Below are 55454 nucleotides of genomic sequence, written 5' to 3' on the forward strand. Positions count from 1 at the left end.
CAGATGAACAGCCTCCGCCAGATCCTGCGGCTCGAGGCACGGGCCGAGCGGAGCGATGACGCCGAAGCGCGCGCCGAAGCGCAAGCGTTACGCAAACAACTGGCCAAGGACGGCCTCGATGTCGACGGGTTGTTCGCCGCGCGCCTCGCGATCATGAAACAACGCGAAGCTGCGGCCACCAGAGTGAACGAGGACCTCGTCGGCACGAGTGTGCGCCTGCCTGGATATGTGCTGCCCCTGCAATTCAAGGACCGCAAAGCCGTCGAGTTCCTTCTCGTGCCGACGGTCGGGGCCTGCATCCACACCCCGCCGCCACCCGCCAACCAGGTCGTCCATGTGGTCTATCCTGAGGGAATCGAGGTAAACGGACTCTTCACCCCCGTTTGGATCACCGGAACCATGGTCGCACAGAGTTCGGTTCAGGACGTTGGGTATGTCGACGGACAGGCCCCGGTCTCCGTGAGCTATTCTATGCAACCGGTGCTGGTCGAGAGGTACGGCGGATGAACGCCGATGCATTGGGCCGATCGGTGTCTTGGCATGGCGGACGACACGTGGCGGCGAAAGCGTCGCATCCACGAGACATCGGATTGAGATGGGTCGGATAATGCCCCCCAAGAAGGCAACCTGCGGTGCCAGACGAGTACGTCCGCAACACCCGCTGCTTGAGAAGCAGTCTTATAAATATATTAAAATCAATGGCTTAAGTGATAGAGAGGGTTCGACGCCAGGCCCATCCCCTCCGCCACTTGCCCCCGCGAAAGCGTTCTCCCGATCCGGCCGCGGCCGGATTTTTCCGTTGTATTCGAGGGTTATGCGGGAGGGGCTGAGCACTGGCCCCGGCACCAAGAGGCCCGGAAGCGGTCTCTTAGAGCCGATATTCTCCGGACCTCATGACTGCGCGGATTCGGTGATTTTCTTTTAAGTTACTGTACTTGAACAATAAGTTTCCGTGACCAACGTTGCTTTCGATGTCAGGCCCGTCCGCCTCAAATGGAACCGGGATCGAACAACGACGGAGCAAAAAAGGCTGCGCGTGGAGGCTAATCTTCCTGCTCGATTAACGCTGATAGCCGAGCAACGAAGTAGGCGTTCACGAACTCGATCGCCTCACGAACAGGAAACTGAAAATGCTCGTCGAGGTCGTCACCAGAGATCGCGAGTGGCGGTGGCAACGATAGAAGGCCGTAATAGAAGATGATGTGGGCATGGCTGGTCTCCGACACGAACCCGCTCCCGCGGCCATAGTCGGAAAGAAGCATCTGGGTGCGTACGAGTTCCTCGTGGATGATCCGACGCTTGCCGCCGTCGTATGAGCCGTTGCCGCGCTTCACATTGTACGCGTTAATCGAGTGGCGTGCCTCGTCGAAGACCAGGATGTCGACGCGCACATGGAACGCTATACGAGGCGTGGTCGATAGATGCCTCAATTCCCCTAGCGGCAGCGGGTGTCGACCATGATGCGCTCTCGAAAGAGATCGCCGAGCGCCTGCAGCATGACGATGGCTGCAAAGTGGAGGCTGTCGACCTACCCGCCGAAAACGGTGAGAGTCAGGACGTCTTGCTGGCTGTCACCTTCTTCGGCGCCTATGCGAGCCAGAAAACCGTCCAGCCGGACAAGTCGACGAAGCTGCTCTATTTCCGCCCACCTGATGAGATGCTGCTGGTCTATTCGCATGCCCGGCGACGGATCGAGGTGTGTTCGCGCGACAGGGTGGAACGCAAGATCGTCGCCAATCTGTTCGCCGCAGATAGGCGACCTTTCGAAGCCGCAGCGCAAGGAGAAGCTTCCGCAGCTGTTGACGCTCTACGACCTCGCTTCCGAGAAGGCGTCCGGCCAGAACCTCGATGAACTTGGTGTTGCCGCCGACGAGTTGAGCGAGCCGGCGCGATTCAGGACCGAGGCGACGAGGTCATGGTCACGGGCAATCCGGTAGGACGTCCCTTGTGCCGAACGCCGCACTTGCCAGGCCTCGGCTACAGCGTTCGAGCGCGTGCCTGAAACTGGGGTGATGTGACCCCGGTGGGCGAAAACCCGTCTCGCTGTGTCACGAGTTTCCGATGCCAGACGGTGAAGCTGAGATCGCAGTCTTACCGGCGGACTGGCCGTCGACTTCAGAACATTGATCTTCCACTCGGCGTCCGCGCTGTTCGGTATGTCGAGCCGGATGCGGGCAAGCCTGTGGGCTTCATCGCGAGGCCATGGCTTGCCGCCATCGCCGAGGCCCAGCCAGCCCCCGGCGAGAAGGAGACGCTTGTTGCGGTAGACGTAGAAACCCTCCTGCTGCGTCCATCCTCCGGGCCCCGCCGCGGCTTCCTGTTCGGTGGGCTTGAGCATGTCGCGATGTGGAAGGACATGGCATTGCACTGTCACACCTGGACGCCTGGTTCACCGAGACCCCGAATTGTTCCATCAGGTCGCTGCGGTTCACATGTCCCTCCCAGAACAGGCGGAACTCTATGAACTCGAGACGCTGCTCGACACCCCAACGAAGTTCGGACCTCTCGTTGTCCACCGCGGCCTCCCAGCCCCCTGATGCGCATGGTAACTATGCGCGCCCATTTTCTGGGTTGTCGTGAGGCTAGCCAGGGGATGATGATCTGGCAATGAAAATGCTTCTCACAGCAGCAACAATCCCAAACGAAGCGAGCAGCGGCTGCAAATGCTAAGGCCGAAGCGAAGTAGTCAGTAGCCCCAGCCAGAGCTGACCGGGGGATCGCCAAGCGGATCTCTGAGGCCCAAATTCTCTTAACCTGATGACTGCACCGATTTGGTGAATTACTTGTAAGACACTGGCACAATTTGATTTTTCGAGGGTTCAAGCTGAACGCTTCGAACTCAGTGGCGCTCGGCGAGATGGAACACAAATCGAACGTTCGCCAGTACTCGGAGCGGCGTCTGTGATCGCTGCATCCAAGCAAGACGGAATAGGTCCTTCAAGTGAAACTGCCGTTCGTTTCGCGATGTCCGAACTCACACCGGAAAGGCAATTCGGGCCTCTATTTTTGCTTACCCATACTTTCACGAATAGACGCACCCGAACCACTGCGATGTAGTTTGTCATTCATGCATGCCTCTGAATATTTGACGGGAAAGAACTATGACGGCAAGCTGTGGTGAAGTTTCCTTGGGGGGAGGCGGGAATGCGCTACGTCACACTTGTCGTAATCTTCATTCATAGTTTTCTTTTGGCCACTGCGGCGGCGGCCTTTGAAACGGCGCCCGTGCGTGACATTTTTTACGAGGGCACGATCATTCCCGACCAAGAGGGCACATTGGACGTGGACGGAGCCCTGGCCCGCGCGACGGAATTAAAAGATGAGCCCCGAAAGCGCGTCGCCGCAGGTGGCAATTCCTACTGGGTGGTCGACACAGTTTCGAACCTGGGCGACGTCTCTTCGTGGTGGGTCGAAGTCTATGCGGCGCGGTCGGATTTCATAGATCTCTACGTGATCAGAGAAGGTGCAGTCGAACAGCATGTCCAATCGGGGCTGATGCGGCAGGTGACCGAACCGCGCATGTTGAAGAGTATGGGCAGCCATGTCCTACCCTTCACGCTGCCCGCTGGCGAGGCGCGCACTCTGGCCCTTCGGGTTCAATCGCGAAGTCTGATCAATTACTCGATTAAGGTCGGGCCCGACTATGCGCTGAACACCCCCCGCGTCTCTCGGCATTTCGTCGTCTACTCGCTGATGGGGGGGATGCTGTTTTTGATCCTCTACAACCTGTTCCTGGGCGCGGCCTTGCGCGAAGCAGACTATATCCTCTACGCGGCGCATGGGGCGAGCTACTTCCTCTTTTTCTTCAACAGCTACGGCTTCGCGGCGGTGCTGTTGGGCTGGACCGCGCACCCCTGGATCACAGTCTTTGCGGGCTTCGGCATCGAGATCTTTGGCATCGCCTTTGTCCGGCGTTTCCTGCGGGTCCGTGAATGGAGTCCGATCCTGTACTGGATGATGACTGTTTGCCTGGTGGTACTGATCGCGATGGTCCTCGCCACGCCCTTTGTCGGTTACCTGAAAATGGCAGAACTCTGGATGATCACCTATGCCTTGGTGCCTTTCCTGGTCCTGTCGACAGCGGTGATCGGGATCTTTCGTGGTGTGCGCCAATCGCTCTACATTCTCGTAGGATGGACGCCCATGGTCGCGATGACGCTGACGGCGATAGCCGCCATGATGGGCTTCGTCGATAATCCTCCGTCCGGTGCCGCGATAAATGCTTCGGTGCTGCTGGAAATGCTGGTTCTGTCCCTCGCGCTGGCCGATCGGGTTCGCCAATTGCGCGGCGAACGAGAGCAGGCGATCCGGGAGGGACGCGAGAAATCCACATTTCTGGCCTTGCTCAGCCACGAAGTGCGTACCCCTCTGAACGGGATCATGGGTACGGTCGAGCTGCTGGGCCGTACCCCGCTGGACAGGACACAACAGGGATACGTCAACAACCTGAGCCACGCGGGCAAAGCACTATTGTCGCTCATCAACGACATCCTCCAGCTGGCAAAGTCGGAGGCTGGAAAGGCGGAACTCCATCTTTCTCGCGTGGACCTGGTCGCATTGACGCGGAGCATGTGCAACCTGATGAGCGCACGCGCCGCCGAGAAGGGGCTGGAGCTTGCGTTTCGGACTGAGGGCAGTCTACCCGGCAATGTGGCCGCGGACGAGGCCAGGCTGCGGCAAGTGTTGCTGAACCTGATCGGCAACGCGGTGAAGTTTACTGACAAGGGCCGGGTCGAGGTCGTACTGCGCGGGGAACCGTCCGAAGGTGGTCAGGTACGTGTGACATTCGAGGTTCGCGACACCGGGATCGGCATTGCCGAGAAGGACATGGAACGCCTTTTTCGCCCCTTCGTGCAGCTGGACGAAGGTGGAGGCCGGGACACCGAGGGCACCGGGCTTGGCCTTTCGATTGCGCACGATCTTGTCGGACTCATGGGTGGATCGTTGGCAGTCGAAAGCCGTCCGGGACGTGGCAGCCGTTTTTTCTTCACCTTGAACCTCGAAAGCCTGCCCGAAGAAAGCGGGAAGGCGGCCGAGCAGGTATTGATCCCTGTACCGTCCGGCGTGCGAGTCCTTGTTGTCGATGACGTGAAGTTAAACCGCGACGTGCTGCACGACCTGCTGCTGCACTTCGGTCACAAGGTGACGACCGCCGCGACCGGCGCTGAAGCGCTTGAACTGGTGGCGACCCAAGGCTTCGAAGTGGTTATTACGGACATCTTCATGCCGGACATGGACGGCCTGGAACTGGGTCGGCGATTGCGCAGGCAGAAGTATGCGGCGCGCCTGGTGGGGCTGACAGCCGCCTACGACGAACAGCTTCGGATGGATTGCGCGGCTGCCGGTTTCGATCTTGTCCTGTCCAAACCGGCCAGCGGCGATACTCTGCAACTCGCAATCAGCGGGGTGCTGGAGATGCCGGGAGCTGCCGAAACCGGGGATGCGACCAAGATCCGGCGGTTCGAGCCTCGATACGTGGATAGCTACGTTGGTACGCTGGGCGCCGAGCATGTCCGACATCTCGTCCATGATTTCCGTCAGACCATCGAAATCGAAACTGCAATGGCCGCCGACGCGCTGGAGAGCGGAGACAGCGCGGCATCTTCTAAGGCCCTGCACAAGATGGCAGGTGCTCTGTCGACAGTTGGCTTGTTGCGCCTCGGAACTCGTCTGGAGACCACGGCGAGCGCGCTGCGGTCTGGATCAAATCCCACTGTGGATCTCGAAGCGATCCGGGCAGAGTTGGCAGACGAGATAGCCGAACTCGAGACCTACCTGAACAGCAAGATGGCTCTCGAGGATGGATACGCTGCCTGAGTGGTCACGCTTTGGGCGGGCGCAGTGTATAACCGATGCCAGTGACTGTGACGATCATACCTTCACCGTCCGTTCCCAGCTTGCGCCGGATCCGGCTGACAAGGACATCGACGGTACGTTCGGTCGATGTCTCCTTGCCCGTTGAAATGGCGTCGAGCAGTTGACCCCGAGTTTGTATGCGGCCCTGCGACCGGAAAAGGGCATTCAAGAGGTTGAATTCGGCACGGCGCAAGTCGACCGGAACGCCGGCCGGATCCCTCAGAACCCGCCCGTCAGGATCAAGGCTCCACCCGCCCACATCGATCCGGGTTTCGTCAGTTTTGGACAGGGGGCGGATCAGGCGCCGTAGTCGCAAGACCAGTTCACGCGGTTCCACGGGCTTGACGACAAAATCATCGGCGCCGAGTTCAAGCGCTGTCAGGCGTTCGTCGAGACCATCGCAGGCCGTGACAACGACCACCGGTGCGCTTGTTCTTTGACGTATGCTTCGAAGTAGAGCGATGCCATCCTCGTCCGGCAGCCCAAGGTCGAGCAGGATGGCAGCGATGGACCAGTGGTCGAGTTCAGCCAGTGCCTCCTGGGCGCTCCCTGCCCGAACCGTTGAAAATCCCTCGTTCTCCATCAATGCACTCAGGAGCCCCTGAACGAAGAGGTCGTCCTCGACGACCATAACACGCGGCCTGACTTGCTTTGTCGGCACTTTCGCCTCCCGCCGTGACACACCGTTTAACAATCATGCAACAGCGATGCGAAACTCAAGCAAAATTCTTGCCGTAAGGTCAACTTGCGGCCAGCGCCAAATCCGGACCGGAGCCGTGCCCCACCCTTCACCGATGGAGGATTGCAATATGAATGTCATTTCCAGAAATTTTGGCGTTTGTGCCGCCCTCGCCATAGGCCTGCTGATGCCGGCCGAGACTCTGGCAGAAAGTTCTATCCACTTTGCATCGACCGTCCAGCCGGACAGCCTGCCAAAGGGCAAGCGTAGCTCCTTGGACTTATATATGACGGCCGAGGAAGCCTCGGCATTCCTCGCGCAAAACCCCGACGCACTGCTGATCGACATACGCACCCGGGCCGAGGTTTTTTTCGTCGGAATCGCCGAGGAGGCTGACAAGAACATTCCCTACATGGTCATGGATGAATTCTGGGAATTCGACGATGTAAAAGGTGCCTACAAGATGGAGGTCAACTCGAATTTCGACAAGGATGTTGCCGACCTGGTTCGGGAAAAGGGGTTGTCGAAGGACAGCCCGATCATCCTGATGTGTCGTTCCGGCAGTCGCAGCGCTCGGGCTGCGGATCTCTTGGCGCAGGTTGGTTATTCCAAGGTCTTTTCGGTCGTCGACGGCTTTGAAGGGGACAAGGGTACGGATGGCGCGCGCGGCGTCAACGGCTGGAAGAACGCACATTTGAGTTGGTCTTACAAGATTCGCCCCGATCAAGCCTACTGATCGGTTCAATTGTCGATCCGGAGCGGGTTGCTACCGCTCCGGTACAGACGGACACATCAAGCAATGCGGGACCTATCAGATTACGGCGAATGGGTTGATGTCGGGCACCGCCTCAGGGCAATGCGATTGCAGCGGGGCGTAACGCAGACCGTCTTGGCCAGAGCGCTTGGATTTGCGCATCCATCTTCAATCTCGAACATCGAAAAAGGCCGCCGTGCCGTTTGCGAGGAGGTCCTGAAGCGCTTTGCCATAGTGCTGCAATGCGATATCGAAGAGTTGGGCGGCAAAGGGAAGTGACATACAGATGCCCAAAAAGGCTGAACGCGTCGATGTCTGTTTCAGGGGAAAACATTTTACATACCGCGCAGGTGAAACCGACGTGAGGGCGTTCTGGTTTGGTAGACCGTTCGATTAGAGTATCCGACCTTTTAGGTATGACTGATCCGGTTCATGCTTCACCGAAAGGAAGCATGAATGACCATCTCGAAAGAAATTCTGGACGAACTGCTGCAGGGCGTTGAGCGCCCTGAAGACTTGCTCGGCGATGACGGGCTGATGAAAGAACTGAAGATCAGGCTCATGGAACGGATGCTCTTGCGCCGTACGGTCCGCTTTTCCCAAAAGCGGGTAGCTATCTCATCGCTGCGTAGCCGTTTGATGTGTCAAGAGCGGACGAAACGGGTATTCGACCTGCGCGCTTTTAAGGCAGCAACCGACCCACGCGAGCCTTTCGTCGGGCTTCCAGCGAACGGCTGCGGCGAACTCCACGTCGAGAGTTTACTTCGTCACCTGTCCGGAGGCGAACAACTGTGGCGCAATAGCGATCATCACGACGTTGTCCGATGGCGTCAGGCCGAGCTTGCCGCAAAGGCGCTCCGACGCCATGTTCCCTTCGCGAATGCCCGTGAAGAAGCACCCGTAGCCGAAACGGGTCCGCATTTCCAACATTGACCTCGCCCCCAGTAATAGGGCGATCCCCTGCCCACGCCTTGCTTGGTCGGTTGCCAGCATCCCCCACCAGGCCAGACCCGCCTTCGGGTGATCGGGATGGAACTGCGCGACTGCAGCGGTGGACCCGACGATTCGGCCCGTCCCGTCCCGGGCGAACAGGCAGACCGCCGGGCGGCAATGGCCCCGCATGAAGGCCCCCATCGGGAGAAGCACGTCGCAGGACCCCGTCAGAGCATCAAGTTGCGCCATGTCCTCCGCCGAGGTTTCGTCATCCACCGCGACGATCTCAAGGTCCGACGGCAGAGGTTTCGACCCTATTATTCGCTCCGCGGTGGCGAGTGTCCCTTCGCTACCTTGCCAGGAGACGTACTGGTCCGTTCTCAGTCCGGCACGTTCGAGCGCATCGCGGCGTAAAACGGCTTCGGCCTTGTGCAGCCCCTCGACCGAAGACGCTCCCTGAAGCCGTGCCAGCGCAATCTGAGTGTCGACGTTTGTAGCCGTGGTGTCGGCCAAGCCTACTGCGCGCCCATGGCAGCAGAACCGAAGATCGTCCTTCAAAAGCGTCCAGATGTCGGCTGCGCGCCGCTGGAGGGCTTGCTGGTTGGGCCCGCCAAAGAACTCATCGACAAATGCGCCCATGAAAACTCCGATCCACGTCAGGCAATTGAAAGTCCGGTTCACGGTGCCCGTCAGATCAGCCAATGACAACCCTCATTCAACCCGGGCATTTCCCGCATATCTCCAGCTTGTTCGACGTGTCTCCCCCTTGACCCTTCACTGATCGCCACGCAAAGGTCCGATTGCCGCTCTTCGTGGCGAATGCGGCGCCTAACACCAAGGTCTAAATCGGGCTCGACTGAGACATCTGCGCGTTTTGGTCAGGTGGGCGGCAGAAAAGATGCCGATCAACTTCACTGACGGCTCAGCGGGCTTTCCTGACGTTCGAGTATCTTCGTTTTCGAGCAACTTTCGGCTATTATGTTCGCCAATTCTCGAATTTTGCACGGTGAGCCACATGAAAATCCGGCTGTTGAACGAGAATCTTGTATCCGACCTTTGCTGGCTGGCGGAATATGGATTCTCGGCTTGGATCGAATACGGTGATACTAAAATCCTCTTCGATACGGGCTGGTCCGATGTATGGCGTCGAAACGCCGAGACCGCAGATATTGATCTGGACAAGGTGGACGTAATAGCTCTGTCCCATTTCCACAGCGACCATTCTCGTGGCTTGCTGTTTCACTCCTTCAAACAGAAGAAAAAGCTTGTCCTGCACCCGCGTGTCATGACTGCACTCCTCGATCCATTCATCGAGCCGGTTGATCGCCATCTCCCTCACAAATACGCAGAGATTGAACAGAAGATCCGCGCTGATTTCCAAGTTGTTGAAGCACAAGAGCCGTTGGAATTCGTACCTGGAGCTTTCTTCCTTGGCCAAATTCCCAGGGTCACATCTTTTGAGCGCGGATATTACTACGAAGACCCGATGGACGACGACACAGCTTTGGCTTTTCGGACTGAACGCGGAGCGGTAGTGGTCACAGGATGCTCGCACAGTGGTATTTGCAATATTTGTACCCATGCCAAGGAAGTCACAGGGCAGGACTTGTTCGCCGTCATCGGCGGATTTCATCTGGTCAATCCAGAAAAGCCTGCGGTGAATGAAACAATTGACTGGTTCAAAACAGAGAAAATCCCACATCTCCTTCCCGTTCACTGCGTTTCGTTCGACATCCAAGCCCGCCTTCAAACCGAATTTGGCTACGAACGTCCTGGTGCCGGTTCATTGATCGAACTCTAGCAAGTGATGTGGCAACTCTGGGCTCGATTACCCAGTTCGCTGCGCTCGGCACAAACGGCCGCTTCAGGCGTTACGTCCGACGTGCTCCGGCTGCGCCATCCACGCCAACGGAAAAGGCTCCAGCGCCCTCGCAAGCGTCACCTCCGGTCCCTGCTTCCCGTCCAGGATCGCTTCAACGATGTCGGGTGCGAGCAGTGTCAGGCGCAGCACGCGTGTCATGTATGAGGGCGCAATCCCCTCGCGCTCGGCCAGTTCGGCGATGGTGACGAACTCACCCGACTCCAGAAACCTCTTCCAACGAAAGGCGCGCGCCAGCGCCTTGACCAGGACGCTGTCTGTCCGGTGCGGCTGAGTGGCGCCGTCTGGTAGCTGCATCTCTTTCCGCCCGCCGCGCTTCACGATGCGGAACGGGACATGGAGCGTCACAGTCTCCGGGATCGGCGTGCTGCGGTTCATGCGGCCGCCTCGATGCCGCCGGCCGTCACCTCGCGCTCGAACTGGGCGAAGGACAGCAGGATGTTCAGCGTCAGCCACCCCATGGAGGTGGTCGTGTTGAACGACTGCGTGACCGAGACGAACGTGACGCTGTTACGGTCGAACACTTCGACCAGCTTGGCGAAATCGGCCAGCGAGCGGCTGAGGCGGTCGATCTTGTAGACCACGACCACGTCGACCAACCCGTCCTCGATGTCAGCCATCAGTCCCTTCAGGCCGGGCCGTTCCAGCGTGCCGCCGGAGATGCCGCCGTCATCGTACTGATCGCGGACCAGCACCCAGCCCTCGGAGCGCTGGCTGGCGATGTACGCCTCGCAGGCCTCGCGCTGGGCGTGAAGCCATGAAAGCCACTGTCCATGAAGCGGGCGCAGCACGCTCCGAACATATTGCGCAGATGCAAGTTGTCCTGGTCGATATCGACCATGGTGACATTGCAGCAAAGCGCAGCCACCTGATCCAGCACCTGGGGCCGCCAACACTCGAAGTCGCATCGGGTGGCGTAACGGCCGAGGGTCAGGACAAGCTGCACCTCTATTGGCGGCTCACGGAGCCTGCCGAGGGGGAGGATATTGTCCGCGTCTGCCGGGCCCGCCAGATGATTGCGGCCAAGGTGGGCGGCGATCCTTCGTTCAAACCTGCGCATTCCCGAGGCCGAGTTCCAGGCCATGCTGGCCCGCGCCGCGGAAGAAGGCGCCCGGCGCGCGCTGGCCGATGTCGGGCTCGAGGGCGAGACCGCCGCGCTCGACATCCGCGACCTGCGCTCTTTGCTCGACTGCATCCGCTTCGTGCGCCGCACCGCCGTGCAGACCAACCGCGCCGTTGGTGGCGCGATGCGTTCCAAGCACATGGACGGTGCGGCCTTCGATATCGCCATGTCGAACCATGACCCGGTCGTGTTCGAGGCGGCGGCACGCGCAGTCGGGTTCCTTGGGTTCGGCTTCTATCCGCGCTCGGGTTTCATCCATGTCGATCTTGGGCCCGCGCGTCAGTGGGGCAAGCGGTTTCCGATCCGAGCGACCTCATTCGCCGAGGACGCGCCACCCGCGCGCGAGGTGTTGGCCGACAGTCGCACAATGAAGGGTGGCGGGGCCGCAGGTGTCGCGACACTAGGCGCGGCCGGGGTCGAGGTCGCGCAAAGCGTCCTCGCGGAAACTCAGTCCGCAGTTCTGCCGCTGGTGCCATATCTCGACACACTCCGCTGGGTGTTCATCGCCGTGGCGCTCGGTGGGATCGGGGTTACGATCTACGCCCGCCTTGATGACTGGAAACGGGGGAAGAGGTGATCGCCAGCATTCTCGGCGGGATCGCCGCCAGCCCATCGATGCGGGCCGCCTTGCGCTATGGGACCATCGCCCTCGCCATCATCCTGTTCCTGCTGTCGTTCCGCCGCGCTGGGGAGCGCGTTGGTCGCCTGGCAGAACGTCTCGAAACCACGGAGAAGGCCAATGAAACTCAACGCCGGATGCTGGAGGCAGCGGCTCGCCGTCCTCGGAATCGCGACGAGCTGGTTGACCGGCTGCGCGACGGCGGATTTTGAAGCAGGCGGTTTAGTGAGATGTCCGCCGGTCGTTGAGTACAGAAGGGAGGTTCAGGCGCGGGCGGCAGGGGAGCTTGCCTTGCTGCCGGAAGACGCAGTGATTGCGGAGATGCTTGTCGACTACGCCGTGTTGCGGGAGCAGGCGCGCCTGTGTTCTCGTCCTTGATCAGAAGCGGACTCGCAGCTTAAGGTCATGCGGCAGCGTAGCTGGTGAACACCTCGGTCGATCCGTCGCGCCGGATCAGGAACACATCGTAGGCTTCGCGTTCACTTTCCGGACCCATGCCGGGCGATCCGAAGGGCATGTCGGGCACTGCTAGGCCCACTGCGTCCGGACGCTCATCCAGCAGACGGCGAATGTCGGCAACAGGGACGTGGCCCTCGATTATGTAGCCATCAATCCGCCCAGTATGGCAGGAGACCATGTTTTGCGGGATGCCGTTGTCTATCTTGTAACGCCTCAGACGCGTACCGCTGCTCTCCTCGGTCGTGACATCAAAGCCGCCGTTCTCGAGTATCTCGATCCAGGCCGAGCAGCAGCCACAGTTTGGGTCCTTCATCACATGGATCGCCGGTCTGGTTTCAGCCATGGCGGGGACCCGCATGGTGACCGAAGCTGCAATCGCGCCGAGCATCAATTCGCGGCGAGAGATCCTGTATTCCACAGATATCACTCCTTCGTCGGGCCATTTCTGCCAGGTAACTCTCTGGAGAAACGAGCGTTTGCTTTCCTTACGCAGACAATCATACACAGTTTGTCCATTTCCTCAGATTTTCAAGTGATCACTTCTTCCTGAACAGGCCGAAATGGAACCGCTGCACGTCGCCCCTCGGCGTGTGGTGTTCGTGCTTCTGCGACCGGATCAAGCGGTAGTCTTGGCCGAGCAGTTTTGCCAGAAGCGTCACGTCATAGCGGGCGACCGGCAGTCCGCTGCACTTCTCCGGGCCATCTGGCGCGAAGGTGCCGATGATGGCGTGAGCTCCCGGCTTGAGGGCCCGGTCCATAACCCGCAGATAGGCTTCCTGATCGGCGGTTTCGATCAGGAAGTGGAACGCAGCCCGGTCATGCCACACATCGAAGCTCCGCGAAGGTTGCCAATCGAGGACATCCGCCATAACCCATTCTACCGGGACGTCTTCAGTCAGCCGAGCGCGGGTATTTGCCAGGGCCGTCGCTGACAGGTCGAGCACGGTGATCCGGCGGAAGCCCTGTTCCAGCAGACAATCCACCAGCCGCGACGACCCGGCACCGACATCGACGATGGCGGCGTCGATGGTTGCCCCTGTCGCGGCGATCAAGTCGAGCGAGATCTGCGGGCGCTCCTCAAACCAGCTGGTCTCAGCATCGGCCTTGCTCTGGTAGACGTCTTCCCAGCGGTTCGATTTGTCGGTCATCGTTCCTCCCTCAGAGACCGATCCGCCGCAGTCGCAACGCGTTGGAGATGACCGAAACCGACGACAGGCTCATCGCGGCCGCCGCGATCATCGGCGACAGGAGAAGGCCGGTGACGGGGTAGAGCAGTCCTGCTGCGATGGGGACGCCAAGCGCGTTGTAAGCGAAGGCGAAGAACAGGTTTTGCTTGATGTTGCGCAAAGTGGCGCGTGCGAGCTTGCGCGCCCGGACGATGCCCATCAGGTCGCCGCCCAGCAGAGTGATTCCGGCGCTTTCCATCGCCACATCCGCGCCCGTGCCCATGGCGATGCCGACATCCGCGGCGGCCAGCGCGGGCGCGTCGTTCACCCCGTCGCCCGCCATCGCGATCTTGTGGCCCTCTCGACGCAACTGGTCGATCAGGTCCTTCTTCGCCTCGGGCAGGATGCCCGCGCGCACTTCGTCGATCCCCAGCTTGCCCGCCACTGCTTGCGCCGTGCGTTCATTGTCGCCGGTCGCCATAATGACCCGCAGACCCTGGGCATGAAGTTCGCGGATCGCCTGCTCGGTGCTGTCCTTGATCGGGTCGGCGACCGCCACGATGCCGACGAGCGCGCCATCGAGAGCGACGAACATCGCCGTCTTGCCCTCGGCGCGCAGGGTGTCGGCATGCGCCTCGGCGGCGCCCGTGTCCAGGTCCATCTCACGCATCATCGCCGCGTTGCCGAGCGCCACGGCACGGCCGCCGACCGTGCCGCGCACGCCCTTGCCGGTGACAGCATCGAAGTCTGTGGCTTCCTCCCGCGGGGCCCCTTGTGCTTCTGCCCCCTCGACGATCGCCTCGGCTAGTGGGTGTTCCGAACCGCGCTCCAGCGCCGCCGCCAGCGACAGCAGGGCGGCCTCGGGAATGTCCGCCAGCGCCACGGTGTCAGTCAGCTTCGGCTTGCCCAAGGTCAGAGTGCCGGTCTTGTCCACGATGAGCGTATCGACGGCCGCCATGCGTTCCAGCGCCTCGGCGTCCTTGATCAGTACGCCCGCCTGTGCCCCGCGTCCTGCTGCCGTTGTGATCGAGATCGGCGTGGCCAGCCCAAGCGCGCACGGGCAAGCGATGATCAGGACGGACACCGCCGAAGCGATCGCGAAGACCAGCGTGGGCTCGGGGCCGACGGTCAGCCAGACGACGAAGGCGACGATGGCGATGACCACGACCGTCGGCACGAATACCGCCGCCACGCGGTCGGCCAGCCCCTGGATCGGCGCGCGCGAGCGGCGCGCGTTCGACACCATCGCCACGATCTGCGCCAGCACCGTGTCCGAACCAACCTTGCCCGCCTCGATCACAAGGGAGCCGTTCTTGTTGATCGTGGCCCCGGTCACCGCATCGCCCGGGCCCTTTTCGACGGGCATCGACTCGCCGGTCAGCATGCTTTCGTCCAGCGACGAGCGGCCGTCGATCACGGTTCCGTCGACCGGGACCGCGTCACCGGGGCGCACGCGCAGCCGGTCGCCCTCCATGATATTCTCCAGCGGGGCGTCATATTCGGTACCGTCTGGCAGGATACGCCGTGCGGTCTTCGGCGCCAGATCCAAAAGCGCGCGGATCGCATCCCCGGTGCGCTCGCGCGCCCGAAGTTCGAGAACCTGGCCCACGAAAACCAGCGTCACGATCACGACCGCTGCTTCGAAGTAGGTGCCGACGCCGTGGCCCATCCGGTACTGTTCCGGAAACACCCCCGGCAGGAACGTGGCGACGATCGAGTAAAGGTATGCCGCCGCCACGCCGATGCTGATCAGCGTCCACATGTTCGGGCTTCGGTTCACGATCGAATCCCAGCCGCGCCGGAAAAATGGCAGCGCCGCCCAGAATATGATGGGCGTGGCCAGCAGAAACTCGAGATAGCTGGCCGTCTGATGCCCGATCCAGTCGCGCACCGGCAGCGCCACCAGTTCACCCATCGTCAGGATAATAAGCGGCACCGCGGCGGCAGCCGAGATCCACATCCGGCGTGTGAAGTCTGTCAGCTCCTCGCTGGACTCGTCGGAGGGCACCATCGGTTCCAGCGCCATGCCGCAGATCGGGCATGACCCCGGCGCATCCCGAACAATCTCGGGGTGCATCGGGCAGGTGTACTGGACGTTGGCCGGTGCGGCCTTCTTTTGTCCGTCGGCCCTTCCCGAGGCATAGAACCACGGATCCGCCGTGAACTTCGTCTGGCATTTCTCCGAACAGAAATGGAAGGGCTCGCCCTGGAACTCGGCGTGACGTCCATCGGGCTTGACTGCAACCGTCATCCCGCAGACCGGGTCCTTCGCCGTCTCGGCCTCCGAGGGCACGTCGGGTGCCGCGTGGTGGTGATCGTGTTCCATGGTCTGTGCGCCTTTTGGTCTTTTTCTCAGCTTGCCACCTCCAGCGGTTGGAAGGTCAAGCCCATTTCAATCTTGGTCGGGAAGGCTCTCTTCAGGCTATCTCCGCATCGCCACCCAGAGCAGCGGTAAGCCCGTCACGAGGCCGAGACCGAGCACTGCCCAAGTCGCGCGCCCAAAGTCTCCGCTGACCGCCTCACCCCCGAAATGGGCGAGCAAGAAGCTTGCCGGAATGATACCGGCCAGCGTGGCGAAGGCGAACCGCCAGGCGTGCAGGCGACTGAGCCCCGCAGCGTAACTGATCATATCGAAAGACACGAACGGCATCAGGCGGCTGGCGAAGACCGTCGCGGTCAACGCGGTCTGCGAGCCGAGCAGCCCGGCATCGACGCGGTCACCAAAGACCCGTCGCAGGACATCATGCCCCAGAACTCTCGCGAGGCCGAACGCGATCAGTGCCCCGAGTTCCGCGCCGATCACGACCTGTACTGTTCCCCAGACATGCCCGTAGGCAGCACCGGCGGCCAGCGCGATGGGCGCACTCGGGATCGGGCTGGCCACGACCGCGAGGGTCATGAGCGTGACGATCAGAACCGGCCCCCAGATCCCGGCGCGCGCCACCAGCATCTCCAGACGCTCGCCGCCTATCAGGCCGCGTGCCTGGTCGAAAGAAGAAGGCGTGAATAGCCAGGCACCGAGCACGGCGATCCCGAGGATCGCCATCACCATGAGGATGATTGCGCGCAACCCCACCTCAGATCGAGGCAACGGCCTTCGCGAGAAGGTCTCAGACCTGGCCCGCAACAGCCGTAAGTTCGCGGTTCTCGATCGCCTGCATCGACGCCACCGGGTCGATGGCGCTGATCTCGACGCCATCTTCGACCTCGCGCAGGATGACGTTGCACGGCAGCATCGCCCCCACACGCGGCTCGATCCCGATGGCGTGATGCGCCATCTTCGGTTTGCAGGCACCAAGGATGCGATAGGCCGGCATCTCGACATCCAGCTTCTTCTTCATCGTGGCCTTGACGTCGATCTCGGTCAGCACGCCGAAACCCTGATCCGCCAGCGCCTTGCGCGCACGAGAGTCAATATCGTCGATACCTGCGCCGGAGATCACGCGATTGATCGTGTAGGTCATTGCGAAGTCCTTTTTCCTATTTCCGAAGATATTTGATCAGCGCCGCTATGGCCAAAACCACCAGCACAAGGATCAACAGGCCGAACAGCCAGCCAAACCCCATCCCGAAACCCATTCCGAAGCCCATGTCGTTCCAATTCATCTTCTCGTCCTCCTAGGCTGCAACCCTAAGGGGCGCCTAATAAACAGGCCTCACTACTGCATGCGCAGTATAGCATAGGATCGGTGTCTGGACGGCGGGGCGCCCTTTCCGGCTTCCGCCTATTGTCGAAGAAGTTTGATCGGTGCCTCTATGGCCAAGATCACCAGTACGAGGATCAGCAGGGCGCAGAGCCAGCCAAGGCCCATACCGGTTCCCGTGTCGTTCCAATTCGTGTTCCCTTCCTTACGGGCAGTTGCTGCACGTTGCGCCGCGCCGTCGGCTGTTGCAGCAACTTTGGGCAGCAAAGCATCTCAGAACTGATCGGCTTCGACATCGACGATGGACAGTAAGGGTACATGAACGAGGTCGCGCAGCGCATCGGCTAAGTACTTTCGTCACCTCATTCGCAATGTGAGCCAAATCAGAAGCGAGATGCCGAGTATCGCCGACAGCGCCGATCCGCCGAGAATACCCAACTTTGCCGCATTCAGGACGGAACTGTCGAATGCGAGGCCTGCGATGAACAACGACATCGTGAAACCGATCCCCGTCAGAAAAGAGCCGGCCAGAATGAAGGGCCACGACAAGCCCGGCGCGAGTTGCGCCAGGCCGGATCGTACGGCAAACCAGCTGAACCCGAGGACGCCGATCGGTTTTCCCAACACCAGGCCGACAATGATCGCCAGCGAGACCGGTTGTACGAAATCGACACCCTGAACCGTGATGCCGGCATTTGCCAGTGCGAAGATCGGCATGATTGCAAAGCCGACCCAGGGGTGCAGCATCATCTCGAGCCGTTCGACTGGTGAGAGCGACTCAGTGACCGCTCTGCCGGCTTGACGCAGGTCGCGGTGGCTTGCGGCATCTCCTTGTCGACGATCGCCGGCCGGAACGGCGAGTACCCGCCCAAGGATTGCACGCAGGCGGGCATCGCTCACCCATATGCGCGTTGGCGTCATCAGGCCCAGAATGACACCTGCAATGGTCGCGTGGACGCCGGAAGCATCGAAGCATAACCAGACTGCCGCTCCCAGAAGGAAATAGACCGGTACACTTCTGATCCCGAGGCGCGACGCGCCTGCGACGATACCAATCCCCAGAAAGCCCAATCCGAGAGCCGACCAGTTCAACGCCTCACCGTAACCGAAGGCGACCACGAGGATTGCACCCACGTCGTCAAAGATGGCCAGAGACAGCAGGAACAATCGCAAGGTGGGCGGGATCCGGCTTCCGAATAGAGCCAGGCACCCGATCACGAAGGCCGTATCGGTTGCCATCACGGTTCCCCAGCCATGTATGCCGGGCTGGCCGGACATCAGCGCAAGATACAGAGAGACCGGCACGACCATGCCACCCAAGGCGCCTGCGAACGGCAGGGCGGCCTGTCGAGGGTTTCGCAATTCGCCCAGCACCAACTCGCGCTTGAGTTCCAGAGAAAGCACGAAGAAGAAAAGGGTCATCAGACCGTCGTTGATCCAGTGCCGCAGAGAGCGGGTGAAATCCAACGAGCCGAATGTGAGGCCGATGGGGGTCTCCCAAAAACGAAGAAAGCCTTCTTGCCACGGCGAGTTGGCCAGCCCCAAAGCCAGCAGAACAGCCAGGAGCAGGAGTCCACCTGCTGCCGCTTCGATCTTCAGGAAGCGTGCGAATGGTTTCGTTATGCTGTCGGCGGCCTCATGGGGCAGGCCTTGATGAGTATCGATCACGGGAGAAGCATACCTTTTGGGGTCCACAGAGTCTTTGCCATCGCAACGCGGCTGAGCTGACCACCAGAAGCAGTTGCCGGCGCCTCAGCCGCGTCCGGGACGGCTCAGGCGGCAAGCGTCCGGGCCTCCGCGAATGAAAGAAGTTTCCGGTGCTTCTCGTCCCATAGGTGCAGTCGTGCGCAATGGAAGCTTTCCCAAAGTGTAATGTGCCTCGTCTGTGCCAGGATCGCGTGATCCGCGATCACCTCGGGCAAGCGGTAGAATGGGATCCGGCTGGCCAAGTGATGCACGTGGTGGACGCCGATATTGCCCGTGATCCATCGCAAGATTCTGGGAAGGTCGTAGTACGAACTGCCGTGAAGGGCTGCCTCGTGGATGTTCCAGGAATCCTCGTGCTGCCAGCTGGTTTCTTCGAATTGGTGCTGGACGTAGAAGAACCACATGCCGACGATAGCGGCCAGAAACATCGTGGGCAGGAACACGAACAGCAGCACGTCCCAGCCGCCCAGCCAGACAACAGTAGTCAAGATGAGGGCAATGGCTGCATTCGTCGCCATCGCGCTCATCCAATAGCGCCGACCGGCTCGCATCAGGTGAACGGGCAGCCGGTTCTGAAAGAAGAAGGTATAGAACGGCACCACCGCGAACAGAAAGATTGGATTGCGGATAGTTCGATAGAGGGCCTGGCCAAGCCATCCTTTCTGCTGATACTCAGTCACCGTCAGGGTCGGGATGTCTCCGACACCCCTCCGGTCGAGATTGCCGGCCGAGGCATGATGAATCGCATGAGTCCGTCGCCAGACGTCGTAGGGCGTGAGTGTGACGACACCAAGCACCCGGCCGATCCAGTCGCAAAGGCGCCGGTCGCGGAACAGGGATCCATGCCCGCAATCGTGCTGAATAATGAACAGACGGACGAGGAAAGCAGCATTCGCCAAGGCCAGAGCTAGGGCGATGGCGGTGCTGATCGTCAGCATCCACCAGGCCGCTGCCCATAATGCGACGAACGGCACGAGGGTGACTGCAAGTTCGAAAACGCTTCGGGAGGGACGCGGCTGGCGGTATCTCGCCAGCGTCCTCGTCCAGTCCGACGCGCTTAGGTGCGTATTGTCCCGTACTGGAACGTTGATACACGAGGGGATGCCGGCATCCGGGGAGACACCTGCGGATGGACCCTCCGGCGCGTGGGCTTGACCCGGCAATGCGCCCGGACGCCGTTCATCATCCCACTGGGCGGAGCGCACATCGCCATCAAGCCCGTCGTTGCTGGGAGGCATGTCCCGATCGTCGGGCGGTTGAAGCGGCAGGTGGGGCAATGGGGAATTAGATCGGAGGGGCAATCTGGGGTCCTCTTTGGTGGAAAGTGTTCGGGTCAAGGCCTGCGTACGGAGTTTTCACCAGCGATGATTCGGTTGATGAGAGCCGCAACAGCTTGGTGCATTTCCGCGTTCGGGCCGGTGTCTTTCTCGTGGGTTGCCGCGGCATCGCGGAGAACCCCGATGATCTCGTGCTCTGGTAGCAGCTTGCGGTCTTTCATCGCCAGCAGAAGCGCTTCGCAGATCGACAGGGCCGCCATGCCGGCATAATCTGTTTTGTCTGGCAACGTGGGCGCTCCTCGCTGTGAATTGGCGTGCATGACTGTGGCGCGCCAGAGTGGTCCGCTCCTTTCTTGCAGGAAATGTGCTAGGATGGGCTGATCTGAAGCAGTGGCTAGGCCTGAATTTTCGCGACTGCCTCCATCAGAACCTGCTGATACTTCGAGGACGTATATGACCGACGAGGCGCACAGCCCCTTCATTCGCAAGCTTTCGGCTTTCGTCGTCTTGTCGGAAGCGGAGCTCGCTGTGCTTGCGCGGCTGCACCGACGCCGCCGGACGTTCGCTGCTGGACAGGACATGGTACATCAGGGGCAATCCGCCCAGACGGCTTACATCTTGTCGGCGGGCTGGGTTTGTTCCTACAAGATCCAGCCGGATGGGACGCGCCAGATCGTCGATTTCCAGGTGCCTGGGGATTTTCTTGGATTGCGCAGCGTGCTGTTACGCACCTCGGACCACAGTTTCGAACCCATTGTTGACATCGAAGCCGTCGAGGTTCTGGCGCATGATCTTCTTGATGCGTTTGCACAGACCCCTCGCCTGGCGACCGCCATTCTCTGGGCTGCGTCAAGGGACGAGGCGATGGTGGTGGAGCACCTTGTCGGGATCGGTCGACGCGATGCAGACGCCCGCATGGCGCATTTCCTGCTGGAGCTGGGATCGAGGCTTGCGCTGGTCGGCATGGGTAGCAAGAAGGGGTTCGACTGCCCGCTGACGCAGTACCACCTTGCCGATACGCTGGGGTTGAGCGCGGTCCATGTGAACCGTGTCCTGCGGCAGCTTCGCGAACACGCCCTGGTAACCTTTCGGAACGGCCGCGTGACGTTTCACGACTATGAGGGGCTGGTGAAACTTGCCGAGTTCGATCCTGCATATCTGGACCAGGCCGGGCCGCTCCTGAAATGAGCGGGCCGCCCTCCGCTGCGCGGCAGGCGACCCCGGTGATCACGTCAAACGCTGGAGGTCACGCGAGAGCGTGGGTCACCGCGTCGAGTTCCTTGTTTGTCTCGGCATCGTTCCTGGCCGTGTTTGCCTTGTCGGCGGCCTGGTAGTGCTTGAGCGCCGTGTCCTTCTTCGCGCCAGCGGGCGCCTTGTCCAACGCGGCCTTCACGGATGTCATTTTCTCGGCGGTCTTGTTCTGTTCGGGAGTCATTGGAAATGTCCTTTCATGGACGATCCGAGAATAAGAAGCGTGCAGACATGCCGACCTTTCTTGGGATCGGCACGCCCACACGCTTCTCAGGTACTCGGAAAAAAATGCACCGCCAAATATTCGGCGGGCACGTCTCACTTAGACGGTATCACCAGTCCCCTGCACTGACGCAGGTTAGTCCCGGCGCTTGTCGCAGGTCGATTGACGTCATGGCACTCACGTCACTACGGTTTGCTGGTGGGAAACCCTCAGCCATGTGTCATCATCGTATAGGTAGGTTGAGGCGCAGAGCGCCTTGTAGATCGGCACATCGGGTTTCTCTGCCGAGACGCGATAGGTGAGAATGGCGATGTCACGACACCGCATCACGCGCCGTTCGGCCATGACAACGGAGCGCCAGCCGGTCCTTTCACGAAGGTGGGTCCAGATCTGATCGCCCTGGAGGATGCCGGGCGGATAGGGGAAGACCATGACGGCGTTGGTCGCAGTCGTTGCCCGCGCGTTGTCGGCGCCACTGGTCCAGAAGTGTTCCTCCATGTCCCAGAGAACGCCCTGTTCGCGAGGCGACAGCGTGCCGGACTTGTGTGCCGCATGTGCCGGTCTGCCCACGGTTGCGGTTGAGACGGTCATTCGCCTGACCCTGACCCGCCAACCATGAACATCTGAAACAGTGCGAAGATGATCGCGAGCACCGCCCAGATCGCTCCGCTTGTTCCTGGCCGGCCGCCGGCCACCGTCGAGGCGGCTCGCTTCAGACTACCTGACGCCCGGTCTTCGGGGAGCAGCTGGCTCAAGTCTCGTGCGACCTTACCGTGATCGCTGGCGAGCGCAGGAACGTCCCGAAACCGGGCAAGCAGCGTTCCCAATCGCGCTCGCGCGGCGTCGCGCCCCAGCATGACCAGTTCAGCGGTTTCCTTCCATGGATCGAGGCCAAGCCGCGCAAGCGTGGAGAGCACGGTCACGGCATAGCCGTTCCGGTCCTCGCCGACGGAGGCATGGAGAAACCGATCGAACTCGGGCGGGTGCGGGTTGAGAACACTGGGGTCGGCCATTGCCAATCCTTTCAAGGGTTGCAGGAACGCAGATCGCCCCTGTTTCCCAAAGGATACGCGCAGGTCGGTCCCCGCGCCCTTACACAGGTCAGTGCGGGCAACCGCCCCCGGGGAGGTCGCAGCCGGTTCCGTGCCCGGGACTAACATGCGATAGCGCCAGTCGAACGATCACGGCGTACAAGAGAATAAATCGTTCGACTGGTCCGTCCCGAACTCCAAGGGGCCGTCAACAGTGGTGAGCGAAGGATCTGCCAACATCGCGGAGACCAGAGATGAACATGCGGTCGACCAGATCGAGGGTGACGTTTTCGAACCCGTTCACCTTGCCGGGATACCCGGGCGATTTGCCTGCGGGCGACTACGAAATTCTCGTCGAAGAGGAGCTTCTCCAAGGATTGAGCTTCGAGGCATATAGACGGACGGCCACCTATCTGACGGTGCGCGGAAGCGGCAGTTCTGCGGGACGGACCGAGTTGTGGGCGACTTCCGATGGCGACCTGGAAAAGGCGCTGAGCCGGGATGCGGCCACGACCAAACCGAACAAACACAGCGATGCGGCGCTTTCCCCGCAGGAGGATAGAACATGAACACTCCCGAATGGCTTAAACCTGGCATCTATGGTGCTGTGATTGGCGGCGCTTTTGTCGGCATCGTCGGATTTTCCTGGGGCGGCTGGGTGACCGGCGGAACTGCATATGACAGGGCGATGGCGATGTCCCGAGACGATGTCGTCGCATCAATGGTGCCGGTTTGCCTCGACATAGCCCGAACTGACCCCCAGCGAAGGAGCAAGCTGGAAACGATACGAGCCGCCTCGGCCTATCAGAGACGCGACGCCCTCATGGCCGCTGGCTGGGCGACGGTCCCCGGAACCGAAACCCCGGATCGCGACATCGCAAAAGCCTGCCTGGCATCGCTCGATGTCGATGCGATACCCGAGCGGTCGGAAACTACGGTCGACGAAGGATGAGCAGGTTCATCAAGGCGGCCGGAGCATGGATGCCGAAGCTCGGCCTGGGTATGGCGGTGATCGCTGCGACCGGCATGATAGCCTTTTCTTCGCTACCAGTTATTGCGCAGGATGGCACCGGGCCGGTCCCCAAGAATGCAGAGGCCCGGAACTATGGCGGTGGCTGGGACTGCGACCTGGGATACCGGGTAGATGACGCAGAATGCGTCGCCATCGACTTGCCCGAGAACGCCTATGCAACGGGCCGTTCATTCGGCACGGGCTGGGCGTGCCGACGTGGATACCAGGAAAAGGGTGGTTCAACTTGCGAAGCAATCCCGGTGCCCGAGAACGCGTTCTTGCGATCTTCGGGTTTCGGTTGGCAATGCGAGCGCGGTTATCGTTTGGATCGTAAGGCATGTATTTCGATCACTCTTCCAGAGAATGCATTTCTTACCAATGAAACCTCAGGTTCGGGGTGGGCCTGCGCGCGCGGTTTCACGGCGACGGCAGACGCATGCGCTCCCATTGCGGTTCCTAAGAACGGCTATCTCACCAATGCGGTCTATGGCGCCAAATGGATCTGCGAGAGGGGCTTCTTCGAGATCGATGGCCGCTGCGATCCCGTGAAACTTCCGGCAAATGCGTATCTTGACCCGGAGTCAAAAGAAACTGGATGGCGTTGCGACCGGGCATATGAGGCCGCGGACAACACCTGCGTTGCGATCGCCCTGCCGGCAAATGCCCATCTCGATCGATCTGGAAACAGGTGGCGCTGCGACCGCAGTTTTCAGCTCTCCAACGGGGAGTGCGTTCTTGGGCGATAGAGTGCCACAAGCCACCCATGGCGGCCTGTTCGGAAAACGGATGCGGATAGGATGCCGCCTGCTCTACCGGATGGTCCAGCCGACGCCGCTCGTCGCCATGCTGAACGTGCACTATTCTCGCTTTGGCGACCTGGAGAACGTCGACGAGCTAGTGACTTCACCAAGCGTGCCGCTCGAATCCTATCGTGACGGCTTCGGAAACTGGTGCACGCGGATGGTGGCGCCGGCGGGGGACTTCACCTTGTCCACGGACGGGATATTCCGCGATAGCGGTCTGCCCGATCCGGCCGCACCGGACGCCGGACAACATGCGGTTGAGGATCTACCGTTCGAGACGCTGGCGTACCTCCTTGGCAGTCGCTACTGCGATACGGATCTTCTGTCGGAAGACGCTTGGCGCCTGTTCGAGAGTACGCCGCCGGGATGGGCGCGTGTACAGGCGATCTGCGACTACGTCCACTCTGCCATTTCGTTCGACTACATGCAGGCGAGCGCAACACGCACGGCGTCCGAAGCGTTGGCCGGCCGGCAGGGTGTCTGCCGGGATTTCACCCATCTCGCAATCGCCCTCTGCCGTTGCATGAACATCCCCGCCCGCTACTGCACCGGCTACCTGAGCGAATTCGGTCAGCCGGAGCCTCATGCGCCAGACGATTTCGCTGCCTGGATGGAGGTCTTTCTAGGTGGCCGTTGGTGGGTTTTCGATCCACGAAACAATAACCCGCGCCTGGGGAGGATCTTGATCGCGCGCGGTCGGGATGCCGCCGATGTGCCTCTGACGCAGACGTTCGGCCCGAACATGCTGACCGAGTTCCATGTTTGGACGGAAGAACTGGACTGACCTTGGTATTCTTCGTGGCGTGCCATCGTAAATCGGGTCGCCAGCCCCCATATAGGTGATACCGATGCCAGGGATCCCGGTCCGAAATGGATAAGGAGTCGGCACCGGCCAATCAAAGGATCGATGACATGTCCTTCAAGGACCTTACCGCCAGAGCTGCGGCCGCAATGGAGCCGAAGCCTGCAGAGACCGCAACGCCCCCTGCCAAGGAGAACGAAGCCAAGGCCACCGGCAAGGAAGCGCCCGCGAAATCGAAGACTTCTTAAAAGGTGCACAGATCACGCGCCCCTTTCCCAAGAGGGGCGCGGACCACCCGCAGCAACAAGGGATAGGATCACGCCAATGGAAGACCTGACAAGCAAGACCGTTGCGGTCTTTTCCCGACCGTTCACCATTCCAGGCTTTGCCGAGATGCTCCCGGCAGGCGAGTACGAGATCGAAACGGAGCTGGTTTCTCCCCCGGATCAACAGGATCCCGAAGCCTGGAAAGCTTCCGTCCTGGTGAAGCTTCATCCCCGGACATCCCATCCTGGACTTGCACGAACTCTGACCGTTTCCCTTGCCGACCTCGACCATGCACGCGCCAGGGACAAGCTGACGGGCAAAGCCTTGTCCGACTTCTTCCTTGAGGAAATGCTGGCTGACCCGATGATACGCCTCGTGATGAAGGCCGACGGTGTCTCTGAGGCACATCTGCGCCATCTCTACGCCGGGCGCAGGAGGCCTGATCCCAACTATGATGCACGGCCTTCGAAGACGGCGGTCCAAATGGCGCGGGACGAGGAGTCGATCAAGACCGCCGAAAACGAAGGCATGCCTCCTAAACCGGACCCGGTGCCGCCCTTGAGCGCCTGCCAAACAGCGGGACGCACGTGATGACGAACAAGGCCACCGCCGAAGGTGCACCGCCAGACGACATCGCGACCGCAAGGGCATTGGGCGACGTCCTGCAAGAACGCCGATGCCTCCGATGCGAAACCATGTTCTGGAGCGAGGGTTTCGGAGAACGGATCTGCAGGCGCTGCAAAGGGTTGAACGCCTGGCGGAACGCCGTGCCCGTCAGCCCGGGCACATCTCGCCGCCGCTGATCCCCACAACCGCGTTGCTCGTCAATGAAAAGACGGAGGCTGAAAATGTCTAAGTCGCCAAAGGAATACGAGGTCGGCTATGGCAAGCCTCCGAAGGCAAGTCAGTTCAAGAAGGGGCAATCCGGAAATCCGAAAGGCCGGCCCAAAGAGGGCAAGAACGTGGGAACAATGTTGAAGAACGTATTCTTTCGGAAGATTGCGATCACCGAACATGGAAAACGTCGTGAAGTCCCGATGCTCGAAGCGATTTTGCGTCAGCTCGTGAACGGCGCAGCAAAGGGAGAATTGCGGTCTGTCGATCGGGTGCTCAAGCTTTTGCCCATGGTACAGGAAGCCAGTGCAGCTGCGATGTCGGAGGATGCGGATGCCGCCAAAATGAAATCGGAAACCGAGGTTGCCGTGCTCGAGGCTCTGGCCGAGATGTTCGGCGGCGCACCCGACCAGCTCTTTGCGACTGTTCAGAAAGGACTGGGCGATGATCGCGCTGAAACCTGAAAGCGTTACAGAGGTCGCCAGAGCCGCAATGCGCGAAAACCTCTATGCATTCTTGATTGGCGCATTTGATGTGCTCTGCCCGGGGGAGACGCTTTCCCGGGCACCTTATCTGGAGGCCATGTGCTTTGCGTTGCAACGCGTAGCAACGGGCGAGTGTTCGCGCTTGATGATCTCGATTGCACCGCGCCAACTAAAATCGGTTTGTGGATCGGTTTTGTTGCCGGCCTTTGTCCTGGGGCGCGATGCGACGCAGAAAGTGGTGGTTGTCAGTTATGGCAAGGATCTTGCACGAGAACATGCGGAACAGTTCAGGCGCCTGGTCACGAGTTCATTTTACAGGCGGCTGTTCCCTCAGATGAGCTTGGATCCCAGGCACAACCGTCACGAGCATATGAAAACCTCGGCAGGTGGCGGCCGAAAATCCGTCTCTGTCGGTGGCGGCGTTACAGGCTTCGGTGCCAACCTGATTATTATCGACGATCTCGGCAAACCGTCCGAGATGCGGCATGACAGCTATCGTCAGGAGTTGCGTGACTATTTCGATCAGACCTTGTTTTCTCGTCTGAACGACAAGAGAAAAGATCGTATCGTGTCGATCCAGCAGCGCCTGCATCCCGACGATTTTTCGGCGTATCTCCTCGAGAAGGAGACCTTTGATCACCTGTGTTTGCCGTCGATCGCCGAACTCCCGGAAGAACTCCGGCTTTACAACAATCGCGTGTTCAGGCGGCGGCCCGGGGATGACCTGAACCCGGAACGGGAACCTCAGGAGGTTCTCGCCAGGATCAAAGCCGATATCGGGACCTTCGCGTTCCAGGCACAATACCAACAGAACCCGTCCGACGGTGAGAGCGCATTCCTGTCGATGTCGGATTTGCATCTGCTCGATACCCTCCCGAACGAAATTTTGTTCACGCGGCGCGTACAGAGTTGGGATACGGCGGCCAAAGACGGTCCTCGGTGTGACTATTCGGTCGGAATGACCTTTGGTTGGCATGACCAGGAAATGCGCTGGTATCTTCTCGACGTCATTCGCGGACGGCTCGACTACACCGAACTCAAGTCAACAATCCGCCGATGGCGCGAGCGTTGGGTCGCGGACAAGGTTTTGATCGAGGCGTCCGCTATGGGCAACGCGCTGCTTCAGGAGTTCCGGCGCGAGACAAACGGAGTCTTTCAACCGATAAACGTGGTTAACAGTAAGCTGGACCGGTTCATCCCTCATACCGATTGGATCAAGTCCGGGAAGCTTGCGATCCCAACCGACAAGCCTTGGTTTGACACGTTCCAGCGTGAACTTCTGGCATTCCCGGATGCCAGTTATGACGACCAGGTCGATGCACTCACCCAGTTTGCGGAGTATATGCGCCGGTCTCAGAACGCTTACCTGGACACAGATCCGCATTCCGGGCGCCGCATGGGACAAATTCATCGGGAGCGCCCTCGGCGGGAAGACAGGATGCGGTTCGCGTGAAATTGATCAATCAAGCATGGAGGGGCGACTGAAGGAATCCGGTTCAGAAGGCCAGCCGTGCCTATATTGACAGCGCAGCGGTTCTATAGGCTTTGTCAGAGGGATGGCCCTTGAGCGGGGCAGGGTGGGCAGGTAGCCTCTGCCATGACAAACCCGAACCCGTTCCGCTACTTTCGCACGAGCCGCGAGATCATACAACTGGCCGTGATGCTGTACGTCAGATTTCAGCTGTCACTGCGCAATGTGGAGGATCTGCTGCACGAGCGCGGCATTGATGTGAGCCACGAGTCGGTACGGTTCTGGTGGCAGCGATTTGGTCCGATGTTTGCCGCCGAAATCCGTAAGAAACGGGTTGAGCGGATGCGATCCTGGCCACAGTGGCGTTGGCACCGCGATGAGATGTTCGTGAAGATCAACAGGGAAAGACACTACCTGTGGCGCGCCGTGGACTACGAAGGCGAGGTTCTGGAAAGCTACGTGACGAAGACGCGCGGCAAGAAGGCGGCATTGAAATTCCTTAAGAAAACGATGAAGCGCCACGGCCGGCCGCATGTTTTCGTGACCGACCTGCTCCGCTCCTACGGAGCGGCGCCAAGAGACATCGGTGCCATCCATCTCCAGGAAACAGGTCGCTGGATGAACAATCGGGCGGAGAATTCGCACCTGCCGTTTCGACGACGGGAACGGGCGATGTTGCGGTTCCGGCGGATGCGAAGTTTGCAGCTGTTTGCCGCCGTTCACGCCTCGGTCTTCAACCATTTCAATGCCGATCGGAGTCTCACCAGTCGAGCCAACTTTAAGCACCACCGCGCCGCCGCTCTCTCGGAGTGGCGTTGTCTCTGCGCGGCATGAAGGGCAGCTATCCTGCCGTCATGAAGACCGGTTCTCATCCGTCTGACAGCCCCCCTCCGGATGATCTCCATTAATCTAACAATCAACTGTTTGGCAAGGCTGCCAAGATGCGCTAAGTTCCATGCGCGACAGAGGGTTCACCGGCGGCTTCCAATGCGCGCCTGTTCGTCGACATCCTAGATCAAGGGCGCGCACGAAAGCGCGATGCAACGACAAGGTGGGGAGCACAGAGTTCATGACCGATCGACTGGATGATCCGCAGGTCTACATACCCGATCTGTTCGCCACCCATGCCCGCCACTACCCCGGCAAAGACGCTGTGATTTGCGACGGTGAACGACGCAGCTGGGGGGATTTCGTCGGCAATATCAACCGCGTGGCCAATCATCTGATTGAAAACGGCATGCAGAAGGGCGACCGCGTTGCGGTCATGATGGGTAATTCCATAGAGATGCTGGAATGCCTGTTCGGTGTGGTGCGGGCGGGGGGCTGCGCCGTGCCGTTGTCGGGCCTTCTGACAGCCGATCAGCTGGAAAGCCTGCTGAGCGATTGCGATGCGGTCGCCGCTTTTGTCTCGGCCGAGTTTGAGGAGCGGGTCACGCCACTGGCGAGCAAACTACCTGGCATCCGGACCTGGATCGCCCATGGGTTTGCGGCAGAGGGTTGGGGTAAGGTCGCGGATATCTATGCGGCATCTCCGAGCACCATTCCGGATATCCGCCATGCTCTGACAGACGTGTTCAACATCATCTATTCGTCCGGCACGACCGGGCTGCCTAAGGGGATCGTTCAGACCCACCGCGCGCGCCTGCATTGGGCATTTTCCAATGCGGTCGAGATGGGCTTTACGTCCGACAGCCGCGCACTGACGACGACGCCGCTCTATTCCAACGGCACATGGCTGATGATGCTACCGATCCTGTTTGCCGGGGGAACGCTGCATGTGATGCCGACCTTTGATGCCGTTGCGTTTCTGAAGACGGTTGAGCGGGAAAAGATCACTCATACCTTCATGGTCCCCGCGCAATGCTTGATGGTGCTGGAGCGGCCAGAGCTGGACGGTGCGGACCTGAGCTCCCTGCGCACGGTCCTTACAGCCGGATCGCCCTTGCGCCGAGACACCAAACGAGACGTCCTCGAAAGGATTTCCCCGGGCCTGTTCGAGATGTACGGCTTCTCCGAAGGCTTCGCATCCATGCTGAAACCGCATCAGCATGCGGAGAAGTTCGACACCGTTGGCACCCCGGTTCTAGGGTTCGAAGTGCGCATCCTGGATGACGAGGGCAACGAATTGCCGCCCGGCGAACCCGGTGAGATCGCGGGGTATGGCGCTGGCATAATGTCGGAATACAACAAACGGGATTTGCAAACAGCCGAACTGATCTGGCGGGATGAGCGGGGGCGCACATTCATCCGGTCCGGCGATATTGGCGTGATGGACGAGGACGGCTTCCTCAAGATCGTCGACCGCAAGAAGGACATGATCATCTCGGGCGGTTTCAACGTGTTCCCAACGGATGTGGAAGCGATCGTCGGTCAGCACCCCGACGTGATGGATGTGGCGGTCATTGGGGTACCGCACCCCAAATGGGGCGAATGCTGTCTGGCGCTGGTGATCCCGGTGACAGGCCGCAATCCAGAGCCGGAGGCAATCCGGGACTGGGCCAATGGGCGACTCGCCAAGACGCAACGGCTGGTCGGTGTCGAGCTCCGCGAGGCATTCCCTCGCAACGCGCTGGGCAAGGTGATCAAGAAGGACCTTCGCGCGCCCTATTGGAAAGATGCTGCGATTTGAGCTGGTAGGCTCTTTCAGTCCTTGCGGATCGCCTGAACGAATGACCGGGCAATCTGCTTGGCGGTGGCGTCTTTCTTGCCATTGTACCAGACCGGAACCCAGTTGAGAGCCCCCAGAAACTGGAGCCTCAACAGCCCACGGTCGACATCATCTGGCAGATCAAGTTCGTCAAAGAGAGCCTTGAAAATCTGTTCATAAGTGCGGCGATGGGCCTTGAGCTTTTGGTTCAGCTCCTCGCGATCCTCGGCGAAATTAGGCGAGATGATCGTGACCAGATTGCCGCTGCCCAGAAGGCCCTTCAGATGGGCGACAGCGGCACGTTCCAATCGCTCCCAGGGCGTATTGCCTTTGGCGATGGCTGCCTCGGTGTCGGCGATCATGTCGGTCACCACCCGTTCGTGGATGGCCAGCAACATGTCTTCCTTCGATGGGAAATGGTAATAGAGAGAGCCCGGAAGCATATCGACAGCAGAGGCGATATCGCGCATAGAGGTGCCGTCAAACCCATGCCGGGCGATCAACTCGGATGCCTTTCTGAGGACGTCTTCGCGTTTGTTCTTGCGACGTGGTCGCTGCCCGGTACGCGATTTCGGTTTTTTGTCTCCTGCGCGCGCGCGTGGCTGTTGCGATACCAAAGAGCCGGCCTCCCCCTTTGCTGGCCCGCGGTCGAGACGGGCAACCTTACTGTGGCGCCTATATGGGCGGTGCTGATCTTATTCTACCGATTGTTTGTTTGAATTTCGAGGCTGAAAAAATTAGGTTTGGTGTGGGTGTGTGCGTGGAGGCGTGAAATGTCCAATGGTCAGGCGACCTTGACGGTCAATGGCGCAGTCGCGGAAATCGTGTTCCGTAACGCCGATCTGGGGTTCATGGATCGTGCGATGGAAACGGACCTGCTGGCGGCCGTGGAGCAGATCACGCAGGTTCCGTCGATCCGCGTCTGTGTTCTTTCGGGCGCAGAGCCTGGGGTGTTCATCCGCCATTACGATCTGAAGGTTCTGGCCCCGCAGGCCGAAAAGATGACCGCGCGAAAGATGGTGTTCACCACCGATCGGCCTGTGCCTGAAGCGCCCATTCACATCGCCATGCGCCTGATGGAGGGCAGTGACATAATCTTCATTGCGGCGATGACAGGTACGGCGATGGGTGGCGGGTTCGAGCTGGCGCTGGCTTGTGATCTGCGCATCGTACAGGCGGGCGCTCATGAATATGGCTTGCCGGAAATCAATCTGGGCATCCTGCCCGGTGCCGGTGGGACGCAGCGCCTACCGCAGATCCTCGGACAGTCGCGCGCGCTACACATGACGCTGACCGGCGATACGCTGAGCCCGGACGAGATGGTTGCGGCCGGTCTCGCCTCGGCCTGCGTGGATGATGCGCGGGCAGAGGCGCTGGTGTTGGCGCAGCGCATGGCGTGCAAGCCTGCGCGGGCGGCCGGTCATATCAAGCGGCTGGTACGGCAGGCGAAGTCTGCAAGGCCCGAGGATTTCGCGGATGAACGCACGCTGTTCTGCGACCTGATGGTCCAGCCGGAGGCAAATCGGCTGCTCGCGGAAGGCGCGGAAGGCTCGCGGCAGATCACCGACGAACCCTAAGCCTCCCTAAGAGGCCGGTGCTTCCAGCAGGATCACGGAGCAGGCGGCTTCGTCAAAGCCGATGACGCCGCCGCCGTTTTCGGCAAGCGCGATGCGTGCCTTGCCGGTCTGGCGCGCGCCAGCTTCGCCGCGCAATTGCAAGGCCAGTTCATGGATCATCGACAGGCCCGTGGCGCCAACGGGGTGCCCTTTCGAGACCAAGCCGCCCGACAGGTTGACCGGCAGGCGGCCACCTAGCTTGGTGGCGCCTTCGGCAACCAGAGGACCGCCCTGGCCCTCGTCGGCAAAACCCAGCATTTCGAGCTGGAAGATTTCGCAGAAGGACGTGGCGTCGTGCAATTCGACCAAATCGACATCCGCCGGGGTCAGCCCGGATTTGGCGTAGGCCTTTTGCGCTGCTATCCGGCTGAGCCCCGGTTCCGACGGATCGCGGTACTTACCCCCGGTCAGAACCGAGGCGCGCACCTTGACCGCACGGTCGCGGATTTCCTTAGGTTGCCGGGCCAGGACGTCTCCTGACACGAGGATTGAGGCGGCGGCGCCGTCGCCGATGGGCGCGGCCATCGACCGGGTAATGGGCCAGGACACCTCGCGGTCGGCCAGCGCCTCTTCCACCGGAACTTCGAAGCGGTACTGCGCTTTGGGGTTCATTGACCCGTGCCAGTGGTTTTTCGATGCGGCAATGGCGATCTGTTCCTGCGTGGTGCCATAGGTCTTCATGTGCCACGCGGCCTGCATTGCGTATGTATCCATGAAGACAGTCCCGCCGGCAGCGTTCGGATCGAAGGGCTTGCCGGCTTCTTCGCCACGCCTGGCGTAGTAATCGTGCCATTCTTGTGGGTCGAACTGATCGATGCCGCCTTCGAAAATCTCGAGCGTGCGAGCCGCGTCGCCTTGGACAAAGGTCTTTTCAACGCCGATGGCCAGAGAGACGTCCATATCACCTGAAGCGACGTCTTTCCACGCACCGTGGAAGGCCATCGACGCGGTGGCGCAGCCGCCTTCGACATTGATCATCGGCACGCGTTCGGGAAAGAGCCCCTCGCGCACCAGCGGAGTGAAACAGACCTGGCCGCGGATGTTGCGCTGGCCGAAGGTACCCATGCCACAATTGCCGAACCAAGCCTGTTCGATGGCATCACCGTTTTCCCAGCCTGCATCGAAGATCACGTCGCGATAGGCTTCACGTGTCAGGTCCTTGAAGCTGTCGCCGGGGCGTTTTCCGAAGGCGGTGCAGGAGGTGGCGAGAACATACACATCACGCATTGTGGTCTCCTTTCAGGAGGATCTTTCCGTTGCGGCCGCCGCGCGCGGCGTGGGCGACGGCCTCCTTGATCTGATCCAGCGGATAGCGCGCCTCGATATCGGTTTGCAGAATGCCCTCGGCCATTTTGGCTTCCAGAAAACCGTGCAGGTCGCGCATCTCCTCAAAGGTCGCGGTGCGGTACCAGTCGAAAAGCCAAAAGCCCCGCAACCGGACGTTGCGGAACACGACATCGCGCGCGTCCATCTCGTTGGGCCGGCCCGAAAGCAGGCCGTAGGCGACAACCGTTCCACGATCGGCAAGTGCTGCGCCAAGCGTGCGGGTGGCGCCACCGCCCACGGCGTCGAGTGCGAGTTTCGGGGCAGCACCTGCCGCCTCGGCGATGGCGGCGGCGATGTCCTGGCCCTGGTCTACGATGACCGCGTCCGCACCATCATCGTTCAGCGCGTCGACCACATCGGCACGGCGGACGATGTTGACCGTGTGCAGGCCACGTTCACGGGCAAAACGGATGACCATACGGCCCACGTTGGAATTGGCTGCGTTCTGCACGACCCAGTCGCCCTGCTGCAGGTCGATGATATCGGTCAGCATCAGATGGGCGGTGCCCGGATTGGCGCGCATCAAGGCCGCCTGTTCGGGATCCGCGCCGGTCGGCGCCTTGGGCGCCATACGTTCGCGCAGGATCAGCGTGTCGGCCCAGAACCCGCCGCCCACCGGCAGCACAGCGTCCCCAACGGCGAGCCGCGTCACACCTTCACCGACCGCATCCACAACACCATAGGCCCCGACGCCCGGTGTGGCGGGCAGGGTGATGGGCTCTGAGCCGTAACGCCCTTCGATGGAGAGCAGATCGGCGGGGTTGATCGTCATCACACGGTTGCGCACGCGCACTTCGCCGGGGCCGGGAGTGGGATCGTCTTCTTCTATGATCTCGATCACCTCGGTCGGATCGCCATGCTGCCGGAAAATCACGCGTTTCATGCTCTGCTCCGTTTCTTCAAATCGCGCAGGTCCACCATGCCGGGGGCGTCGCGCGGGTCGTCCACATCGGGAAAGATCAGGCCCTTGCGCACTTTCTGCGTGCCGGTTCGTGGCAGATCATCGACAAAGGCGATCCAGCCCGGCAGCTTGTAATAGGCAACGAGATTGCGGGCGCTGTCAAAGATGGCGCGGGCGGTCTCGGCATCGCGCGGCGTGCCGACCTTGGGAAGGATGCAGGCCATCACCTCTTCGTCGCGCACCTCGTCCATAACTCCGATGACGGCGACGGCTTCGACGGCGGGATGGCCGATCAGGGCGTTTTCGACCTCGGCGGCCGAGATGTTTTCGCCCGAGCGCCGGATGATGTTTTTTCGCCGTTCAACGAAATGCAGCATCCCGTCAGGTTCCTGCACCACCACATCCCCGGTGTGAAACCAGCCAGAGCGCCAGGCTTCGGACGTGGCCTCGGGGTTTTTCAGGTATTCCCGGAAAAAGCCGTGGCGCGCGTCGGGGCCGTGGGCGCGCACGACAAGCTCACCTTCCGTGCCGGGGGACACGGGGTTGCCAGACTCGTCGACCACGCGCGCATCCAGATCATCGGTTGCCTTCCCGAAGGCGCGCGTGTGGATGCGGCGCGGTTCGTGGCAATCCCCCAGAAAGCGGCCTGTTTCGGTCATGCCCCAAACCTCGACCATCGGCACGCCAAAGCGATCCTCGAAGTCCTGGTGAATACGCGGCTCCAGCCCGGCGCCTAGGCCGAAGCGCAGAGTGTGCTGGTGCTCGGCCGGTTCGGGGTCTCGTTTCAGAAGGATGGGCGGGATGATGCCCAGATAATGCATCGCCGTCGCGCAGGTATGCACGATGTCCTGCCACCAGCTTGCCGGGTGGAACCTGTCAGGCAGGATCAGGCAGTTTCCAGTCAGGATCAGCGCGGTGAGCGTATTGATGCCGGCATTCACGTGGAAGACGGGCAACGGAACGAAGATCCTGTCTGCGCGCAATTGCAGTGCCAGTCGGCCTCCCAGCCGGGCATAGGCAAGACCGACGGCGAAGTGATACTCATGGTCGATCACACAGCCCTTTGGCCGCCCCGTGGTGCCGGATGTATAGACTAGGGCGGCTTCGGCCTGCCGCCCTCTGCCGCGCGCCAGGGCCGATCTGCGCGCTTGAGGCAGCGGATCATTTTCCAAAACTGCCGCGACGCCCAGCGTGCCCGCGACACGCTGAAGCTGGTCGATGTTATGCGCCAGGCCGAGGGCAAGGTCGGCCTCGGAATGCTCGAGCAGATAGGCGAGTTCATGATCCAGGTAGTCGGGGTTCACCGGCACCTGCGTCGCCTGGAGCGCATAAAGCGCAAGCTGGCTGAAGATATGGACAGGCTGGTTGTCGAGCATCAGGGCGACGCGATGGCCCGCGCCATAGCCCGCGGCCCGGAAGCGGTCTATCCGGGCTTGGACTTCGACAAGTGCGTCACCGTACGAGATCTCAACCCCATCCGGATGATAGGAACGCCCTTCGCGCGGTGGCACGCAGAGAAAGGGCAAGTCGGGATGCAGGCGTGCGGCTTCGGCAAAGGCCTCGTAGGCTGTGTCGGAGCGCGCGGCGAGCGCCTCTGCTGTCTCGCGGGCGGCCGTGCCGTCTATCTGCGGGGGAAGATCGCGCGCCATAGTGCCTCAGCCGTTCAGAAGAACGGGGAGGTGGCGTGTGCCACGTGGGACCATCGCGTCCAGCCATTCCGGCGGAGCCGACGGATCGAGCGCGAGGTTCGGAAACCGCGCAAACAGCCGTTCCACGGCGATGCGGCCTTCCTCCCGCGCCAGTTTCGCGCCCAGACAGAGGTGAATGCCCTGTCCGAAGGTCAGATGGCGGTTCTGCTGGCGGGTGATGTCAAACCGGTCCGGATCCTTGAAGATGCGCGGGTCGCGGTTGGCGGAATTCACCATGACAAAGACCCGCTGGCCTTCGCGAATCCGCCGCCCGTGCAGGTCGTGATCCTCAGCCGCGACACGCACGAGGGCATTCGTGGGCCCATCAAAGCGTAACACTTCTTCGATGGCACTGTCGATCAGTGCTGGATCGGATTTGAGTTTTGCCAACTGGTCAGGATGGCGCAGGAGCAACAGCGTTGCGTTTCCTATCAGGTTGGTTGTCGTCTCGTGCCCGGCAAAGAGAACAAGGATGCAGGTGGCGATAAGCTCGTCCTCGCTGAGCTTGTCGCCTTCGTCCCGCGCATTGATCAGGTCCATTAGAAAACCGGGCTTCGGGTTTTCTGTGCGTTCCTTGATCAGCTGGGCGAAATAGGAAGACATCTTCCGGCATCCGCGCTCGGCGCGTTCGTATTTGTCGCCTGAGTTGCGCGCCCCGCCGATGAACACGGCCATATCGTCAGACCATTCCTTGAAATCGTTGAGCATATCGCGTGGCACGTCGAGCAGATCCATGATGACAAAGGCCGGTAGTTGCAGGGCGTATTCGCGGATCAGGTCGACCTCGTTGCGTCCGCCACTTTCAAGCCGGTCCAGCAAGAGATCGGTAATCTCGGTGATGTTGGGTCGCATGTGCTCGATCGCGCTGGCCGTGAAAGCATGGCGCAGGATCCTGCGCACGCGGGTGTGATCGGGCGGATCACGAAATGCGAGCCACAGATTTAAGTAATGAACAATGTCTTTCAGAAGAACTGCATCGGCGGGGGGCAATGATTGGTAGAACGTCGCCAGGCGATTGACCGACAAATGATCGGACAACAGAAGATCGCGCACGTCGGTATAGCGTGTGATGATCCAGGATTTTAGCGAAGGGCTCCAATGAACGGGGTCGTCTTCTCTAAGCCTGGCGTAGATTGGAAAGGGATTGGCCATCACCGAAGGATCAGACGGGTCATACACAAGCGGCTCTGCGGTCTGCGGGGCGGTCATTTGACGCCTCCTTGAGTGCTTAAAAATACCAAACGTTCGTTTGCCTACCTTGGCTTTCTATTCGCGATTGCCTCCCAATTCAAGCAGAGCGAGCTCCTTTATTGAAGTAACAAGGACGGCAGCCAGGTCGCTGTGGCCGGAAACATGGCGAGGATTACCAGGGTAACGATCTGCAGCCCGATATAGGGCGTCGCACCGCGCCAGATCTGCATTGTCGTGACCGAAGGGGGCGCGACCCCGCGAAGATAGAACAGCGCGAAGCCGAAGGGCGGCGTCAGGAAGGATGTTTGCAGGTTGAGCGCAATCATCACGCCCAACCAGACGGGGTCGGCCCCCATGATGATGAGGACCGGGCAGAGCACCGGCACGAGAATGAAGATGATCTCAAGAAAGTCGAGAAAGAAGCCGAGGATGAACATAAGCGCCATCGTGAAAATCATCGCGCCTGTCAGACCGGCCGGGATCCCCGACATGAACTCGTGAATGGTGTGCTCGCCGCCCAGCCCCCTAAAGACAAGCGTGAACAAGGTGGCACCGATCAGAACGGTGAAGATCATCCCGGTAATGCGTGCCGTGCGGAAGGTGACATCCATCAGCGATCCGCTGCGGAAGGTTACCCACAGGCTGACCAGAATGCCGACCGTGATGACGCCCATCAGCACGACGGCGATCCACATCGCGATCAATTCGCGGGTCGAGGCCAGTTGGCGGCCCATGCGCATGTCGAACATCGACAGAAGAAAAAGGACAATGATTGCGCTGGCGAGCGAAGCCTTCACGAAAGGGCGTGAGGTTTCGTTCTCGCGCCACGCAGCCAGAAACAGCGCACCGACAGCTCCGACACCCGCGGCTTCGGTCGGGGTTGCAACCCCGGCAAGGATGGATCCCAGGACCGCCACAATGAGCAGAAGCGGGGCCGCGAGCGCCCGAACGATCAGCTGGGCGGTGGTCTCTGCCTCTATTACGCCGCCGTCGTCGCCCAGCCGGATTTCTTCGAGGGGCAGGGCAGGGGCCGCAGCCGGATTGCGCCAGGCGAGCAGGAGTTGCCAGAGAAGATAAAGCCCAACCAGAATAAATCCCGGAATGAGGCAACCTGCAAAAAGATCGGCGACGCCGACGCTGCGCCCCGAAGGGTTTCCGCTGCTCAGGTTCGCCTGCTGGTTGGCGAATGTCAGAAAATCCCCGAGAAAGACCAGAACGATTGATGGGGGAATGATCTGGCCCAGGGTGCCCGCGGCACAGATCGCACCCGAGGCGCCTGACGCGTCATACCCATTGCGCAGCATCACCGGCAGCGCGAGTACGCCCATTGTCACAACAGTTGCGCCGACGATACCGGTGGACGCAGCCATCAGCGCACCAACCACGGTCGTGGCGATCAGCAGCCCGCCGGGTCTCTGACCAAAAAGCCGCGCCATCGCGGTCAGCATCTGTTCGGCGACCTTGCTACGTTCCAGAAGAAGGCCCATGAAGATAAAGAGCGGTGCAGCCACGATCACGGTGTTGTTGAGGACCGCCCAGACCCGCTGAGGCAGAAAATTCAGCGTCGCGATCCGGAACAAACCCAACTCGCCGGCCATGAATGCAAAAGCAAGCGCTACGCCTGCCAGTGTGAAGGCCACCGGGAAGCCCAGAAGCATCAGCGCGATCGTCACAACGAACATCCAGACGTCCGGATGGGTCATCAGCCAGTCGATCACGTATCGCCCTCCTGGCCGGTGATCAGGACGTTGAGCCTGCGCAGCAGAAAGGCGAAGGTGGCAAACCCAAGAAGTACGCAGAACGCGAGCATGCATGTCTTGAGCAGATAAACGAAGGGAATGCCGGACATCTCGACCGAACCTTCGCGCATCTTCCATGATCGCTGCACATAGGGCAGCGAGCGATCCCACATCAGCCACAAGAAAGGCACAAGGAGGAGAAGCGTGCCAAGAATGTCGATCACCGCCTTTTTGCGGCGGCTCATGATCGAATAGAATATGTCGACGCGCACATGTTCATCTTCCTTCAACGCCCAGCCCGCGAGGCCGACTGCGACGATGGCAAAGCAATAGCCGACCGCCTCGAACAGCCACACATGTCCGGTGCCGAACACGTAGCGTGCCATGGCATTGACGAAGACGAGCAGCATGAGTGGTAGGATCAGGCAGGCCAGAATCTTGCCCGTCAGAACGGTTATGCGGTCGATGATATCTGCGATCCCGAGCATTCGACGCTCCCTTGCCCCGGCGGAGAGGCCTCCGGAGTTTCAAGACGCTGGCGCACCCGTGTTTCCACGGATGCGCCATTTGAAGTTGGACTAGCCTTTGGTGACTTCCACCTGCCGAACGCGGGCGCGGTAATAGGGCACCTCGGCAGCGACACTGTACTCCACGGCTTTCTTGAGGTAATCCGAGTAGCTGGCGTAGATCGCACGTGCCCGGTCGTCCACCTCGCCAAGTTCGGCGACGGCTTCGGCCGACATCTTTGCCAGTTCGTCGATCACGTCCTGTGGATACTCGCGCACCTCGACGCCATGCTCGTTCTTCAAAGTCTGGTAAAACTGCGCATTGTTATACGCCCACTCGCCCACGTTGATGGAGTTCGCCGACTGAATGGCGTGCTGAACGATGGCCTGATGGCTTGGGCTCAGTTCATCGAACACGTTGGCGTTGATCGCGATTTCACCGGCCGAGTTCGGTTCCTGGAAACCCGGTGCATAATAATACTTGGCGTGCTGATAGAAGCCCGAAACCGTGTCGAGCCACGGTCCCTGAAGTTCGGTTCCGTCCAGCGCACCTGATTGCAATGCTGGGAAGATTTCCTGCGCCGGGATCAGCACCGCGTTGGCACCGACTCGGCGCATCACTTCGCCACCCAGACCCGGCATCCGCATTGTTATGCCACGCAGGTCTTCGATGTTGTTGATCTCCTTGTTGAACCAGCCCGCCATCTGGATGCCGGTCTGACCGCAGGTGAACGGGACCAAGCCGAATATCTCGCGGAACGCTTCGTGCTGCAGCTCCTGGCCGCCGCCATGGTTCATCCATGCCATGTGCTCGACCTGCGTCAGGCCGAACGGGATCTGCGAAAAGAACACGGCAGGTTGCCACTGGCCCGTAATGTAGGCTGGTGTGGAATGCATACAGTCGGCGGCACCCGAACCAACCGCGTCGTAAACCTCGAAGGCTGCGACCAGTTCGCCCGCAGCGGCGACATCGACGGTCAGATCGCCGTCGGTCATCTTGTCGACAAACTCCGCGAAATTGTAGGCGATCGAGGCGAGGCCGGGGAAATTGTGCGGCCAGGACATCACCATTTGCAGCTTTCGTTTGCCCTGCGCATATGCCGGGGCAGCCAATGCGGCAGGGGCCGCGACGGCGCCTGTCCTGAGAAACGTACGTCGATTGAGTGTCATGCTGTTCCTCCCTAGTGCAGCATAAGTGGAAGTTCGTCTTCGGGGTGCCGCACAATTCTGTTGGCAAGGCTGAGGCTTCTGTGCGGCGTCGGGCTTGCCTTGCGGATGAGTGTCCGTGATGTGCGACAATTAGTCAACCAAACGATTGCTTGGTTTGGGGCAGAAATTCTCCTTACAAAAAGCGTTTTCCTTTGCGGTTTTGTGTCAGATACTGGGGTCAGCCGCCGATTGTCTTTCGCTTCACGACGATACCGGCTGCCTCTCGGTCCCATGTATCAGGGGTTACCCCGGCGTCGCGCAAAATGTGCTTTTGCACTTTCTGGGTGGGGGTCTTCGGCAGGTCGTCGATGATACGGATGTAGTGGGGCAGCATGAAGTGAGCCATGCGATCCCGTAGATGCTCAAAAAGCGCCTCGGGGTCGATCGTGCGGCCTTTTGCGGGTACGACCACGACCAGAACCTCGTCCTCGTTGAAAGCGCTGGGCACAGGAACGGCGGCGCTTTCGGCGACATCGGGATGAGCGTTAACCTCGGCTTCGACCTCGAAGGAGGAGATGTTTTCACCCCTGCGTCGGATGGCATCCTTGATCCGGTCGACAAAATAGAAATATCCCGCTTTGTCGTACTTGAAGGCGTCGCCGGTGTGAAACCAGCCATTGCGCCAGGCTTTCGCGGTGGCCTCGGGATTTTTGTAGTATCCGTGGTTCAGCCCCCAAACGGTATCGGTGCGCACGATCAACTCACCCGCGACGCCAGGGGGGAGCTCACAATCGTATTCATCGACCACACGTGCCTCGACACCAGGGCGCAGCACGCCGCAGGTGCCGTTTTTGGGCGGGTAGGGCTCCGAAACCATGGGCGAGGAGATTTCAGTCATGTTGAAGGTTGTGCGCAGCGTAATCCCGTGCCGCTTGCCAAGCCTGCGCGCATCGTCGTTCCAGGGCACGCAGATGGCTCTTTTCAATGTGTGATCGGTGTCGTCATCGCGTTCGGGCAAACCGTTGAGGAAGGTAATGATCGCGCCCAGAAGCAGCGTGTTGGTGATCTTCTCGCGCCGCACCGTGTCCCAGAAGACATCGGTTTTGAAATGCTTGTCCAGGTGGCAGGAACTGCCCGTGCCCAGCGCGATGTTGAAGTACACCGTGCCGCCAACATGGAAGAGCGGGAGGTTGATCAGTGTATGGTCGGTCTCCTCGATATAGCCATGTGCGACGGGGCCCATGGCGTGGCCCTGAACGTAGGAAGACAGTACCGCCTTGGACGGTCCGGTCGTCCCGGAGGTGAAGATGATATATTGGGTGTCCCATGGGGCGATCTCATATGGGATGCCGGGCAGGCCGGTATCGGCTTGAAGGGCGCTTGCAGGATGACAGGCGAACCCGTCAAGCGTGCCTTCACCGCCGGTGACGATCACGTCGGATAGAATGCCGCAATCGATCTCGGCCAGGCGGTCCAGCAGGTCGGCATGGCAGACCATTAGGGTGGCATCCGATAGTTTGACCACATGTTCCAAGAGCGCGCCTTTATAGGCCACGTTCACGGGCACATAGACGGCTCCTAGGTAGTTCAGCCCGAACCATGTCACCAGCGCCTCCCAGGAATTGGGCTGCCAGGACAGGACATGATCGCCTTTCTTCACGCCCATGGCCTGAAAGGCCGCGGCGGCGCGGCGGGTCTGGTCAAGCGTCTCGGCCCAGCTCCACCGCGGTCCGCCTTCGAAACTGACAAACAAGTCATCGGGTTTGCGGGCTGCCCAATGCTCCATCTGATAGGCCAGAACACACTCTTCTTTGGCAGGAATGCGCGGGTCAAAAACCATGGTGTGACGTCCTTTCCTGAAATGGGCTTACAAGACCTGATGCACCTGATACCTGACGCCGCCGGGACGGTCTTCGCCGATCCCCACGGCAACGATGCCGTTCAGCCAGGCATAGGTGTCGGAACCGGTTTCGAAGTAAGGGGTAGTGCGGAAGTAATATTCGTCTGCGCGCACAGGCTCGCCCCCCGCGATCCGGCGCATCACATCGCCGGACCCGTGACGCGCCCCGCGATAGGTCGTGTAGATCAGCGCGCCATCCTCGGTCTCGAGCGTGATGCGCACGTCCAGTTGGAACACACGGTCGGGCCGAACCAGCACCCAGTCGCCCCCGCCTGGCAGAACGCGGCCCTTCAGTCGTGGCCCCTCGAACGTGCCGCCGCGCACATAAGCGATATAGCGTTTACCGGCCGGGGTGGTGCCCACGGGTTGCGGCGGCTCGATCTCGGCCGACATCTCGAACAGGAATTCCGATTTCAATTGGTCCAACGCGCTCTACTCCCAAATTGCGCGACCGGTGTCAGAGCCTTTCGACGATTGTCACATTGGCCTGCCCGCCGCCTTCGCACATGGTTTGCAGGCCATAGCGTTTGCCGCGGTCTTTCAGGGCATGGATTAGCGTAACCATCAGTTTGGCGCCGGACCCGCCCAGAGGGTGGCCCAGTGCAATGGCGCCGCCATTCACGTTCAGTCGCTCAGGATCGGCATCGACACCTTTCATCCAGGCCATCGGGATCGAGGCAAAGGCCTCGTTCACCTCGTAGAGATCGATGTCGCCGATTTTCATCCCGGCCCGGTCCAGCGCCCGCTGGGTGGCAGCGATCGGCGTGTCGAGCATGACCACGGGATCTCCACCGTAGACCGAGATGTGGTGAATGCGCGCCAGAGGCTCCACACCCAGATCCCTGAGACCTTTTTCACTGACCACCATTAGGCCGGCGGCCCCGTCGCAGATCTGGCTGGCCGAAGCGGCGGTCAGCCGTCCGCCCTCCTGCAGGAGCCGGACCTGAGAGATCGCTTCGTAGCTCGCGTCATAGCGGATGCCTTCATCCGCCTCTGCGGCCGTGCCGGGCACCGACCCGTCGTAGAGACGCTGTTCGACCGGGGTAATCTCGTCCCTGAACTTTCCGGCCTTGGTGGCGGCTGCGGCTTTCCGATGGCTCTCCAGTGAAAATCGATCCATCTCTTCGCGCGACAGATCCCAGTTTTCGGCCACCATCTCGGCCCCGGTGAATTGGCTGAAGAACACGCCGGGATACCGGTCTTCCATCAAGGGACTTTTGTAGAAACCCAGCCCCGCCTTTTGCGGCAAGTCCATCGGGGTACCAATCGGCACGCGCGACATGCTTTCCACCCCTGCAGCGATCACGCAGTCCATCGTGCCCGACATCACCGCCTGCGCCGCAAATTGCAGCGCCTGTTGCGACGATCCGCATTGCCGGTCGACCGAAGTGGCAGGCACCGTTTCGGGCAGCGACGAGGCCAGCACCGCCCCGCGGGCCACGTTTGTCGATTGCTCGCCGATCTGAGACACGCATCCCAGGATCACATCGTCGATACGCCCGGGATCGGCTTTCGTGCGGCGGATGAGATCATTCAGCACCTGTGCGGCCAGATCCACCGGGTGCCAGCCCGAGAGCTGACCGCCCTTGCGGCCTCCGGCGGTGCGGGTTGCGGCGACGATGTAGGCTTCGGGCATGGGCTGTCTCACTTTTCCTGCGCGTCTGGCATCTCAGCTTTCAAGAACAACGACGACCTGACCGGCACTGATCAGATCGCCCTCGGCGACATTGATTTCCGTCACCACGCCAGCGCGCGGGGCGGAAATCGGAATTTCCATCTTCATGGATTCGACCATCACCAGCGGATCGTCCTCTTCGACCTTCTCGCCGGGAGAGACGGGAATGGACCAGACGGTGCCGGCCAGTTCGGATTCAACTTTGATCAGGCTCATCTTCCCTCGGGTCTCAGATTGGTGAAATCGGTCTGCGGCGCGGCGGTGCGGGATCGGCGCGTCTGGCGGGGCTCATCGCAAATGTCTCGATCAGGATGCGGCGCGTGTCGCGCGGATCGATGATGTCATCGAGGCCGAATCCGCTCGCCGCGTCCAGCGCGCTCGTTTGGTCGCGGATCGTCTCGATCAGTTCGGCGCGGCGTGCCTGCGGGTCTGGTGCGGCCTCGTACTCTTTGCGATAGGCCACATCGACCGCCCCTTCGATAGACATGGCGCAGATTTCTGCCGTGGGCCATCCCAGCGCGATGGTTGCATCGAAGGCGCGACCGCCTCCCATCGCGTAGTAACCTCCGCCATAGCCCTTTCGCAGCACGACCGAGGCCAAAGGCACCGTCGCGATGCCCATCTCGAAAAACAGCCTCCCGCTGCGTCGGCCGAGCCCGGTATCCTCGGCGGCCGGGCCGATCGAGATACCCGGGATGTCGATCAGCGACACCAGCGGCAGGCCGAACGCATCGCACATCGCGATGAAATGCGCGGCCTTTTCGCAGGCCGGGGTATCCAGAATGCCGCCCTTGCGCATCGGCTGGTTTGCGAAGATGCCGACGGGGCGCCCGCCCAGCCGGGCAAAGGCGGTGATCATGTTGCGCGCATAGCCTGGCTTCAGCTCGAAAACGCTGTCCTCGTCGGCGATCGTCTGGATCACCTTTTTCATGTTGTAGACCTTGCGGCTGTCTGCCGGGACAAGATCCAGCAAAGCATCGTCACGCCGGTCAACCGGATCGTCGCACGGGACCACGGGCGGGGCTTCGCCCGCGTTTTGAGGCAAGTAAGATAGGAAGCGCGCAATGGCGTCGAGGCACTCTTCCTCGGTCTCGACCGCCAGATCGGCGATGCCTTGTGTATCGGCCTGGCGATCCGCACCGCCCAGGTCCTCTTTCGTGATCTCGGTCGTCGTGCCTGCCTTGACGAGCGCGGGGCCCGCGATACCCATGGTCGATTTACCGCGCAGCATCACAACGAAATCGCAGAGCGAGGCATAGGCGGTTGGTCCGGCAAAGCCCTGGCCCATGATCGCAGTGACCATCGGCACCCACCCCGAGAGCGATGCCAGTTCGCGAAAGACCGGGGAGGCGGCGGCGAAATGCGCGGCGTTCATCCCGTCCTGGATCCTGTGCCCGCCGCCTTCCAACAGCATAACAATCGGCTGGCCGCGCTCGCGACTGAACTTGACCAGCCGCCCGCATTTGGCATCCGCCACCGTGCCGATGGACCCGCCTAGAACAGTGAAGTCCTGCGCCAGGGCGTTGACGGGCCGCCCGCCGATGTGGCCTGTCCCCGTGACCGCGCCATCCGCAGGGGCAACGAGGTTACGGCTCATCTCGTGGCCCCGATCCGGTTCCACGAGGGCGCCGATCTCCTGGAATGTGCCAGCATCGAACAGCTTGTCGATACGCTCGCGCGCGGTCGCCATGCCTACGGCGCGGCGCTTGGCAACGGCCTCAGGACGTCCCGCATCGCTGACGGCCTCGCGGGCAGCCTGCAGTGCGGCCAGCTTGTCGGCAGAGGTTTCGCTCATCTTATCCATCCCCGTCGATCTGCAAGAGCCTGCCCCCGGCGGTGACCTGCAATCCCGCCGCCGCTTCGACCGCAGTCACGATACCATCTATATCGGCCCGGATCTCGTGCTGCATCTTCATAGCTTCGATCACCGCGAGCACGTCTCCCCTGGCGACCTTTGTCCCGACGGCGACAGAAACTTCGAGCACCAGACCGGGCATGGGTGCCGCGATGATCCCGCTGCCTGCCGGTTCGCCGACAAAAGCCGCCAGCGCGATCTGGTTCTGAAAGTCATGCACGACACCATCGCGCGACAGGGTGATCGCGCCTCCATCCTGCCAGAGGTATCCCGTCGAAACCGTCTTTCCATCCAAGCGGAACGCACTGCGTGTGTCGGTAAGCGACAGCAGCTCGATCATATGCTGACCATCGTCTGAGGCGATCAGCAGCACGCGACCGGGATTTGGCGTGACGGTGAGGTCATAGGCAGCATTACCCGCGCTCATCACGTAGCGGGTATGTATCGGCCCGCCGCTTGCCCAATCCAGAAGCTCTGCCGGGACGCCGAGGCTTGCGGCGTGATGCGCGTCACGCTCGAGCCGATAGAGCAGCGCAGCAGCGCAAGCGGCATCTTGCAAAGTGGCCTCGGGCACGGCGCGGCGGGCCTTGGGAAAGCATTCGTCGACGAAGGCCGTAGTGGCCCGACCTTCGACAAAGGTGTCTTCCTCTAGGACGTCGATCAGAAACCGCTGATTGGAGGTCAGACCGATCAGCAGGCTGTCCTTCAGCCCGCCCACCAGCCGTCGGCGCGCGGTCTCGCGGTCGGGACCCCAGGCGATCAGCTTGCCGATCATCGGGTCATAGTAGGGCGAGATCTCCTGTCTGGTCTCGACCCCCATATCAAACCGCAGCCCCTCGGTCCGGGCGGGTTCCCACAAGCGGATTCGCCCGGTGCGCGGCAGGAAGCTCTTTGCCGGCTCCTCGGCATAAAGGCGAACCTCGATGGCGTGGCCGTCGAGGCGGATCTCCTCTTTCGTGAGCCCCAGCGGACGTCCTTCGGCCACACGTAACTGCAGCTCGACCAGATCGAGGCCTGTCACCATTTCCGTGACGGGATGTTCCACCTGGAGGCGGGTGTTCATCTCCAGGAAATAGAACTGGCCGTCATCGCCCAGAAGGAATTCGACCGTGCCTGCGCCGCGATACCCGATAGCGCGCGCGGCCTCGACCGCAGCGGCGCCCATGCGCTCGCGCAGCTCGGGCGTCATGACGGGGCAGGGCGCCTCTTCGACCACCTTCTGGTGCCGACGCTGCACCGAACAGTCGCGTTCGCCCATGTGCAGGGTGGTGCCATGGTCATCGGCAAAGACCTGCACCTCGACATGGCGCGGCCGCAGGATCGCCTTTTCTAGGATAAGCTCGCGCGAGCCGAAAGCGTTTTGCGCCTCGGAGGCGGCGGCGCTGAGCGCTTTGGGCAGCACGTTCAGATCCTCGACCAGCCGCATGCCGCGGCCCCCGCCGCCTGCCGCGGCCTTGACCATGAGCGGCACGCCGATTTCTTCTGCAGCGGCCAGAAGTGCGGCCTCTGACTGGTCTTCGCCTTGATAACCCGGCACGCAAGGCACACCTGCGGCCAGCATCCGCCGCTTAGCCTCGGCCTTGTTGCCCATCAGCGCGATCGCATCGGCGGGCGGGCCAATAAAGACTAGGCCGACGTCTTCGCACGCACGCGCGAACTCGGCGCTTTCCGACAGGAATCCGTAGCCGGGGTGGATCGCCTCGGCCCCAAGTTCTCTCGCGGCCTGAAGAATTGCCGCGACCGAAAGGTAGCTTTGCGCGGCAGGCGCCGGTCCGATGCAGGCCGCATCATCCGCAGCGCGCACGTGGGGTGCGTATGCGTCAGCCTCGGAATAGATCGCAAGGGTACGATACCCCATCGCGCGGGCGGTGCGGATGACGCGCAAGGCGATCTCGCCTCGGTTGGCGACAAGTATCGAGGAAAAGCGGCTCATGCCTCATCCTCCGGCATGCGTGCCCAGGAGGGGCGGCGCTTTTCGAAAAACGAGGCGACGCCTTCGCGGCCTTCGTCCGAGAGGATGCACCCGGCAAACGCGCTGGCGGCGGAGAGAATCATCGTATCGTTATCTTCGACGCGGTCCAGAAGGATCTTCTTGGTCACTGCAACGGCCGAGGGTGCACAAAGGCGCAGTGCCGCGCGCAGCCTGACTTCTTCGGCCTCCAATGCCTCGTGATCCGCTACCACGGTGCTGACCAGTCCCAGTCGCCCGGCCTCGGTGCCGTTGAAGCGCGGGGCAGTCAGCATCAACTGGCGCGCCTTAGCCAGACCGACCCTCGACCGGACGAAGGGTGCAATCTGAGCGGGCGGGAGGCCCAGCGTCGTTTCGGTGAGTGCGAAGGCGGCGTCCTCGGTCGCCACCGAGATGTCGCAGGCGCACATCAATCCCAGCCCGCCCGCCATCGCGCCGCCTTCGACCAGCGCAAGGGTGACCTGCGGCATGGTATTGAGAAGGTGAAACAATGTGCCCGCCGCGCGGCTGGCGGCCTCGATTTCGGCGCGATCGGGCGGGCCGCTTTGGAAATCGGTTCTGAATTCCGCCAGATCGCCGCCGGCGCAGAACCATCCGCCGTTTCCGCGCAGGGTGATCCCGCGAACCGCGCGGTCGTCCCGCAGGGCCAAGAGCGCATCGGTCAGCTGTGACGTCATCTGGCGGGTCATGGCATTGCGCCGCTCGGGCCGGTTCAGGCGGATCGCCATCCAATGACCGTCGCGGATCAATTCGATCGTCTCATGCGTTTTGCTCATCTCGCCCCCTCACATCCGCGCCACGCCAAAGGCATTGGGGCGCACGGTGCGCCGCCGTGCCTCGGCGCAGGTGTCCAGAGCAAAGCCCAGAACCTTGCGCGTGTCGCGCGGGTCGATGATGCCCTGATCCAGCATCCGCCCGGAGGTATAGAACGCGTCCGACTGTCCGTCGAAATGGGCGATCAGGCGCTCTTTCTGCCGGGCGAGCTTGCCTTCATCCACCTCGGTCCCGCGCCGTGCCGCGCTGGCGCGGGCCACCTGATCCATGGTCAGCGCCGCCTGCTGGCCGCCCATCACGCCCGTGGTGGCGTTGGGCCATGAAAACAGGAAGTCCGGCGCGAACCCCACGCCCGACATCCCGTAATTGCCCGCGCCGAAGCTGGCCCCGATGTAAAGCGTGATGCGCGGCACGCGCAGGTTGGAGACCGCCTGGATCATCTTGGCGCCATGCTTGATCATACCCGCGCGTTCGTAATCGCGACCCACCATGTAGCCGGTGGTGTTCGACAGGAAGATCACTGGCATGTCGGCCTGATCGCAGAGTTGGAAGAACTGCGCGGCCTTGGTGGCGCCATTGGGGTCGATCGGGCCGTTATTGCCCACGATCCCGCAGGCCCGGCCAAAAAGCGCCGCCTGCACACAGACGGTGGACGCACCATACCGCGGCTTGAACTCTTCAAAGACCGACCCGTCGACAATGCGCGCGATCACCTCGCGCACGTCATAGCTTTTTCGGTAATCCACTGGCACGAGCCCCGCGATCTCGTCGGCGTCGAGCGCGGGGGCATCGAAGGTCCGCGCAGGTCCGGGTACGGCGTTCTTGTTCCAGTCCAGCCGCTTGACCAGATTGCGCGCGATCAACAGGGCGTGGGCATCGTCTTCGGCGCTGTATTCCACAAGGCCTGAAACGGTGGCGTGCATTTCGGTGCCTGCGAGGTCTTCCTCGTTGGTCTCCTCGCCAGTTGCGGCACGAACGAGGGCTGCGGCAGCCAATGACGCCCGCCCGCGGCCCTTGACCGAAATCACGTAGTCGCTCAGCCCTGGCATGTAGGCGCCACCGGCCGTTGCGGGGCCGTGCAGGACCGCGATTGTCGGAATGCCCGCCGCGCTCAGCTGCGCCAGCTTGCAGAACATGCGACCCGCAAAGGCCCAGCTTTCAACAGCGTATTGCAACAGATCCGCGCCCGCGCTTTCCACAAGGTGCACGAAGGGCAGCTTGTACCGCATCGAGATGTCGAGGCAGGCCTGAAACTTGTCGGAGGTTTTGGCCACGGCAGACCCGGCCGCAATGCCGCTGTCATCCACGAAAATCACGCAGCGCGTGCCGTTGATGAATCCAATCCCCGACAATGCGCTGGCGCCAGGCACAGATGCGTCGCGATCATCGGTGTCCACAAGATAGTTGGCCAGCGCGTAGAGTTCGAGATAGGGCATGCCGGGGTCCAACAGGCGATGCAGACGTTCCCGCGGCGTCAACTGCCCGCGTTCCTCGAAGCGCGGACGCCGCCGTTCGGAGAGGGCTGCTGCGCGGGCCTTGAGCGCGTGCACCTGATCCATCAGCGCCAGCATCTCGGTCCGGTTGCGCAGGAAGGTATCTGACTTGGGGTCGATGGATGTGGCAAAGGGCGTCATGACCGCGCCTCCACCAGCGATCGGGGCACCGCTACCGGCGTTTGCAGAAGGATTTGCGCAAAGCCTTTGCCCAAGGCGTCATTGCGCAGACTTGCCACGCCGCCCCCGCCGAGGGCACGGGTCAGAACCACGTTCATCGCATGGCAGCCGGGCAGGAAATAGCGCTTGACATCCCCCTCCAGAACATGCGCGAACCGGGCCCGGATCGTCGCTTCGTCCAGGCTGTGCCAGATGAAGGGCAACGCCTCGGGCGAACGCGCGATGATGCCGATATTCGCGCTGTCGCCCTTGTCGCCGCTGCGACCCCAGGCCAGCCGCTCCAGCGGCGCGGTGATCGGGTCGACCGGCGCGCCCGGGTGATCCGGCGGCATCGGTCGCACGAGTGCTTGCGGATCGAAGGCCTGTCCCGCCGCCACAGGGCAGGGCAGTCGACGGTCGCCCAGGTCGATCTCGACCGGGACATCCTCTTTGGGCAGGAGAAAGGAAAACAATCGCACCAGCGGGGAGGGACGCGCGCGGGTGCCGAAAAAACCCGAGAGCCCCGGCGGAGCAGAGAGCCCCATCCCCGAGGCCGCGCGCAGGAGCACGTCGAGACCGCGTTTGTCGGGATGGCGGGCCGCGTATTTGACGACGACTTCGCGTGCATCTCCGGCCCGCGCGGCGTCGCCGGTCTGACTGCCTGCGCCGATGATCTCGACACTGGTTTCGGTGAAATCGGCCAGATTCATGCGGCGCAGGGCCATTCGGGCACGCGAAAAGACCGCGCCGCAAAAGGCTTGCGCCTTGGCGGCCGCGTCACTGCCGTAGAAGGTTGCAGTGCTGCCGACGCGCCAGCCGTCCAGATAGGTGGCCGAGACCTTGTAATCTGGTGTTGGAGCGATACCCCGCGCGCCGCTCAGGCGCACCCGGTTTTCCTCCACCTGAGTGAGCGTCACGGCCGAGATATCGCAGATCACATCGGGCACGACATAGGCTTGCGGATCGCCGATCTCGTAAAGCATCTGCTCGGCCACGGTTCCGACAGAGACCAGACCACCGCTCTTGTCGGGCTTGGTGATGTCCATGGTGCCATCGGCTGAAATCTCGCAAATCGGATAGCCGATGCGATCGAGGCACTCGGCCACCAGGTGCCAGTCTGTGAAGTTCCCCCCCGTCGCCTGCGTGCCGCATTCCAGGATATGCCCGGCAAGTGTGCCCGCAGCCAGACGGTCATGGTCGTCTTCGGCCCAGCCGAAGGCGTGAATGCATGCGCCGAGTGTCACCGCACTGTCCACGCAGCGCCCTGTGATGACGATATCTGCCCCTGCCTCCAACGCCTGGGCTATGGGGAAGGCCCCAAGATAGGCGTTGACGGAAAAGATCGAATCGACCGGGGGGAAGGGCGCGCCGGTGAACATCTCGCAGGATGAAAAGTCAGGTGCGCGCGCTGTCAGGTCGTCGCCCAGGACGACGGCCACGGTCAGATCCAGCCCCATCTCGGCCACCATCGCGCGGACCGCAGCGGCGCAGGCCCGAGGATTGACGCCGCCTGCGTTCGAGATGACGCGTACCTTCTGTCGCGCGATCTCGGGCAGGTTTTGACGCATGACCGCATCGACGAAATCGCGGGCATAGCCTTGATCAGGGTCTTTGGCCCGGGCCCGCGCCATGATCGAGAGGGTGACCTCGGCCAGATAGTCGAAGACCAGGTAATCCAGCCCGCCTGCTGCAAGCAAGTGCGCGGCGGCGGTCGGGTCATCCCCCCAATAACCGCTGGCCCCGCCGATCCTGATCACGTCGTCGCACATCCCCTAAACCGTCTCCCCTCGGTAGTCGGTATTGCGTCAGGACTAAAATGAAAGCATATTCAGTATTAGTGAATCAAGTTCATTTTTTTGGAATCCGCATGCCCGAGACCGTATCCAAGACCCGACGCGAGAAGGTCGAAGAAAAGGAACGCGCGATCCTTGCCGCCACAAGAGCGGTGTTCCGCGAAAAGGGTCCGGAGGATGCCAAGATCACTGCGATTGCGCAGGCGGCCAATCTCGCGGAAGGCACGGTGTATCTCTATTTCAAGAACAAGCAGGCGCTGCTTATGGCAGCCGTCAGCGAATTCTATGTCGAACTTACGCGTGACGCGGAAATCGCCGTTCAAACCGCATATGAGACCGAGGCGCGGCTGACCGCCCTAGCGCGGCTGCATTTCAGCCGGGTTCTGGAAGAATGGCCGCTCATCGCCGAGGCGATGGGACCGTATCTTCCGTCGCCCGAATACCGCGAGACCGAAGCCTATGCGCTGAACCGGCGTTACGTGGCGGTCTTTGACGGCGTCATCCGGGATGGCGTTCTGCGCGGCGAAATCCGCGCCGATGTCTCGGTGTCGGTGATGCGCGACGCCTTCTACGGAGGCCTAGAGCATTTCGCCCGCAGCGCGCGTTTGCGGACGATGCTGCCGGATACGGAAGCCGAGGTGGGGCAGTTCCTCACCGTCTTCACGGCCGGGATCATGGACCGCCCGCCCGCTGGCGCTTTGGACGGCGCGCGAGTTGTGCGACAGCTGCAAGGCGTCATCGCCGATATCGAAGACCAGTTGCGCTCGGGTGGGCAGGGTGATGGAACGAAGCAAGACGGGGGGGAAGCGCAATGAAGATCGAAGGTCAAGCCGCTATCGTGACAGGCGGCGCATCGGGATTGGGCGGAGCCACAGCGGAAAAGCTGGCCGCGTCCGGAGCCAGGGTCGCCATTTTCGATATCAACGTGGAGAAGGGTGAGGCGCATTCCAAGGCGATTTGTGGCGCGTTTTTCAAAGTGAACGTTTCCGACGCCACCGAAGTGAAAGAAGCGATCGCCGCTGCCGAAGGTCTGCACGGCAAGGCGCGGATCCTTGTCAATTGCGCGGGGATCGGCCCGCCCGCCAAAGTCATCGACCGCGACGGGTTGCCCGCATCGCTCGAAGTCTTCAACACCGTGCTGAACGTGAACCTGTCGGGGTCATTCAACTTGCTTTCGCAATTCGCGGCAGCCTTGCACACCGCCGACCCGCTGGGCGAGGAACGCGGGGTCATCATCAACACCGCGTCGGTCGCGGCCTTTGACGGCCAGATCGGGCAGGCCGCCTATTCGGCCTCGAAAGGCGGAGTCGTTGGCATGACCCTGCCAATCGCCCGCGAATTGGCGCGCTATGGCATTCGGGTGATGACGATTGCGCCGGGGCTGTTCCTGACGCCGCTTCTGGAGACACTCTCGGAAGAAATCCGTGCCTCGCTGGGGGTGCAGGTGCCTTTCCCCAGCCGTCTCGGCGATCCGGTGGAGTTCGCCCAGCTTGTCACAGCGATTGTCGAAAATCCCATGTTGAACGGCGAAACGATCCGCCTGGATGGGGCAATAAGGATGGCTCCGAAATGAGTTTTACCATGGAGCGCAGCGGCATATCGGACCGCGCGCTGGCACTTGCTGACAGCGTCGAAACCTTTGTACGCGAGACGGTGGTGCCGTTTGAGCGCGATCCGCGTCTTGGGGCGCATGGCCCCTCCGAAGATCTGTCGAAAGAGCTCAAGGCGTTGGCCCGGGACGCGGGGCTGATGACACCGCATATCCTTGAGGATGGCTGTCATCTGACCCAGCGCGAAACCGCTGCCGTTCTGATCCGGTCGGGCCTGTCGCCGCTGGGGCCATTGGCCTGCCATACCTGCGCGCCGGACGAGGGCAACATGTACCTTCTGGGCAAGGTGGCCTCACCGGAGCTGAAAGAGCGCTTCCTCAGCCGGATGATCACAGGCGAGATGCGGTCAGCTTTCTTCATGACCGAACCCGCCGAAGATGGCGGGGCGGGGTCTGATCCGTCGATGATGCTTACAATCTGCGTGCCGGACGGCAACCATTGGGTGATCAACGGGCGCAAAACATACATCACCGGCGCCGACGGGGCAGGGATGGGCATCGTCATGGCCAAGGCCGAGGAAGGCGCCTGCATGTTCCTGGTCGATCTGCCGCACCCGAATGTCCGGATTGAGCGCGTGATGGATACGATCGACAGCTCCATGCCGGGCGGCCACGCGGTTGTCACCATCGACAATCTGCGCTTGCCCGCCGATCAGATGCTGGGTGAGGCCGGGGAGGGGTTCCGCTATGCGCAAGTGCGGCTGGCGCCTGCTCGTCTGAGCCATTGCATGCGGTGGCTGGGGGCTTGCATCCGCGCGCATGAAATCGCAGTGAGCTACACCAATCGGCGACAGGCCTTTGGCAAGCCTCTAATCGACCATGAAGGTGTCGGCTTCATGCTGGCCGAAAACCTGATGGACCTGAAGCAGGCCGAATTGATGGTCTATTGGTGCGCCGATGTGCTGGACAGCGGCGCGCGCGGGACCGTCGAAAGCTCGATGGCGAAGGTCGCCGTATCCGAGGCGCTGATGCGGGTGGCGGATCGCTGTGTGCAATGTATGGGCGGGCAGGGCGTTACAGGGGATACGATCGTCGAACAGGTATTCCGCGAAATCCGGGCGTTCCGGATCTACGACGGTCCGACCGAGGTTCACAAGTGGAGCCTCGCGAAGAAGCTCAAGCGGGACTGGACCAAAGCGCAAAACCCGTAGCTGCGCTGCGGCGGCCCCTAGTCGCGCGCCAGGCCGAA

General features: G+C 61.2%; 57 protein-coding genes and 2 pseudogenes (1 of these 59 running past the window's edge). 23 read left to right on the forward strand and 36 right to left on the reverse strand.

From position 1 onward, the window contains the following. Positions 1-507: DUF3299 domain-containing protein (locus AC2FLM_RS00005; protein WP_496854555.1), on the forward strand; the 507-nt coding region annotated here is incomplete at its 5' end. A 536-nt stretch (positions 508-1043) separates the two neighbouring features. On the opposite strand, the gene AC2FLM_RS00010 is transcribed toward AC2FLM_RS00005, so the two are convergent. Further along, the gene (locus AC2FLM_RS00010; protein WP_496854557.1) at positions 1044-1391 is read right to left on the reverse strand and encodes a hypothetical protein; all 348 of its coding nucleotides are present in this window, start codon (positions 1389-1391) and stop codon (positions 1044-1046) included. A gap of 122 nt (positions 1392-1513) precedes the next feature. Between AC2FLM_RS00010 and AC2FLM_RS00015 the strand changes: the two genes are divergently transcribed. Next, positions 1514-1852, forward strand: coding sequence for a hypothetical protein (locus tag AC2FLM_RS00015; protein ID WP_496854559.1), 339 nt, complete (start codon positions 1514-1516; stop codon positions 1850-1852). Positions 1853-2378: 526 nt separating this feature from the next. Here the strand turns inward: AC2FLM_RS00015 and AC2FLM_RS00020 are convergent. Further along, positions 2379-2516 (reverse strand): annotated as a pseudogene (locus AC2FLM_RS00020) (BrxR family helix-turn-helix transcriptional regulator); the annotation flags it as partial. Between the two features lie 628 nt (positions 2517-3144). On the opposite strand from AC2FLM_RS00020, the gene AC2FLM_RS00025 reads away from it, so the two are divergent. Continuing rightward, the gene (locus AC2FLM_RS00025) at positions 3145-5817 is read left to right on the forward strand and encodes a hybrid sensor histidine kinase/response regulator (RefSeq protein WP_496854561.1); all 2673 of its coding nucleotides are present in this window, start codon (positions 3145-3147) and stop codon (positions 5815-5817) included. Between the two features lie 4 nt (positions 5818-5821). Here AC2FLM_RS00025 and AC2FLM_RS00030 read toward each other — a convergent pair whose 3' ends face one another. Beyond that, positions 5822-6487, reverse strand: coding sequence for a response regulator transcription factor (locus AC2FLM_RS00030; RefSeq protein WP_496854563.1), 666 nt, complete (start codon positions 6485-6487; stop codon positions 5822-5824). A gap of 178 nt (positions 6488-6665) precedes the next feature. Here AC2FLM_RS00030 and AC2FLM_RS00035 point away from each other — a divergent pair, with 178 nt between their 5' ends. Continuing rightward, positions 6666-7271, forward strand: a complete 606-nt coding sequence (locus AC2FLM_RS00035) for a rhodanese-like domain-containing protein (protein ID WP_496854565.1) — start codon at positions 6666-6668, stop codon at positions 7269-7271. Between the two features lie 63 nt (positions 7272-7334). Further along, the gene (locus AC2FLM_RS00040; protein ID WP_496854567.1) at positions 7335-7568 is read left to right on the forward strand and encodes a helix-turn-helix domain-containing protein; all 234 of its coding nucleotides are present in this window, start codon (positions 7335-7337) and stop codon (positions 7566-7568) included. 480 nt (positions 7569-8048) lie between these two features. Here AC2FLM_RS00040 and AC2FLM_RS00045 read toward each other — a convergent pair whose 3' ends face one another. Continuing rightward, entirely contained in the window at positions 8049-8924 is an 876-nt protein-coding gene (locus AC2FLM_RS00045) for a GNAT family N-acetyltransferase (RefSeq protein ID WP_496854569.1), read from the reverse strand. A 313-nt stretch (positions 8925-9237) separates the two neighbouring features. Between AC2FLM_RS00045 and AC2FLM_RS00050 the strand changes: the two genes are divergently transcribed. Continuing rightward, the gene (locus AC2FLM_RS00050) at positions 9238-10023 is read left to right on the forward strand and encodes an MBL fold metallo-hydrolase (RefSeq protein ID WP_496854571.1); all 786 of its coding nucleotides are present in this window, start codon (positions 9238-9240) and stop codon (positions 10021-10023) included. A gap of 63 nt (positions 10024-10086) precedes the next feature. On the opposite strand, the gene AC2FLM_RS00055 is transcribed toward AC2FLM_RS00050, so the two are convergent. Together AC2FLM_RS00055 and AC2FLM_RS00060 are read right to left on the reverse strand one after the other, a co-directional pair. Then, on the reverse strand, positions 10087-10479 hold the full coding sequence (locus tag AC2FLM_RS00055) for a hypothetical protein (protein ID WP_496854573.1): 393 nt from the start codon (positions 10477-10479) through the stop codon (positions 10087-10089). A 20-nt stretch (positions 10480-10499) separates the two neighbouring features. Beyond that, positions 10500-10892, reverse strand: a pseudogene (locus AC2FLM_RS00060) (recombinase family protein); the annotation flags it as partial. Positions 10893-11183: 291 nt separating this feature from the next. On the opposite strand from AC2FLM_RS00060, the gene AC2FLM_RS00065 reads away from it, so the two are divergent. After that, positions 11184-11801 carry a DUF6127 family protein gene (locus tag AC2FLM_RS00065; protein WP_496854575.1) on the forward strand — a complete coding sequence of 206 codons (618 nt, stop codon included), beginning with the start codon at positions 11184-11186 and terminating at the stop codon, positions 11799-11801. Further along, entirely contained in the window at positions 11798-12055 is a 258-nt protein-coding gene (locus AC2FLM_RS00070; protein ID WP_496854577.1) for a hypothetical protein, read from the forward strand. The genes AC2FLM_RS00065 and AC2FLM_RS00070 overlap by 4 nt, the downstream gene beginning before the upstream one ends. A gap of 191 nt (positions 12056-12246) precedes the next feature. Here AC2FLM_RS00070 and AC2FLM_RS00075 read toward each other — a convergent pair whose 3' ends face one another. The 9 genes from AC2FLM_RS00075 to AC2FLM_RS00115 form a co-directional block, all read right to left on the reverse strand. Continuing rightward, positions 12247-12690 carry a DUF411 domain-containing protein gene (locus tag AC2FLM_RS00075; protein ID WP_496854786.1) on the reverse strand — a complete coding sequence of 148 codons (444 nt, stop codon included), beginning with the start codon at positions 12688-12690 and terminating at the stop codon, positions 12247-12249. A 148-nt stretch (positions 12691-12838) separates the two neighbouring features. Next, on the reverse strand, positions 12839-13450 hold the full coding sequence (locus AC2FLM_RS00080; RefSeq protein WP_496854579.1) for a class I SAM-dependent methyltransferase: 612 nt from the start codon (positions 13448-13450) through the stop codon (positions 12839-12841). A 10-nt stretch (positions 13451-13460) separates the two neighbouring features. Then, on the reverse strand, positions 13461-15794 hold the full coding sequence (locus AC2FLM_RS00085; RefSeq protein ID WP_496854581.1) for a heavy metal translocating P-type ATPase: 2334 nt from the start codon (positions 15792-15794) through the stop codon (positions 13461-13463). 96 nt (positions 15795-15890) lie between these two features. Then, positions 15891-16544, reverse strand: coding sequence for a TVP38/TMEM64 family protein (locus AC2FLM_RS00090; RefSeq protein ID WP_496854583.1), 654 nt, complete (start codon positions 16542-16544; stop codon positions 15891-15893). 34 nt (positions 16545-16578) lie between these two features. After that, positions 16579-16932 (reverse strand): DUF302 domain-containing protein, encoded by a 354-nt coding sequence (locus tag AC2FLM_RS00095; protein ID WP_496854585.1) that lies wholly within the window; start codon positions 16930-16932, stop codon positions 16579-16581. 16 nt (positions 16933-16948) lie between these two features. Continuing rightward, a complete protein-coding gene (locus AC2FLM_RS00100; protein WP_268888901.1) occupies positions 16949-17074 on the reverse strand; it encodes a hypothetical protein in 126 nt (41 codons plus the stop codon). 395 nt (positions 17075-17469) lie between these two features. Next, a complete protein-coding gene (nhaA, locus tag AC2FLM_RS00105) occupies positions 17470-18780 on the reverse strand; it encodes a Na+/H+ antiporter NhaA (protein ID WP_496854587.1) in 1311 nt (436 codons plus the stop codon). Between the two features lie 104 nt (positions 18781-18884). Then, on the reverse strand, positions 18885-20057 hold the full coding sequence (locus tag AC2FLM_RS00110; protein WP_496854589.1) for a fatty acid desaturase: 1173 nt from the start codon (positions 20055-20057) through the stop codon (positions 18885-18887). A gap of 95 nt (positions 20058-20152) precedes the next feature. Beyond that, positions 20153-20356 carry a hypothetical protein gene (locus AC2FLM_RS00115; RefSeq protein ID WP_496854788.1) on the reverse strand — a complete coding sequence of 68 codons (204 nt, stop codon included), beginning with the start codon at positions 20354-20356 and terminating at the stop codon, positions 20153-20155. Positions 20357-20549: 193 nt separating this feature from the next. On the opposite strand from AC2FLM_RS00115, the gene AC2FLM_RS00120 reads away from it, so the two are divergent. Beyond that, complete coding sequence (locus tag AC2FLM_RS00120) at positions 20550-21284, forward strand: Crp/Fnr family transcriptional regulator (protein ID WP_496854591.1); 735 nt, start codon at positions 20550-20552, stop codon at positions 21282-21284. Between the two features lie 58 nt (positions 21285-21342). Here the strand turns inward: AC2FLM_RS00120 and AC2FLM_RS00125 are convergent, their stop codons facing one another. The 3 genes from AC2FLM_RS00125 to AC2FLM_RS00135 form a co-directional block, all read right to left on the reverse strand. After that, a complete protein-coding gene (locus AC2FLM_RS00125) occupies positions 21343-21531 on the reverse strand; it encodes a hypothetical protein (protein WP_496854593.1) in 189 nt (62 codons plus the stop codon). A 216-nt stretch (positions 21532-21747) separates the two neighbouring features. Further along, on the reverse strand, positions 21748-22161 hold the full coding sequence (locus AC2FLM_RS00130) for a hypothetical protein (RefSeq protein WP_496854595.1): 414 nt from the start codon (positions 22159-22161) through the stop codon (positions 21748-21750). Next, positions 22158-22583, reverse strand: coding sequence for a hypothetical protein (locus AC2FLM_RS00135; RefSeq protein ID WP_496854597.1), 426 nt, complete (start codon positions 22581-22583; stop codon positions 22158-22160). Before AC2FLM_RS00135 ends, AC2FLM_RS00130 begins: the two co-directional genes overlap by 4 nt. Positions 22584-22855: 272 nt before the next feature. On the opposite strand from AC2FLM_RS00135, the gene AC2FLM_RS00140 reads away from it, so the two are divergent. From AC2FLM_RS00140 to AC2FLM_RS00185, 10 genes are all read left to right on the forward strand, one after another. After that, positions 22856-23170 (forward strand): hypothetical protein, encoded by a 315-nt coding sequence (locus AC2FLM_RS00140; protein ID WP_496854599.1) that lies wholly within the window; start codon positions 22856-22858, stop codon positions 23168-23170. Further along, complete coding sequence (locus AC2FLM_RS00145; protein WP_496854601.1) at positions 23167-23553, forward strand: hypothetical protein; 387 nt, start codon at positions 23167-23169, stop codon at positions 23551-23553. Before AC2FLM_RS00140 ends, AC2FLM_RS00145 begins: the two co-directional genes overlap by 4 nt. Continuing rightward, a complete protein-coding gene (locus AC2FLM_RS00150) occupies positions 23550-24359 on the forward strand; it encodes a hypothetical protein (protein ID WP_496854603.1) in 810 nt (269 codons plus the stop codon). The genes AC2FLM_RS00145 and AC2FLM_RS00150 overlap by 4 nt, the downstream gene beginning before the upstream one ends. Before the next feature lie 40 nt (positions 24360-24399). Continuing rightward, complete coding sequence (locus AC2FLM_RS00155) at positions 24400-25200, forward strand: transglutaminase-like domain-containing protein (protein ID WP_496854790.1); 801 nt, start codon at positions 24400-24402, stop codon at positions 25198-25200. Between the two features lie 128 nt (positions 25201-25328). Then, positions 25329-25466, forward strand: coding sequence for a hypothetical protein (locus AC2FLM_RS00160; RefSeq protein ID WP_263388490.1), 138 nt, complete (start codon positions 25329-25331; stop codon positions 25464-25466). 76 nt (positions 25467-25542) lie between these two features. Beyond that, entirely contained in the window at positions 25543-26076 is a 534-nt protein-coding gene (locus AC2FLM_RS00165) for a hypothetical protein (RefSeq protein WP_263388489.1), read from the forward strand. Between the two features lie 257 nt (positions 26077-26333). Then, positions 26334-26783: a DUF5681 domain-containing protein gene (locus AC2FLM_RS00170; RefSeq protein ID WP_496854605.1), complete on the forward strand. Its 450-nt coding sequence runs from the start codon at positions 26334-26336 to the stop codon at positions 26781-26783. Beyond that, entirely contained in the window at positions 26764-28257 is a 1494-nt protein-coding gene (terL, locus tag AC2FLM_RS00175; protein ID WP_496854607.1) for a phage terminase large subunit, read from the forward strand. Before AC2FLM_RS00170 ends, terL begins: the two co-directional genes overlap by 20 nt. A 144-nt stretch (positions 28258-28401) precedes the next feature. Continuing rightward, positions 28402-29109, forward strand: coding sequence for an IS6 family transposase (locus tag AC2FLM_RS00180; RefSeq protein WP_496854609.1), 708 nt, complete (start codon positions 28402-28404; stop codon positions 29107-29109). Between the two features lie 235 nt (positions 29110-29344). Continuing rightward, the gene (locus AC2FLM_RS00185) at positions 29345-30904 is read left to right on the forward strand and encodes a class I adenylate-forming enzyme family protein (RefSeq protein ID WP_496854611.1); all 1560 of its coding nucleotides are present in this window, start codon (positions 29345-29347) and stop codon (positions 30902-30904) included. A gap of 14 nt (positions 30905-30918) precedes the next feature. On the opposite strand, the gene AC2FLM_RS00190 is transcribed toward AC2FLM_RS00185, so the two are convergent. Next, a complete protein-coding gene (locus AC2FLM_RS00190; protein ID WP_496854613.1) occupies positions 30919-31539 on the reverse strand; it encodes a TetR/AcrR family transcriptional regulator in 621 nt (206 codons plus the stop codon). A gap of 156 nt (positions 31540-31695) precedes the next feature. On the opposite strand from AC2FLM_RS00190, the gene AC2FLM_RS00195 reads away from it, so the two are divergent. Beyond that, a complete protein-coding gene (locus tag AC2FLM_RS00195) occupies positions 31696-32499 on the forward strand; it encodes an enoyl-CoA hydratase/isomerase family protein (protein ID WP_496854615.1) in 804 nt (267 codons plus the stop codon). 6 nt (positions 32500-32505) lie between these two features. Here the strand turns inward: AC2FLM_RS00195 and AC2FLM_RS00200 are convergent, their stop codons facing one another. From AC2FLM_RS00200 to AC2FLM_RS00275, 16 genes are all read right to left on the reverse strand, one after another. After that, positions 32506-33765 carry a thiolase family protein gene (locus tag AC2FLM_RS00200; RefSeq protein ID WP_234221450.1) on the reverse strand — a complete coding sequence of 420 codons (1260 nt, stop codon included), beginning with the start codon at positions 33763-33765 and terminating at the stop codon, positions 32506-32508. Beyond that, the gene (locus AC2FLM_RS00205) at positions 33758-34747 is read right to left on the reverse strand and encodes a zinc-dependent alcohol dehydrogenase family protein (protein WP_496854617.1); all 990 of its coding nucleotides are present in this window, start codon (positions 34745-34747) and stop codon (positions 33758-33760) included. The genes AC2FLM_RS00200 and AC2FLM_RS00205 overlap by 8 nt, the downstream gene beginning before the upstream one ends. Next, a complete protein-coding gene (locus AC2FLM_RS00210) occupies positions 34744-36414 on the reverse strand; it encodes an AMP-binding protein (RefSeq protein WP_496854619.1) in 1671 nt (556 codons plus the stop codon). Before AC2FLM_RS00210 ends, AC2FLM_RS00205 begins: the two co-directional genes overlap by 4 nt. Positions 36415-36420: 6 nt before the next feature. Beyond that, positions 36421-37662, reverse strand: a complete 1242-nt coding sequence (locus AC2FLM_RS00215) for a cytochrome P450 (protein ID WP_234221454.1) — start codon at positions 37660-37662, stop codon at positions 36421-36423. Positions 37663-37760: 98 nt separating this feature from the next. Continuing rightward, entirely contained in the window at positions 37761-39362 is a 1602-nt protein-coding gene (locus AC2FLM_RS00220) for a TRAP transporter large permease (RefSeq protein ID WP_496854622.1), read from the reverse strand. Next, on the reverse strand, positions 39359-39871 hold the full coding sequence (locus AC2FLM_RS00225) for a TRAP transporter small permease subunit (RefSeq protein ID WP_496854624.1): 513 nt from the start codon (positions 39869-39871) through the stop codon (positions 39359-39361). Before AC2FLM_RS00225 ends, AC2FLM_RS00220 begins: the two co-directional genes overlap by 4 nt. 90 nt (positions 39872-39961) lie before the next feature. Beyond that, complete coding sequence (locus AC2FLM_RS00230) at positions 39962-41059, reverse strand: TRAP transporter substrate-binding protein (protein WP_234221457.1); 1098 nt, start codon at positions 41057-41059, stop codon at positions 39962-39964. Between the two features lie 217 nt (positions 41060-41276). After that, positions 41277-42878 carry an AMP-binding protein gene (locus tag AC2FLM_RS00235; RefSeq protein ID WP_496854626.1) on the reverse strand — a complete coding sequence of 534 codons (1602 nt, stop codon included), beginning with the start codon at positions 42876-42878 and terminating at the stop codon, positions 41277-41279. A 27-nt stretch (positions 42879-42905) separates the two neighbouring features. Further along, entirely contained in the window at positions 42906-43364 is a 459-nt protein-coding gene (locus tag AC2FLM_RS00240) for a DUF3237 domain-containing protein (RefSeq protein ID WP_496854628.1), read from the reverse strand. 31 nt (positions 43365-43395) lie between these two features. Next, entirely contained in the window at positions 43396-44574 is a 1179-nt protein-coding gene (locus tag AC2FLM_RS00245) for an acetyl-CoA C-acetyltransferase (RefSeq protein ID WP_496854630.1), read from the reverse strand. A gap of 33 nt (positions 44575-44607) precedes the next feature. Then, entirely contained in the window at positions 44608-44829 is a 222-nt protein-coding gene (locus AC2FLM_RS00250; RefSeq protein WP_234221462.1) for an acyl-CoA carboxylase biotin carboxyl carrier protein subunit, read from the reverse strand. 13 nt (positions 44830-44842) lie between these two features. Continuing rightward, complete coding sequence (locus tag AC2FLM_RS00255) at positions 44843-46408, reverse strand: acyl-CoA carboxylase subunit beta (protein WP_496854632.1); 1566 nt, start codon at positions 46406-46408, stop codon at positions 44843-44845. Position 46409: 1 nt separating this feature from the next. After that, complete coding sequence (locus AC2FLM_RS00260) at positions 46410-48401, reverse strand: acetyl/propionyl/methylcrotonyl-CoA carboxylase subunit alpha (protein WP_496854634.1); 1992 nt, start codon at positions 48399-48401, stop codon at positions 46410-46412. Next, entirely contained in the window at positions 48398-49213 is an 816-nt protein-coding gene (locus tag AC2FLM_RS00265; RefSeq protein WP_496854636.1) for an enoyl-CoA hydratase-related protein, read from the reverse strand. The genes AC2FLM_RS00260 and AC2FLM_RS00265 overlap by 4 nt, the downstream gene beginning before the upstream one ends. A 9-nt stretch (positions 49214-49222) precedes the next feature. After that, positions 49223-50845 (reverse strand): acyl-CoA carboxylase subunit beta, encoded by a 1623-nt coding sequence (locus AC2FLM_RS00270; RefSeq protein ID WP_496854638.1) that lies wholly within the window; start codon positions 50843-50845, stop codon positions 49223-49225. After that, entirely contained in the window at positions 50842-52632 is a 1791-nt protein-coding gene (locus tag AC2FLM_RS00275; protein WP_496854640.1) for an acyclic terpene utilization AtuA family protein, read from the reverse strand. The genes AC2FLM_RS00270 and AC2FLM_RS00275 overlap by 4 nt, the downstream gene beginning before the upstream one ends. A 47-nt stretch (positions 52633-52679) precedes the next feature. Here AC2FLM_RS00275 and AC2FLM_RS00280 point away from each other — a divergent pair, with 47 nt between their 5' ends. The 3 genes from AC2FLM_RS00280 to AC2FLM_RS00290 are packed head-to-tail and all read left to right on the forward strand — an operon-like array spanning position 52680 to position 55416. Next, the gene (locus AC2FLM_RS00280; RefSeq protein ID WP_496854642.1) at positions 52680-53471 is read left to right on the forward strand and encodes a TetR/AcrR family transcriptional regulator; all 792 of its coding nucleotides are present in this window, start codon (positions 52680-52682) and stop codon (positions 53469-53471) included. Continuing rightward, positions 53468-54229 (forward strand): SDR family NAD(P)-dependent oxidoreductase, encoded by a 762-nt coding sequence (locus AC2FLM_RS00285; RefSeq protein WP_496854645.1) that lies wholly within the window; start codon positions 53468-53470, stop codon positions 54227-54229. The genes AC2FLM_RS00280 and AC2FLM_RS00285 overlap by 4 nt, the downstream gene beginning before the upstream one ends. After that, complete coding sequence (locus tag AC2FLM_RS00290) at positions 54226-55416, forward strand: acyl-CoA dehydrogenase family protein (RefSeq protein ID WP_234221470.1); 1191 nt, start codon at positions 54226-54228, stop codon at positions 55414-55416. Before AC2FLM_RS00285 ends, AC2FLM_RS00290 begins: the two co-directional genes overlap by 4 nt. Before the next feature lie 17 nt (positions 55417-55433). On the opposite strand, the gene AC2FLM_RS00295 is transcribed toward AC2FLM_RS00290, so the two are convergent. After that, positions 55434-55454, reverse strand: partial view of an EthD domain-containing protein gene (locus AC2FLM_RS00295; RefSeq protein WP_234221471.1) — the 3' portion only. Its footprint extends 354 nt past the window's final position; the window shows 21 of its 375 coding nt (coding positions 355-375); the start codon falls outside the window, past its right edge — the gene reads right to left on this strand; it ends in the stop codon at positions 55434-55436.

It is taken from the genome of Ruegeria sp. SAZD011 (assembly GCF_059612545.1).

Excerpts from the sequence above, each read along its gene's own strand:
- AC2FLM_RS00085 (WP_496854581.1), bottom strand. The coding sequence starts at position 15,794 with ATGGAACACGATCACCACCACGCGGCACCCGACGTGCCCTCGGAGGCC.
- AC2FLM_RS00280 (WP_496854642.1), top strand. The coding sequence starts at position 52,680 with ATGAAAGCATATTCAGTATTAGTGAATCAAGTTCATTTTTTTGGAATC.
- AC2FLM_RS00160 (WP_263388490.1), top strand. The coding sequence starts at position 25,329 with ATGTCCTTCAAGGACCTTACCGCCAGAGCTGCGGCCGCAATGGAGCCG.
- AC2FLM_RS00270 (WP_496854638.1), bottom strand. The coding sequence starts at position 50,845 with ATGACGCCCTTTGCCACATCCATCGACCCCAAGTCAGATACCTTCCTG.
- terL (WP_496854607.1), top strand. The coding sequence starts at position 26,764 with ATGATCGCGCTGAAACCTGAAAGCGTTACAGAGGTCGCCAGAGCCGCA.
- AC2FLM_RS00025 (WP_496854561.1), top strand. The coding sequence starts at position 3,145 with ATGCGCTACGTCACACTTGTCGTAATCTTCATTCATAGTTTTCTTTTG.
- AC2FLM_RS00130 (WP_496854595.1), bottom strand. The coding sequence starts at position 22,161 with ATGACCGTCTCAACCGCAACCGTGGGCAGACCGGCACATGCGGCACAC.
- AC2FLM_RS00235 (WP_496854626.1), bottom strand. The coding sequence starts at position 42,878 with ATGGTTTTTGACCCGCGCATTCCTGCCAAAGAAGAGTGTGTTCTGGCC.
- AC2FLM_RS00275 (WP_496854640.1), bottom strand. The coding sequence starts at position 52,632 with ATGTGCGACGACGTGATCAGGATCGGCGGGGCCAGCGGTTATTGGGGG.
- AC2FLM_RS00165 (WP_263388489.1), top strand. The coding sequence starts at position 25,543 with ATGGAAGACCTGACAAGCAAGACCGTTGCGGTCTTTTCCCGACCGTTC.
- AC2FLM_RS00135 (WP_496854597.1), bottom strand. The coding sequence starts at position 22,583 with ATGGCCGACCCCAGTGTTCTCAACCCGCACCCGCCCGAGTTCGATCGG.
- AC2FLM_RS00215 (WP_234221454.1), bottom strand. The coding sequence starts at position 37,662 with ATGACCGCCCCGCAGACCGCAGAGCCGCTTGTGTATGACCCGTCTGAT.
- AC2FLM_RS00115 (WP_496854788.1), bottom strand. The coding sequence starts at position 20,356 with ATGGCGGCCCTGTCGATCTGCGAAGCGCTTCTGCTGGCGATGAAAGAC.
- AC2FLM_RS00035 (WP_496854565.1), top strand. The coding sequence starts at position 6,666 with ATGAATGTCATTTCCAGAAATTTTGGCGTTTGTGCCGCCCTCGCCATA.
- AC2FLM_RS00285 (WP_496854645.1), top strand. The coding sequence starts at position 53,468 with ATGAAGATCGAAGGTCAAGCCGCTATCGTGACAGGCGGCGCATCGGGA.
- AC2FLM_RS00110 (WP_496854589.1), bottom strand. The coding sequence starts at position 20,057 with ATGCCTCCCAGCAACGACGGGCTTGATGGCGATGTGCGCTCCGCCCAG.
- AC2FLM_RS00150 (WP_496854603.1), top strand. The coding sequence starts at position 23,550 with ATGAGCAGGTTCATCAAGGCGGCCGGAGCATGGATGCCGAAGCTCGGC.
- AC2FLM_RS00075 (WP_496854786.1), bottom strand. The coding sequence starts at position 12,690 with ATGCTCGGCGCGATTGCAGCTTCGGTCACCATGCGGGTCCCCGCCATG.
- AC2FLM_RS00080 (WP_496854579.1), bottom strand. The coding sequence starts at position 13,450 with ATGACCGACAAATCGAACCGCTGGGAAGACGTCTACCAGAGCAAGGCC.
- AC2FLM_RS00255 (WP_496854632.1), bottom strand. The coding sequence starts at position 46,408 with ATGAGCGAAACCTCTGCCGACAAGCTGGCCGCACTGCAGGCTGCCCGC.
- AC2FLM_RS00125 (WP_496854593.1), bottom strand. The coding sequence starts at position 21,531 with ATGACTCCCGAACAGAACAAGACCGCCGAGAAAATGACATCCGTGAAG.
- AC2FLM_RS00230 (WP_234221457.1), bottom strand. The coding sequence starts at position 41,059 with ATGACACTCAATCGACGTACGTTTCTCAGGACAGGCGCCGTCGCGGCC.
- AC2FLM_RS00065 (WP_496854575.1), top strand. The coding sequence starts at position 11,184 with ATGCTGGCCCGCGCCGCGGAAGAAGGCGCCCGGCGCGCGCTGGCCGAT.
- AC2FLM_RS00290 (WP_234221470.1), top strand. The coding sequence starts at position 54,226 with ATGAGTTTTACCATGGAGCGCAGCGGCATATCGGACCGCGCGCTGGCA.
- AC2FLM_RS00260 (WP_496854634.1), bottom strand. The coding sequence starts at position 48,401 with ATGAGCCGCTTTTCCTCGATACTTGTCGCCAACCGAGGCGAGATCGCC.
- AC2FLM_RS00195 (WP_496854615.1), top strand. The coding sequence starts at position 31,696 with ATGTCCAATGGTCAGGCGACCTTGACGGTCAATGGCGCAGTCGCGGAA.
- AC2FLM_RS00180 (WP_496854609.1), top strand. The coding sequence starts at position 28,402 with ATGACAAACCCGAACCCGTTCCGCTACTTTCGCACGAGCCGCGAGATC.
- AC2FLM_RS00050 (WP_496854571.1), top strand. The coding sequence starts at position 9,238 with ATGAAAATCCGGCTGTTGAACGAGAATCTTGTATCCGACCTTTGCTGG.
- AC2FLM_RS00250 (WP_234221462.1), bottom strand. The coding sequence starts at position 44,829 with ATGAGCCTGATCAAAGTTGAATCCGAACTGGCCGGCACCGTCTGGTCC.
- AC2FLM_RS00185 (WP_496854611.1), top strand. The coding sequence starts at position 29,345 with ATGACCGATCGACTGGATGATCCGCAGGTCTACATACCCGATCTGTTC.
- AC2FLM_RS00170 (WP_496854605.1), top strand. The coding sequence starts at position 26,334 with ATGTCTAAGTCGCCAAAGGAATACGAGGTCGGCTATGGCAAGCCTCCG.
- AC2FLM_RS00095 (WP_496854585.1), bottom strand. The coding sequence starts at position 16,932 with ATGACCTACACGATCAATCGCGTGATCTCCGGCGCAGGTATCGACGAT.
- AC2FLM_RS00155 (WP_496854790.1), top strand. The coding sequence starts at position 24,400 with ATGCGGATAGGATGCCGCCTGCTCTACCGGATGGTCCAGCCGACGCCG.
- AC2FLM_RS00055 (WP_496854573.1), bottom strand. The coding sequence starts at position 10,479 with ATGAACCGCAGCACGCCGATCCCGGAGACTGTGACGCTCCATGTCCCG.
- AC2FLM_RS00265 (WP_496854636.1), bottom strand. The coding sequence starts at position 49,213 with ATGAGCAAAACGCATGAGACGATCGAATTGATCCGCGACGGTCATTGG.
- AC2FLM_RS00210 (WP_496854619.1), bottom strand. The coding sequence starts at position 36,414 with ATGGCGCGCGATCTTCCCCCGCAGATAGACGGCACGGCCGCCCGCGAG.
- AC2FLM_RS00040 (WP_496854567.1), top strand. The coding sequence starts at position 7,335 with ATGCGGGACCTATCAGATTACGGCGAATGGGTTGATGTCGGGCACCGC.
- AC2FLM_RS00200 (WP_234221450.1), bottom strand. The coding sequence starts at position 33,765 with ATGCGTGATGTGTATGTTCTCGCCACCTCCTGCACCGCCTTCGGAAAA.
- AC2FLM_RS00205 (WP_496854617.1), bottom strand. The coding sequence starts at position 34,747 with ATGAAACGCGTGATTTTCCGGCAGCATGGCGATCCGACCGAGGTGATC.
- AC2FLM_RS00120 (WP_496854591.1), top strand. The coding sequence starts at position 20,550 with ATGACCGACGAGGCGCACAGCCCCTTCATTCGCAAGCTTTCGGCTTTC.
- AC2FLM_RS00140 (WP_496854599.1), top strand. The coding sequence starts at position 22,856 with ATGAACATGCGGTCGACCAGATCGAGGGTGACGTTTTCGAACCCGTTC.
- AC2FLM_RS00030 (WP_496854563.1), bottom strand. The coding sequence starts at position 6,487 with ATGGTCGTCGAGGACGACCTCTTCGTTCAGGGGCTCCTGAGTGCATTG.
- AC2FLM_RS00145 (WP_496854601.1), top strand. The coding sequence starts at position 23,167 with ATGAACACTCCCGAATGGCTTAAACCTGGCATCTATGGTGCTGTGATT.
- AC2FLM_RS00245 (WP_496854630.1), bottom strand. The coding sequence starts at position 44,574 with ATGCCCGAAGCCTACATCGTCGCCGCAACCCGCACCGCCGGAGGCCGC.
- AC2FLM_RS00225 (WP_496854624.1), bottom strand. The coding sequence starts at position 39,871 with ATGCTCGGGATCGCAGATATCATCGACCGCATAACCGTTCTGACGGGC.
- AC2FLM_RS00100 (WP_268888901.1), bottom strand. The coding sequence starts at position 17,074 with ATGAATTGGAACGACATGGGCTTCGGAATGGGTTTCGGGATGGGGTTT.